Below are 57,671 nucleotides of genomic sequence, written 5' to 3'. Positions count from 1 at the left end.
TGTGTTCGCCGGAATGGTTTCCGGGTGTTTCAATCGGTCTCATACTTCCGCGTTTGCGGACCCGATGTATAAAAATCGAAAAATATCCGTTTCAATTTTTCCCTGTCCAGTCCCTCGGCAAGTTCGAGGTTACCCGCCAGAAGAAGCGATGAAAACCCGTGAAGCATTACCCAGCCCATCATGGCGGCATAGGACGGATTGACGCGTGTTTCGTGCATTTCAGCCATCCTTTGAAGACATTGACGGGCGATATTGTAGGTGTAAAAAATGACCGGCTGATTTTCCTCGGTCAGACTGCCTCCGCCCATATTGCTTAAAAGGAGGCGGTAGAGTTCAGGATTGTTTTCCGCAAAGGCAATATACTCTTTTCCCAAAAGATGGAGGGCTTCATGGGGGTCCGGGTGGTTTTCCAGATGCCGGATGCGGGCATTGAGTTTTTCCGCCGTGATCAACTGCAGCCGGTACAGGAGATCGTCCTTGCTTTTAAAATAGTGGTAGATGATCGTCGCGCTTACCCCCGCCCGTTTTGCAATCGTCCGCATATTGACCGCCTCGTATCCGGATGAAACGACGATCGCTTCCGCTTCTCCGAGTATTTGTTCCGGTAATTCACTGTTCGGCCGCCTGGTCATGATACTCCTTTGTTTAACAAAGTTAATATAACATTGTTACATTAAAATGTCAAACACTTTTTTTCACGGATAAGGAAACAGGCAGGCAAAATTAATTTGATAATATGAATTTGCTTCATCTATAATTGTGATAGCACATGTGCGCTGCAGCTATTAGTGCAGTATTAACGTGGTTGAGGCTTGGAGAAGTGTTGCCGAAGCGGTGCAGGAAGAAGGCGTCGCCTGACGATAATACGCGGGATACAAACACAGGGACGCTTTTATGTCCGGGACATCAGTAAATTCGGGCGAGGGATTTACGACAATTGTCGTATTACGGATATATCCGGGTGTGAGACAAGACGATCCCCGGAGAAGATATTGAAATCAATCGAGGAGGTATTTTAAAATGAGGAGAATCCCGGTTATCGGTTGTTTTACGATGGCGGTCTATATGATCATTTTTATTTCCGGTACCGTTTTTTCAGGTGACTACAAGGAGCTGAGTGATACCTGGCGTGATGTTACCGGTATTACCGCACTCGACGGTAAGCTGTATATCGTCAGTGAAGACATACTTTATGAAGTGAACAAGGTTAATGGAGCGTATAAAAAACTCAGCGATACCTGGCGTGAGGTTACCGGAATGACGTCCCTTGACGGCAAGCTGTATATCGTCAGTGAAGAGATACTCTATGAAGCAAATAAAGCAAATGGGGCGTATAAAAAACTCAGCGACACCTGGCGTGATGTTACCGGAATGACATCACTTGACGGCAAGCTGTATATCGTCAGTGAAGAGATACTCTATGAAGTAAATAAAGTAAATGGAGCGTATAAAAAACTCAGCGACACATGGAGTAATGTCACCGGTATGGCCTCCGCGGCGGGGAAACTGTACGCTGTAAGCGGTGAAATTCTCTATGAGGTTTCGAAAACCGACGGCGCCTACAAACAGCTGAGTGACACATGGGCGGATGTGAGGGGAATGACTTCTATAGGAAACAAGCTGTATATGGTAAGTGCCGAGGTCCTTTACGAAGCGACGACGAGCAGCGGCGATTACGCCAAAATCAGTGACATGTGGAGTGACGTGGCGGGGATAGCGGCAATCGGAGATACGTTGTATATCGTGAGCGCAGAAAAGCTATATGAGTCCGATATTACGACAACCGGACAAAAGGAGGAGGAAATTGATTCCCCCGCTCCGAAAGCGAATAAAAACGACCCCAGACGGAAAAAGAAGTAGCCGCGCGGCCTTAATAAGTCAACCGGCGGGAACTGTTTTAAGCGCGTTATTCTTCTATCTTGTTTTTATCCCAATCATATTTTACCGTTTCGATTCTGTAATAACTGACCGCGGGATCCTTGTTGATTTTCCAGCTGGTTCCGGTTTCATAGGTAATGTGATATTCGACTTCCGCGGGCTCATCAGGCACGGAAGCGACATCGTTATCCACCGAGAAAAAACCTTCCAGTGAAGCTTCGAAATGATAGAGATCATATGGCCTGTATCTATGATAGCACGTATAATTGTGTCCTTCCATAGACGTTATAATGGCGCCGCCCTGTCTGAACTGCGCGAAATCATATATTTTAATTAACGTCTGGATATCATCCGTCACATCGTCCGGTGTATCGTTGTCGTCAGTCCAGTTTATATCCTGAAAAAGGCAGTCTCCGTCTTCACCGTCTTCCGGAGAAGGGACCAGATAGACATCGCCGATATCATTGCCGTCGATATCGGTGACATCATAGATTTTTGTTCCTTTGTTATTGCCCACATAATCAATAGCATCGGCGACAACGTCAAGATACGCTATATTCGACTCGAAATTGGCGGTACAGGAGACTTCATCCTCCATCACGAACTCCTGGACCCTTTCATCCGAACCGGAATCCCAATTGACGAACATGAACCCGGGCATCGGAACGGCGGTCAGGGTAACGGTCTCCCCCTCGTTTATTTCCGTACGGACGGGGTCCGGTATGATATATCCGTAGGTGGCGCTGGGCAAGGTCGATATCCCAAGGGGGTATACGTTCTCCACATAATCATAGTTCGCGGTAACAGTCATGTCGGATGTTATCGTCACGGAAATCGATTTTTCCGGGCCGTTATATCCGCCCGACCATGATGAGAAAAGGTAATGGGGGATCGAGTTTGCCTTTAGTGTGACTTCTTCGCCCTTTCGATAGGAGGCTTTATCCGGAATTTTTTCTATTTTATCCGCCGTCACTTCCGCCGTATTTGTCGATACGCTGAGTGAAAAAAGGTCCGCCGAGCCTTCTTCCACCGGGGGGCAGCCGGCGAGCAATATGATTCCTGTTACAAGGATACACGAAGAAATAATTCTTTTCATAGCTTCTTTCCTTTTTTATAATGTTTTTTTTGCGATTATTCGTCTCTCGATGAAAATATACATTGAAAATTCGCCATAGTCAAGTTTTTTGTTTCCGTACCCCCCCAAGGTACTTTCGTCTTTGTTTTATATGGTATTTTTCCGAAAAATAGTATAGAATTGATGGTGTACCGGGAAAAGGGTAAAACAGACCGCTTGATATATTACCGGATTCAGGTCCGGCGTATATCGAGAGTTTTTATAAAGAGTTTTTTCTCCCGAAGTAACGGAATCCACTCTATTAATAAGGAGGACGGCATGGCAACAATTCTTGTTATCGATGATATTGAGTACGTACGGGAGCGTGTCAGTCATTTTTTGCAGAAAGAAGGTCATACGGTCTATACGGCGGAAAATGGTCTCAAAGGCTGTGAGATCATCCGCGATAAAAAAATAGACCTTCTTATTACCGATGTCGTCATGCCCGGTAAGGGGGGAGTCGACGTGTTACTCGAGATGAAGAGTGAACTGAAAGACAAAAAAATAATCGTTATCACCGGAAAGGTGTCTCCCGATTCGGACGCATTCAAGATACTGATCGAACAGCTGGGGGCGCATCGTGTTCTGTTCAAGCCATTCAAAAAAGGGGATCTCCTTGACGCCGTGAACGGCATCCTTGAGGAGATCGGCTGAAACGATATAATTTAAGGTAGAAAATAAATCCGTTATGTGGTAACATCCGATTGTCGCCCTCATTATCCATGGTTTTGTGCGATACCTGAATAAAATGGGATGAAAACGAAAATTTGATCAAAACTATGGACAAAACGACGCAATACTATCTATAGTAAACGGAAAGATGGGGATAAATGGAAATCAAGAAACGAATTGAAGGCAATTGTGTCATCGTCGATATGGAAGGGGAAATGGATTACCTCAATGCCGTCTCACTCAGACAGGTGATAATGGAGCTTATCGACGCAAAAAAAAAGAATATCATCATCAACCTCGAAAAGGTACCCTATATGGATAGTACCGGATTGGGAACACTCATCACACTCTGGCAGAAATCAAAAGCTCAGGCGATCGGTTTGAAATATGCACATCCCCAGGAAACGGTCAAGAAGCTGTTCGTATTGAGCAGACTCAACAATATTCTGCCCATCACCGCGACACTCCAAGAGGCGATCGAACAGCTTCAGTAACTTCATCGCGTCATCGAAGCGGTCCCGTTTACGATATTCGCTAAAAGCGACAAATCCCGTTTTGAAAGCGGCATCCGGAAAGGTAATCAAATAGCGTCCTGCGTACATCTAATCGACGGTCAGCCCGTAGGAGACCGGCATGATGTATTTTCTGAACTCGTTATTGAAAAAATCATCGGTCATGCCCGCGATAAAATCTAAGACGATACGTTCGTTTTTTGTTTTTTTTACATAATCCGCATTCATATTGTCGAGAAAGAGGGTGAAAAGGGCCGAACGCCTGTTTTGTATCCGCAGATCATTGATGTATTTTTCAAAAAGAAAATTCATCATATATTCGATCTTGTCGTTCTGATTGGTCTTTTTCGGGTTATTGTAGATATGCCTGTAATTCCAGACGAGGAGTTTGTGCAGGGCAGTATACGTAACGGTCGAAAACGAGATCGACTTTTTCTCATAGCTTTCATTGATAATATCAATGATGAGGTTATTGATGATTTCCCTGTTGGTATTACCGAGTATTTTTGTCACCGGTTCCGGAATATCCTCCCGCTTCACAAGCCCTACCTCGATCGCATCTTCGATATCCCTCCCGATATAGGCGATTATATCCGCTATACGGACGACACTGCCTTCCATGGTCATGGGCCGCAAGGTTTTATAATAATCTTCAATCATGAAGCACTTGCGGTATTCCTCAAGGAAGGCGTCCCAGGTCTTGGCCGGACCCGGTGTATAGCTTTTTTCCACTTTCTCGCCATAATGGGAAAGGATACCATCGAGAACCTGAAGGGTCAGGTTGCATCCTCTTCCGTGATTTTCGAGTTCCATGAGGCACCTGACACTCTGTGCGTTGTGGCAAAAACAACCGGCTCCCCTTTTCTGCGCGATAGCGTTCAAAAATCGTTCCCCCTCATGGCCGTAGGGGACATGACCCAGATCATGTCCGAGTGCGATCGCCTCGATAAGGTCCTCGTTAAGCCTGAGAAACCTCCCGATGACCCGTGCTATTTTGGAAACAAACTGAACGTGGAGGCCGCGGTGAGTGATGTGATCGTTTTCAAACAGGGAAAAAACCTGTGTTTTATCGATATATCGAGTATATGCCAGGGAATGAATGATCCTGTCGGCATCATGAAAAAAAACCGGACGAATATTCAGCTTGTCGGGAATTATTTCCCTTTCCCCGTGCAGCCGCACCCCTTTGGTACTTTTTTCTGCATACGGACTCAATGTCCTGTATTCCCTGCGGATATTGCTTTTGAGTATTTCCCTGGTAATATCGGCGGAGAGTGTATTCATTGTTCTTTTCTCCTGTTCGGGATAAACTGGCGGTTGAAAAAGACCGTCATACCTATATAATTCAAAAAGAAGCTGATGTTCATATGCAATGGCAATATATCCCGATTTTATGATAATGACAATGTCGGCCGAATGTGATAGAACACGAAGGGAACAGGAAAAAAGTTGGTTTTTCCTATTATAAGAGGTGTCGATAATCAAGGCGAAAGGACCGATGAATGAGGGCTAACAGAAATCTCGCACAGCTCATGATCAAGGCGTTATATGAATCCATGTCCACACGGGAAATGGTAAAGCTGACCCGCCGGATATTCCCCAGCTATAATATTCACGAACGCACGGGGTACCCTGAAAATATGCCGGTTCCGCCCATGCATGCCGCCCAGCAGATAACCGAAGACGTAATCAAGGAAGAGATATTCATCCAGTTTGTCACGCTGCTGATCGATGTTTATCAGAACGGATTTATGGGGAAAAAAATCCAGATCAAGGCATTGCCGCAAATCCTTTCGGAACTCGTTTCACAGGGACTCTATTATAATCCTGATCTCGGGACCTTTGTCGAGAACAAGGGAGAGAAGGTATCGAAAGGCTGGCGAATTCTTGAAGAAGGGAAAAGCTACGAGTTCTCACTTCTTTCAATCGATATCGTCAACAATACGGAACTCGTCCGCCGGTATTCGATGGATATCATTTCCCGGACATATTCGGATATACGTGAACTGGCAAAAAAGAACATGGAAAAGCGTAACGGCCGTATATGGGGATGGGAAGGCGACGGCGGTCTGGGGGCTTTCTATTTCCAGAACAAGAATGTCATGGCGGTCCTGAGTGGTATCGACATTTTGTTGGACCTTCTTTTTTATAACATATTAAGATGCAGGCTTGATGAATCCCTTTCGATAAGAATGGCGGTCCACACCGGGCCGTGCCAGTTTCATCATGATATGGGGAATATAAAACATGAGACGATACAAAAACTCGAGGAACTTGTTTCCGAGTATACCGAACCCGATTCCCTTACCATTTCGCCGAGCGTGTATCAGGATCTCGGGCGTAAACTGGAAAAATTCTTTAAACCGATCCCGAAAAACAAGGCTTCGAACCTATATCAATTCACGTTGAAGTGGGAGTCGTAAAATGGAACTGCTGATTTTTTCCGACAATACGAGACTGATAAAGCGTCTTGAAGCTTTCACCCGGAGATCAAAGCTGACAGTGACATCGTTCAGCGTCGAGGTAATGAAAAAAAAGATACCGACTCAGAAAAAACCGATTGTGGTATATCTCGATATTTCCGGACTTCCCGAATATGAAAAGGAGATTCGCTACCTCTCCAAAGGCGAAGGGGTGTTTTTTGGAATTATCGATACAAAAGGGAAAGTAAAAGATTACGGACAGTTGATTTCAGACGGCGCGGTCGATTATATCGGGAAAAGCGCTTTAGAAACCGCGTTTACGACAAAGCGTTTTCAGAAAGTGATACAATACATACGGCAATACAGGCGTGATTATGACGAACGGAAAAAACCCGAGCAATCAAAGAAAAAATCAAGATATATCATCTCACCGCAGGGCTGGAAAGGAATCACATCCGGCCGTGAATATGCGTTTTCCATCATGTTTATCGAGTTCGACGGTGAAAATGAAATGGAAAAAAAATACGGGAGAAAAAACCTCAAAAGGGCGATTACCACCTTTGCAAAATTTATCGAAAGAAACGTTACACCCTTTGACGGGAGAATATGGATATGGTCGGGCGTGGGCGGGGTCGTTTTATTTCCATTTAACGGGTCCGACTGCCTTTCAGTCCTCTGCGGTTTCAGGATAATGCTGAATAAATATATTCATGATGTTGAAGAATCACTCTTTCCAAACTTTATTTCATTCAGAATCGCGTTGCATCTCGGTAATCTCCTCTATTTTACCGAGGATACCGGCGAGATAATCTCTGATACGATCAATTCATTGTTTCATTTGGGGAGGAAATTCGCGGAACCCGATAATTTCTATGTTACCGACGATGTCATGACATTTACCCCGGAGAAAATAAAAAGATATTTTGTTCCTGCCGGAACCTATGAAAACAGGGCTATTTTCAGGATGAAAAGGCCGGTTTTTATCGTAAAATAACGCTGAATATGAACGTCGTCGGCGAACGAAATTCTATCAATGCCGTGAAACGGGATGGCAAAGGTTGACCGGAGTTGTTTTCGTATAACTTTGTCCCTTTCCTTATTTTACAAATCGCTTTTTTTTACTATACTTATCTCCATGTACGGGAAGAACCTGATAAAACTTTTCAAGGCGATCAATATACTGACTCAACCGGAAGGCGCGACGATTACCGAACTCCAGGAACAACTCCAAACAAGCCGCAGATCTGTCTACCGGCTTCTGGATACATTGCAGGAACTCAATTTCCCCCTCAAAGAGGGAAAAACAGAGGACGGAATAGCAAAAAAATGGAAACTGGACGAACAGTATCTTTCGAAGCTCCCCAATTTGAGTTTGGCCGATTTGCAGCTTACGAAAGAAGAAATCATCCTTCTTTTCTTTCTTTTCAGCAGGGGAAGCATTTTCAAGACAACGAAACTCGAACAGTATTTGCTTTCCCTCAAAAACAAACTCGATATTTTTCTTCCCGATAATCTGAGAAATCAGCAGTCCATCACAAAGCTGGACGATATTTTTATCCCCTTCAGCCAGGGATTAAAAGATTATTCGGGAAAGGAAGATATTCTGGACGATCTCACCGACTCGATCGTTCAGTATAAACGCTGCATCGTTACCTACCATTCTTTTTCTTCGGATACACCGAAATTGTTTCAGATTGATCCGCTAAAGCTCTTTCAGCACGGCGGTGGATTGTATGTTTTTGTCAGGGTGGTCAAATACGATTCCATCAGCATCCTCTCTGTCGAACGGATCAGAAAACTTGCCGTATTGGAAAGTCATTTTGAATATCCGCAGGGATTTGATCCGGAAGAAGTCCTTGATACCGCATATGTTCTGACATTCGGAGATCCCGTTTCGGCGCGGGTATGGTTTTCCGCCGAAATAGCACATTATATCAGGGAAAGAAAATGGGCAGCGGAGCAGAAAATCGAAGAGCAGCCGGACGGTTCGATCATTCTCTCTCTCCACACCTCGGGAATATTCGATGTAAAAAAATGGGTACTTTCCTATGGAGCTCATGCAAAAATACTCGAACCGTCGTATCTTGCGGAGCAGATCGGTGAAGAGGTGCAGCGCATGCTGAAGCATTATCCGCCGGTCTGAAAGCTCACATGAAGCCGCTTTTGTGTCATTCAGGTGCGGAATAGTCTGAGATATTCCGCTTTTTAATCAATAACCAAATACCCTTACTTTTTTTCTTCCTGCGAATTCCACATGAGGATCGCCATGATAATCAAAACAAAAAACCCAAGAAGCATGAAAACACCGCTCGGAATAGCCATTGCTATAATCATATTTTTTTCCTTCTTCTGAATACGGCTGATTGAGGTTTTCAACACTACCTCAATAATTCAACGTAACGCATCATGAATAACCGAGTACAATCATAATGAGCATCGGTTATAATTATATTTGAAATGTGGAGGAATTGTGGCAAAAATAAGGCATTCGGGAATTTTGGCCCTGCCGTCTCTACTTTACCAGTATTCTCTCACATGCTATAGTGTTTTCATGGAAGATCCGGGAACGCGAAAACGCTTTGTCGCGATTGTCGACGATGAGGAGAATATAAGGGAGACCGTCTCATACGCATTGAAAAAAGAGGGATATATACCCCTCTCGTATAGCGATGGCTTCGTCGCGTGGGAGGCTTTCAAGGATAAGATGCCTGATCTCGTGGTCCTGGATATCATCATGCCGAGAATGGACGGCCTTGAACTCTGCAGAAAGATACGAAACATTTCCGAGACACTTCCTGTTATATTTCTCACATCAAAGGACGAGGAGTTCGACCGGATTCTCGGGCTTCAGATCGGGGGTGACGATTACCTCTGCAAGCCTTTTTCCATGCGTGAACTCATGATGCGGATCAAGGTCCTTTTCCGCCGCCTGCTCTTCCAGACACAAAAGAAAGACGAAAAGGATCTGTTGACGCTGGGTGAACTCGATCTTGACATGCAGTGTTATACCGTGACGTGGAAAGGAATAAAGGTCAATCTTACCGTCACCGAATTCATGCTTCTCCTGTCGCTGGTGAAATATCCGGGTCATGTCAAAAACAGGGAACAACTGATGAGGGAGGCATATCCACACAATACATTCGTCAGTGACAGAACGATCGACAGTCATATAAAACGGCTCAGGCAGAAGTTTTTCCAGGTCGACGACGATTTTTCCTGTATTGAAACGGTGTACGGCCTGGGATACCGCTACAGGATGGAGTAGTATGTCGGGTTTTCTCCGCTTTCTTTCGCGAATTTCGATTCGTCTTCTCGGATTCAATATTCTCGTCGTTTTTCTCCCCGTCGCCGGTTTCCTTTTTCTCGATACTTATGAAAAACAGATGCTGAAAGCCCAGGAAGATTCCATGGTACAGCAGGGCCGGCTTCTGGCCGCCTCACTTTCCGAGCGGGACGGCTTTGGGCCCGAGGTGGCGGAAGAAATTCTCTTCCATCTCAAGAAGCGAACGGACGCGCGGTTGCGGGTTATCTCAAAAGAGGGCATTCTTCTTGCCGATTCAAGCAGGGTAGGCGAAGAAATCACCGTGGCGGAAGCGGACCGTCCCGATGATGAAGCGGCCGGCGATGAGATCGGTGCGGCGGAGACGACGGATGAGGACGACTGGCTGTATTTAATTGCGACCTGGCCTTTTCGCCTTTACCGCCGTTTTTTTCAGCCGCCGCTGCCCGCTGTCGAAGATTCCCAGTTCTATGCCGCAGATAAACCGATTATGGGCCCGGAGGTACAGGCCGCACTCATGGGGCGGTATAAAGCGGTCTGGCGGATATCGGCAGGCGGGCAGCGGTCGGTAACACTTTACAGCGCCCTGCCTGTGTGGAAAAACGGAAAAGTCATCGGCGCCGTTCTGGTATCACAATCGACATATAAAATACTCAGCAATCTTTATGAAGTAAGGCTGGATATTTTCAAGATATCGCTCGGTTCTATTTTTGTCGCCGTTATTTTGAGTTTCATACTTTCGGCCACGATAGCCAGACCGGTTAAAAAACTCAGAAACGAGGCGGAGGCCATTCTCGATCGCAGGGGCAGACTCACCCGCCTGTTTACGCACACGAAAAGAATGGACGAGATAGGGGACCTGACAAGGTCGCTGGAAGAACTGACAAAGCGTCTGGTCAAACATATGAGTTTTATCGAATCGTTCGCATCGGACCTTTCTCACGAGTTCAAGAACCCCCTTGCATCGATACGGTCCGCGATCGACATTGCCCTGGAAGTCGACAATAAAAAAGAGAGGGAACATTTTCTCAGAATGGCATTACGGGATGTCGGAAGGATGGAACGGCTTCTGGTCGGGGCGCGGGAGATAAGCAGGATCGATACCGGTCTCGAGGCGGAAGAATGCAGGGAACTCGATGTGGGGATCCTGCTTTCGCATATTGTTGAGGGATTTCGGCTGAGGACAAACAAAGTCGTCTTCGATCTGTCGATTCCCGAACATCCGGTGACACTCTCCGCTTCACCTGAGCGCCTGCAGCAGGTGTTCGAAAATATTTTAGATAATGCGGTGAGTTTCTCTCCGTCCGGAGGAACGATCAGTCTCGAACTGGAACGGAATGATTCGCAGGCGACCGTCATCATCAGCGATCAGGGGCCGGGGATACCGGAAGAAAATATTCACCGTATTTTTAACCGGTATTTCAGTTTCAGGCCGGGAGTAGGGAAAAAGGCCGATCATACGGGTCTGGGGCTTTCGCTTGCCAAAGCGATTATCGAAGGATACGGGGGGCGTATTGACGTAAAAAACAGCGATGGCAGGGGTGTTTCATTTTATATGATATTGCCTGCCGGACAGTAATGGTTTTTTAGAACAATCAACGTGATTGACGGGATTCCATTCCTGTAACGGTTTCACACACCGTAATACTTCGCTTGTTGTTTGTCTGTTTAGCATTAATAACCAAAATACCCGACAGAAATTTAGTGATTTCGGATCGAAATTTTAGTATTTTTTATATAGAGGAGGAAAAAGTACAAAGAGTATTTTCTTGATTTTTTTTAAGTGAGGGGGGTGAGAATGAAACAAATTTTCACCATAACAGGGATCGTATTGTTATTATTCGTCATATCTGCGTGCATGACGCAAAAGGGTGTATCGGAGCGAATCCTTTCGCCACTGGACGGCTTAAGCAGACAGGAGATAAACGACCGCGCGATCGTCCAGGTCCTCCTTTTAAAGAATGATTACTATATAACCGGCGGAACGGGCTTTTTTGTCAATGAAGAAGGATATCTTGTCACCGCCTTTCATGTGATCGAGTTTACACAATATGAGAAGGATATAGAGATTTTCATCAATGACGGCAACGCACTTATTCCGGCCCGCACCATTGCGACGGACAGGGAGAAGGATCTTGCCGTTCTGTCGATTGAACACAAGGGGCCGGTACCTTTTGTCGTGTTCTCAGACGACACCGTACTCGAACCGCGATCAAGGATAATTTTTCGTGCCGTTCCTCCCGAACTGGTTGCTTCCGATGAAGGGACCTATCTGGCTTCCGCTTTCCTCCTTCGAAGCGACAATCACAGAATCATCTCTTTCAACAATCTCGATGAAATGCTTTCAAATCCGGATACGAAGGATTTTGTTCAGGACGAACTCCTGAAAAACATCCTTTTCGATCCGGTAACGACCAGCCTTATTTCCGATCCGATGTCCAAAAAACATCTTCCATACCCGAGGCACACCGTCGATTTACTTACCTTTTTTCTCCTGGACAAGGAATCGAGGATTTTCTTTTCAGATCCGGATAAAAAGACGCGTGCGGGGTGTTCGGGGGGGGCCGCTTTTTCGGAAGCGGGATTCTGCGTCGGGATGCTTCAGGAAATTCTTGTCGTCTTCAGACCGAATCCAAAAAGCCGCTACATTCATACGAATCAACCTCCGAGTGACAGCCATCTTTTTCCCCTTTTGGATAAGATGATCAGCGCCGGACAGAACGCTTCGAATATATCGGCGTTTTTAGGGAGGAACGGGATCGTTCACTATAAAAGAGACAAGTACGGTATCGCGTTTTTGGATATAAATCATTAATCCTTAAGAAATCCGAAGGATGTTGTTTTTCCCGAAATATAATGCCGGTTATGAGGCCCGAATTCGAAGCCGCTTTTACCTCATATCCGGAGTCACGTGAAAAAAAACTTGCAACTCGCGGCCGCCTCCACTATGATGGTAACGGGAGTGTATATGGAAAACGAAAATAACGCCGTCAGGGAAACACACTATATAAATATCCCGCAAAGCATGCTTTTGGCGGTCTTAAGTGGTATATGTGCAAGTATAGTGGGCGCCTTTATCTGGGCGCTCATTACGGTCGCGACCAGATACCAGATCGGTTTCATGGCCATGGGCGTCGGCGCGCTGGTCGGGTTGAGTATCAGGTTTTTCGGTCAAAGCGACAAACCTGTTTTCGGGATCGTCGGGGCGGCCGTTGCATTGTTCGGCTGTCTTTTGGGAAATGTTTTCAGTCAATACGGTTTTTATGCGGTAGAAGCGAAGATCAATATCCTTGATGTCGTTTCATCCGTTCCATTCACCTTGATCCCTCAATTAATCGCCGAATCGGCTCAACCAATGGATTTTCTATTTTATCTGATCGCGATATACGAGGGGTTCAAATTCTCGATCAACAAACCGGACGATGTCAGGGTGAACGGCGAGTTAACCAATGGACTGCCGCCGCGATATCCGAAACTAAAAAAAATATTCGGGCTTGTCATGGGTGCATTCCTGCTGGCTTTTTGTGTTTTCCTTTTTGGTTTGATCAACAGGGAATATACACATTGTTATCCTTCAGGGGCGAAACAGTTTCAGGGGCGAATGATGTGGAACCGGGCGGAAGGCGAATGGCGATACTGGAACGAAGACGGTACGCTGATAGCGGTCATCAATTTCAGAAATAACCGTAAAGACGGCGCGGCGAACTTTTATTATCCGAACGGGAAACAATCTTCGGAGGAATATTACAGCAAGGGACTCCTGCACGGACCGGTGCGCCTCTTTAGCGAGGAAGGAGCCGTGACACTGGAAGGGACCTATGAATACGGCAGGCAGAAAGGGGTCTGGAAAAACTATTATGATGACGGGACGATATCGAACGAGGGGGAGTACGAACTCGACAAACCCATCGGGGTCTGGAAATACTGGTATGAAAACGGATCAATAAAAGAAATTGTTGAATATACAGGCGATGAGGAGCGATTGATTATCGAAGCCCATTCTGTCGGCGGAGAAACGATGGTAAGTGAGGCAAACGGCATCTATTCGTCTTTTTACGACAGCGGCGAGCTGCTCTCGCGGGGTGAAATAAAAAACGGCCGAAAAACCGGTCTCTGGAAATCATGGTATGAAAGCGGCCGGATGAGGGATGAGTTCGATCATACCGGGGAACATATCAGACTTATACGGTTCTGGTCCGCGGGCGGAAGATTGCTGATCGCTGACGGCAGCGGCGATTATATCGTTTACGATGAGAACGGAAACAAATCCCTCGAGGCACACTATAAAAACGGCAGGCTTGAAGGCGAATTTGTCGCCTATAACGGCGAGGGAAATGTGTTCAGCACGTCAATGTATTCAGAAGGACTCGAGCACGGTGAAAGCGTTATATACCACGGCAATGGAGAAAAATACTGCTGCGGCGACTACAAGGACGGCAGGCGGGACGGCGAGTGGATATGGTGGAATGAAGACGGAAGTCTGTCGTCAAAGGTGAATTTTATCGACGGGAAAAAAGAAGGTATTCAGGAATTCTGGGAAGACGATATAAAAATAAAGGAAGAAGAATACTCGAACGGCGAGTATATCAAAACGACTGTTTTGTGAACGACACGCCGAAGAACCCGGCCGGGCACATTATGTCATCGCAACAAAACCATAAAAGATATTTCCGCAATGCGATGCGTGCTATCCGAACCGTTTTTCTGAGTGCGTTTCGCCCATCCCCTTCCTGCGTTTCTGCGTGCTTTCCCTGATGCGGTATCCTTCTTCCCGGTCGAGCTTTTCTTCTTCCGTTTCGACCAGAAGAGGCGGGACGGCTTTCGGTTTTCCGCCGGTATCGATAGCGACCATCGTGACATAGGCCGTACAGCAGTGTTCGCTTTTCCCGGTGACCGGTTCTTCTCCAAGGACGCGGACCCGGACAAGCATCGACGATGTCCCCGTAAAGATGAGTGTTGCCGTAATCCTGACAAAATAACCTTCTTTGATAGGAATATGAAAATCGACCGCCTCGATCGACGCGGTGACCACTTCTTCGTGACAGTATCGCGCCGAACAGATTGCCGCGGCTTTGTCCACCATTTCCATGAGACGGCCGCCGAAGAGGGTGTTGTATTTATTCGTATCGCCGGGAAGGACGATATCATTGGTTTCGACACTCAGTGCCTTTTTTGGGGGCAATGTTCCGGATACCCGCTCGTTCTTTTGCCGCATCGGTCTTATACCGCGGCTTTCGATTCCCGGAGTACCCGCCCGAGCTTTACAAAGATGTCCTCCGGATTGAATAAGGCTATGTCCTTGACGATTCCTCCCGCCATATCGGCATGCCCCCCTCCGAACCCGATTCCGCGAAGCACCTCCTGAATGATAAGCGCGGCGTTCCAGCAGGGGGCTTCGCTTCTGAGTGAAAAATTGATCTGGACCTCATTGTCGGCGCAGAGAAAAACCAGATCGACTTCACGCAGGGCAAGGAAAAAATCGCCGATAATACCAAGAAGATTCTGATTGCAGCCCTCATCGAAATAACAGAATGCGAATGATTCCTGTATCCGTGAGTTTTTGATCGCCTTTTCGAAGAACTCGAGGTCCTTTGTCTGAATATAATTTCTCAGGTTTGAATTGACAAAACCGATATTGGATGCGGGATAAAGACCGGAATAAGCGGCCAGGTCCTCCTCGGAAACCCCGCGGCTCATCAGCGCCGTATCCATGAGAAGCCCGGCGAGCAGGGCCGTCCCGATCGGCACCGGAGGTACGATACGAAGGCCGGTGAAATATTCGTAAATGATCGTCGAACAGGCGCCATAGTGGGGCCGTATGTCGCTGAAACGGACGTCATCCGGTGAAGTCACTTCATGGTGGTCGATGACCGCGACCTCGTCCCCGACAAGATCCGTTACGTTTTTGTTCCCCTTACAGCCGTCGACGATAATAATCTTGTCCTTTTCCGTAATATGATGGGTACCCGCATGCGCTATAGGGATTTTAAGATGTTCGATGAGCTGGCGTAACGAATCACGCTGGACCGTTCCCTCGTAAATGAGAAACGAGGTGATTCCCCGCTGCTTTAAAAGATATTGCAGCCCGAAGGCCGAAGCGACCGAATCATGATCGGGGAAGTTATGTGTCTGGATAAACACATGCTTCTCGTCTTGTATAAGGGGTATAAGGTTATTGAGGCTGTTCATAGGAAAAAGCATAACGGAGGTATATCGTAAAAGTCAAGGGAAACCAATTCAAAAAATCCGATATACGGATGGCCCGTCTCTTTAATCCGGAAAAATACCCGGCTTATTCATTCACATGCTGTTTGAAATTGAGATATTTTGTCATCAGCATCATTCTCGAATGAACATTCGTTTTTTTGAAGATATTGAGGACATGGTTTTTCGCCGTTCCCGGCGAGATGAAAAGTGTCGTCGCGATTTCTTTTGTCGCTTTTCCGTCGATGAGAAGGAAAAAGATCTCTTTTTCACGTGAAGTAAAATTGAAATAGCTGAAGAAATCTTCCTCGTCCTGGGGACTGTCGGAAAAAAAGGTCGCGGTATGCTCCAGTTCTTCTTCGTCTTTTTTGCATATTCTGAATTTCATGGAACCGAACTGGACAAGGTCCCCGTTATTCAGGGATTCTTCTTCTTTTATCCTTTTCTGATTGATAAAGGTACCGTTTGTGCTTTGAAGATCTTTAATAAGAAGCGCGGTTCCCTTTTTGAATATTTTTGCGTGATTTCGTGAAATATCACGCGCGGGAAGTATGAGATGACAATCGTTTTTTCTGCCGATTATGAAGGGATCTTTGTCAATCGGTATACTGTATACCTCACCTCCGCTATGCTGTGCTTCGAGATACCATTCGGCATTATCGGTCTTCTTATTGTTCAAAAGCATATAATCTGCCTCATGTATTGTTCGATGTTTCTTTACGTCTTTCTTCTTTATATATAATAATAGGTTATTCTTTTTATGTCAATAAAGGGTTCTTGACCCTGTTGACAGTAAGGTACCGTAAAAATTTTTATCATATAAATATGCCAAATGGTACAAAAAAACATGCCATCTGGTATAGTTGAAATATTCTATTTCTCTGTTATATTTATCAATGTAACGGCATTCAGGAAATAATCCTGATTAATAGTAGTATTATGCTACTACATAATAATACAGGGGTTTCAAGAGGATGGCTGGCCTGGAAATATTACCATCAGCCTTTCCTCTTTTTTTTTCTCGTTACCGTAAAAAACGGGAAGGGAACCTCATCGTGTGTCTGGAGGTGAAACCGGAGGTCGGGCCGGTTTTTCGCTTCATTATAGACATTTTCCGTCACGAGTGTTTCCGAGCCTTTCGCGATATCCTCGCCGAGTTTCGATGCCCGGTTCATTTCATCTCCCATGGCCTTATCCGCTCCGATCGCGTATACCTTGCCGTACCCGATCCCGATACAGCACTGGGCTATCTCGCCGGATTCGCTTTCGATTTCATAATAGCACCCGATCCGCCGGTGAATTTCACATGCCGCATCGATCGCCGCAGAGGGTTCATGGAAAACGGCGGTGAAATTATCGGCAAAAGCATGAATGGTATAGGCCCCATATTCCCTGAAAACGGGAAGGCAAATTTTCTGGGCATTCAGGATCCGGAAAAAACTATAGAGGGGAGAAATCCTGAGTGTCGATTTCGTGAATCCCGTCATATCGAGAATGAGAATTGCCGCTTTTTTTCCGTATTTTACATCAAACTCGTCTTCCGTCATAGTGCCGCGTTGACAGGCAAGGAGATCGCGATACACATCGGCATTCCAGAAGGAAAGCCCGGCCAGTTCATCCGGATTCTCTTCAAGCGTAAACGGAAATTTTTTCCCCATGAGTTCACCTCCCCGTGCGCGAATATCGATTGCCGCATGCGCTGCCTCAATGTTTTCACGAAACAAAAGGCCTTAACGATATAATGCATAATATTTTTAAAAAATGCAAGAATCGAAGATTGTGTTACTATTATCGGATAACCCCGTACTATATGAGTCAATGAAATTCCTGTGGAGAATTTTCCTTATTACATCTATACTAGTTGAAAGGGTGATAATCCGGAAGAAAGGGGAAGGCGGAAAGGCCGGATCTTTTCCGCCCCCGCCGAAACATCCGGATTACATCAATGAGAATGAGAGGGTTACCATGAAGCATACAATAATTGAAAGAAGCGGTATGAGGGGAATAACGGGAGGACTTTTACTTGTTGTGTTCCTCCTTTCCGCTTTTAATAGCTATGCAACCGGGCAACAGGAGATAAAAGAGGAATCGCGCCTGGTGATGATTATCAATTACCCGTATCAGATCTGGTCGACGGACCCGACCAAAATCCACGTTACCCTTTTCAAACCCGATTTTTCTCCCGCCGGCAAAGCGGAAGTGAAGGTGAACGGCAAGGTCGTCGGGCGTTCGGACAAAAACGGGGTCTGTATTTTCGATTACGTACCGGGTGATAAGGAAAGCCATCATCTTGAAGCGGTGCTCGTCGAAGGTGGCGTCCGCTACAGGGAAGAAAAACTTTTTTCCTGCGGTTCACGGACGGCAAGCTTCAAAGCGGAACGATTGTATGTTTATACGGACAGGGGGGTATACAACCCGGGCCAGAAAGTGTATGTCCGGATGATCGCGTGGTCGCTTGCAGGCGAATATACCGCCATACCGGACGCGGACATTCAGCTTCTCTTCCGGGATACATCCGGGAATGTCTATAACGGCGAGTACGTGAGGACGGGTGATGACGGGATCGCGTGGACCGAGTTTTCCCTTCCCCCGCACATGAGAGAGGGTGATTACGAGCTTGTCGTTCTCTATGGTAAGGCCCGTGAGAGCGCGCGGATCAGGGTCAAGCGTTTTGTTCCCCCGATTATAAGCATCAAACATGACTTGAAGCGCTATTTGACGGACACCCAGACACGACTCGATGTTCATGTCGAACTCGGTTATTTTTCCGGCGGCCGGTTGTCTTCTTCGAAGCTTTCCATGATAGTGGAAGATGAAAAAAAAACGGTAGTGTTTTCACGAACGTTCGAGTCCGGGAAACCGGACTATGAGGTCACACTCGGAAAGACCGAACTCGATGAAATAAGGAGGGGACTCGAGGTCGAAAGCTACTTCACGATAAAACTCGGCGTCATAGACAGCTACGGCCAGTCCGATGAGGTTGTCTGGGATGTCCTTTATACCGCGCGGCCATATTCGGCGGTGATCGAACTGGACAAAGACGCCTATCCGGCGGGAGAGACGGTTCAACTACTGGCCAAAGTGGTCGATATCGACCGCCAGCCCGCGGCCGGAATCGAGCTTGTTCTGAATGTGGGGGAGATAGGGGTCAACCTGACATCGAAAACAGACGAAAAAGGACTGGCACGATTCGAATTCGTCATGCCCTCCTCGTCCGTTACCGCAGTCCTGTCAAGTCCGATCATGAAACCGGCGTTGGGAGAACGGGCCGTTCCCTTTCAGGAAAAAAAGCCGATGAGTTCCAAGGTCGCCGAATTGCCCAAAAAAGCGGGTATGAAAACAGAAATCACCGTGTATTTCGATCCTTCATATATTCCGATTGAAAAGGTCGTGCATGTCGATCTCACCGATATCTCCGGCGCCCTGGTGCAGGCAACGACGATTCCCGTCAAAAAACGGGGAAACGAGTATTATGCGGAGGGGGAAGTAGCGGCGCCGACATGGGGCTCGATGCTGGCCAACCTCTACTGCTGCGCGGTCGAGAAGGAACAGAGTGGAAAACCATACACCCGCGGGAATGTCGGGTTCATAACGGAAGGCCAGCATATCACGTTTTATCCGGACAGGGAACTCGAGATCGTTATTGAAAACTTCAAACCCCAGTCGGCCCCGGGTGAAAAGGCCGTCTTCCGCATCACGGTCAAGGGCGGTAAGGGTGAGAAATCGTTGGGTGTTTCCGTTGTCGATGATGCTGTCATTTCACTTCTCGATCCATTTATTGTACCGCCGGTCGGCCATTTCTATAATCCCCAGGCCAAGGTGATCGCAACAGGCGGTGCCGGCGTTCTCACCTGGCCTGTGGTCGACCGGAACTGGGGTTCCCCGTGGCGTGATATTGCCTACTCGAACTGGGGCTGGAAAGCACCGGGTTCCGCCGTCGCTTCTCAATTCGGCGCCGATGAACTGGAAAAGGCGGCCCCCCCCTCAAAAGCCGACGCCGGGGGATATATGGAAGAGGGGATGGAATCGAAAAGTATGATGCTTGAAGAATCGATTGATATGGCGGAAAAGGAAGACATGATCGCGGAGTCCATGGAAGCGGGGGATGATGAGACGACGAATGGCGATACATCGAAGAGGAGAGATGCCGACGACTCACCGGGTGAAGCGAAAGCCGGCGGAACGATCATCATCAGGACAAGCTTTCCCGAGACCGCACTCTGGGAACCGTCACTCGCGACAAAAAACGGCAAAGCGACCGTCAGCGTCCGGATTCCCGATGAAATAACCACACAAAATCTGACGATCGTGGCGACGGACCGGCAGGGATATATCGGGATGCTGCGGAAGGAAATAAGCGTAAGGCAGCCCGTTTTCATACGGTCGGCATTTCCTCCGGCCATGACGAGGGGTGACCGGTTGACGGTTCACGCGCAACTCAGAAACCTCACCGATTCGGCACTTGCCTGTAAAGCAAAGCTTTCCCCGGACGGTTTTTCCGTTATCGGGGATGATGAACACACGTGTGTCATCCCCCCGTACTCAAACTGCCTCGCCGAGTGGACCGTCTCGGCCTCGTCCTGCGGGGAAAAAACCTATGTGGTATCGGTCAATACCGGTACATATGGTGATGCCGAAAAAAAGAAGATTATGGTCCTGCCGGACGGAATTCCCGATACCTCCGTGACAAAGGCGGTCATCGGCAGAGCCATGCCTTTCGAACACCGCTTCAGCATCGACCGTGATGCCGTTTATTATACGGCAAGCGTAAATGTTTCGCTTCCAAATGTGTTTCCCGCTTTCCAGGCGTGGTACGCTTTCGACATCCATCCCTGGTATTCGCCGTGGACCGTCGCCGCGACCGCGATCGCAAACGCGGCGATGCTCGATTATGTCCGCGTTATGGACCGGAACGCGGAGAAGGAGGCATTGCTTGTAAACAAGCTCAAAGACGCCCTGCTTGTTCTGGTAAATAATCAGCTTCAGTCGGGGGGCTGGGGGTGGTACGCCGTTTCCGGAAACGGCCGCGGACAGGAAGATAAGGAATCGGCCGGTCTTTACTACACGGTTGCCTGCCTGAGGGCCCTTATGGATATACGAAACGCGGGGCTTAACGTCGAGTCCGCGGTACTGGATAAGGCGGTGCAATATATTCTTGCTCGGCGCGGAAACGACGGGCTCTGGTCGTCGCGCGGAGCATATTTCTGGGAGGTATTCAATGAAAAGACCGACTATGCCCTGAGTGCGGAGATATTCGAGGTGCTTTGTTTCGCCCTTACCGGGATGGCGGATCCCTATCGCGTTGAATCGGATGTAAGGGAACTCAAGGAGACAATGACGAACGTCCTCGAAGAAAGGCCGGACGAACCGATGACGGCCGCCGCCGCTATTCAGGGTCTATTGTATTGGAGGCGATTCGCGCAGGATACATCCGTCGATCATATTATACAGAAAGGCATCAAACACCTCATATCGCTCAAGCGGACGGGATATTGGGAACCTCACTGGTATCACGCGTACGGGGGCATGGTCGAGCTTAATGCGCGCATTCTTTCTCTCCTTGCGGCCTTTGATCCGGCTTCCTATAAAGGTTTCCTCCGGGAAGGGATAACATGGCTTCTTTCTACCAGGGAGGCATGGGGCGCCTGGCACAATGAGATCGGAACGGCGCAGGCAATTCGCGCGCTTCTTGAAACAGGGGCTTTTGCGGAAGAAGAGGAGGGAACCATCGTTTTGACGGTGAACGGCAGGGAAGCGGCGAAAGTCAAAGTCGATCCCGACGATCCTTTTCTCTCGGCAGCGGCACTCGGTTATGTCGATATTTCTCCGTGGATAGTACCGGGTGAAAACAGGGTGACGGCCGGTTACTCGGGTAAGCTCGAGGCGTCAGTCATCGTGGAGGTAAAGGTGTGGGGCGGCAGGGTGAAAACGGATGACGGGAACGTCGGGGTGGTACGCAGCGCGGCGGAAGAAGCGGTAATCGGCCAGCCGGTACGGGTAAAACTTTCGCTGGAGACCAAAACACCCATTCCCGCGGTTCTCATCGAGGAAGCCCTTCCTTCAAACTGTACGGTCATGGAGACCTCGCTCGAAAAACTGCTCGCAGATCACCGGATTACCGGATACAGGGTTTCCGGGGGGAAACTGTATCTCTCTCTGGTGAGTGTCGCGGGTCAATTCGAGTTAACCTATATGCTGACTCCCGTCCGAAAGGGATCGGCCGTTCACGGGGGTACAATCCTGCGTGACTCGGCTTCCGGCAGGCTTTTGGCCGTTTTTTCTCGTGGAAAACTTTCCGTGAAATAACGGCTGAGGTTTTCGCGGGCATGGTCGAAAACGGATATTTCATTAACTCTTATGCCGCTTACAAGGGAAAAAAAGATTGAAAGTAAGAAAAATATCAGTATACTATGCATTGTGAGAGAAAAGCAAAACCATAAGCGGCAACCATTGATGAAGCGGTAACTTTTTCGATGAAGCATACCTCATTTTTATTCCGCATTGCTTTTGATACGAGGTGGAAGGCAATGAATGGTGAATGAGTATGGAATTGATCTGTCGGATTTTCGAAACAAACGCACATGAACCGGATGACAGGCGGAAGCGGAAAATTCTTTCCATACTTCTTGCCGGAACAGCCGGATGCTGCATTCTGTTCCTTGGTTTTTTAGTACTTGTTCATTTTTTTTTCCCGATACTGTTTTCGGCAGAGGAACTCGTTCGTCTCGGAATTATCGTGGCCGTTGCGTTCATCCTCTGTGCGGCCTGTTTTCTGCTCAACCGTTATGTCTCCGGCATCGCCTCCGGTGTCATTTTCACCTTTTGTCTGACCGTTCTTATTGCGCTTTCGGACGCCCCGATCCAGCTCGCAAGCGGCAGGAGTCTCCTCCTTTTCTCCCTTCCCATTATCATAGCGAGTGTGATTATCAGACCGTATGCGGCCTATATTGTCGCCTTTGTATCGGGCTTGATTATCTCGGTATTCGCGGTCGGGCTGGGCCGGTTTCCCAATATTCCCTCGATCGTCTTTTTCTTTCTGATCGCCTTTATCTGCTGGATCTCGATGCGAAGTTTCGACATGATGGTGGGTGAACTCAAAGATTCGACCGAATCCGCGGAAAAGGCGTTGACTCTTCAGCGGCAAACCCTGAAGGAACTCGAAACCAGCGAGGAAAGGTATTCCTTGTTTGTCGAAAATTTCAAGGGGATCACCTACCGCGGAGAAATCGATTTCACTCCGGTCTTTTTTCACGGGGCCGTGGAGGAAATAACGGGGTATACGGAAGATGATTTTATATCGGGGAAGGTGAGGTGGGACGAACTAATCCAGAAAGACGATCTGAGAAGGGTGTATCACACGATAAAGGCTGTCGCCGAAATACCGAACTATTCATGTGACAGGGAGTACCGGATCATCCGAAAGGACGGAAAAACGAGGTGGATTCATGAATATATACAGAATACAAGCGATGCGAACGGAACGCCTCATTCGGTCCTCGGTCTCGTGTACGACATATCGGAACAGAAGAGAATCGACGTCGCGCTCGAAGAAAGCAGAAAACGCTTCGAGGCTGTTTTTAACAGCACGCTGGATGCGATCTTTCTCGTCGACGATCATGCCCGGCATATCGAAGTCAATCCCGCCGCATGCGAATTGACCGGGTATTCGAAACAAGAACTGCTTTCCATGACGGTGTGGGATACATTAATGGGCGGTACAAAAAATGAAGCATCGGAAAACGAGTGGGGGAGGTTTCACCGGATGGGGAGTATTCGCGGGGAGCGAATCCTCATCAGGAAGGACGGGACGACCGCCGAGTTTGAGTTCAACGCGACATCGAACATACTGCCGGGGGTGCATTGCGCCGTTCTCAGGGATATACGAAAACGTAAAAAACTCGAAGAGCAGTTGAACCACTCCGTCAAAATGGAAGCCCTTGGCAGACTGGCGGGCGGTATCGCCCATGATTTCAACAACCTTCTCACCACGATATTCGGGTATTGCGACATTGCCAAAATACAATTTCACCTGCCGAAAAATGTGCTTGAAATATTCGAGGAAATCAGGAACTCGGCGGCAATGGCGGCAACCCTGACAAAGCAGTTGCTCGCTTTCAGCAGAAAACAGATTATGATGATGCAGGTGTTCGATCTGAATGAACTGATCCGTAATATAAATACAATGCTGGGCCGTATCATCGGAGAAGATATCGAGCTTGGAATTATCACCGCTAAAGAAGATTTGTTTCTGAGGGCCGATGTGTCCCAGATCGAACAGATTGTGATGAATCTAGCGGTTAACTCGCGGGATGCCATGCCGCACGGGGGGAAACTGATCATCGAAACAGGCGCCGTTCACCTCGATGAATCGTATACGGAACTGCACGCCGATGTGAAACCCGGGGAATATGTGGTGATCACCGTGACGGATACCGGGTGCGGAATGGATGGTGAAACCATAAAGAATATCTTCGAACCATTTTTTACCACCAAGGACAGGGAAAAGGGGACGGGACTCGGACTCGCGACGGTTTTCGGTATTGTCAGACAAAGCGGTGGCCACATTAATGTCTACAGTGAGGTCGGCCACGGTACCACGTTCAAGATTTTTTTCCCGCGGCAGCATGGAAGTGAGCGAACGGATATACAAAAGGAAACTACAGGACACGATACGGCGGGCGGTTTTGAAACATTGCTTCTTGTCGAAGACGATGAAAGCCTCAGAAAAGTGATGCGGCGGACACTTTCCGGTTTCGGTTATACGGTTATCGATACACACTCCGGACAGGAGGCTCTTTCGATCATCGCCGAAAGACAGCTTCACGTCGTGAATATGCTTATTACCGATGTGATTCTTCCGGAGATGAATGTTACGTCCCTCACCGAAAGAATCTCCGCCATATTCCCTGAAATAAAGATACTCTATATTTCGGGATACACGGAACACACGATCATCGATCACGGTATCAGGTCCGGGGGCGTCGATTTTTTGCAAAAACCCTTTTCACCTGAAATGCTCGCGAAGAAAGTCCGGGAAATACTCGATCGCTCACCCGGGGACAACGCCACGGGTTAAACGTACAATGTGAATTTAATAAAAAAACCGGCCGGTAATATCGCATGTCGGAATATTTTCCCGTTCACGTCCGGCAGCCTCATAAACGGCGCTCCCTTGACAGAGTAATCGGCTTGTGGGACAATGGATCGACATCTTGATATCGGGGGGCTTATGAATCCTGTTACCCGGGAATTCCTGAAAAAAAGTATAACACCCGTCGCTGTCGCAAAACCGCCGTTTGCCATAAAACCGGAACAGGGAATATTCTTTATCGGTTCATGTTTTTCGGAATATCTTTCGGACTATCTCGTAAAACATGCCCTCCGCTGTTGTACGTCACCGTTCGGCAATATCTACAATCCCCTTTCGATCGCCTCCGGACTCGAGATGCTTTGTCGCCGTCATGTTATCGGTGACGATGAGATTTTCGAACACCATGGGCTTTTCCGCCATTTCGCCTTTCACACGAAGGTGTGCATGCCGGATAAACAACTTTTTCTTGAAACGATAAACGGGCGTCTAGAGGAAGCCCGGGCGTTTCTTGAAAACGCGGGTGTTATTGTCCTCACCCTCGGTACCGCGTATACCTATATCAACCGGGAGACAGGCCGCGTGGTGAACAACTGCCATAAACTGTCCCCGGCCTTATTTGAACGGAAACGCTTAGACACCACGGAGATTACCTCTCGCCTCGGTGAAGCATTGAAGACGCTCAAAAAGGCGCATCCGCACCTCATCGTCATTCTTACGTTGAGTCCCGTGCGGCATCTTCGGGACAGGGCGGAAGAAAATTCCTTGAGCAAGGCGGTTCTTCGCTGCTCAATAGGGAAGCTGGCCGAATTCCCCGATTCGTGGTATTTCCCTTCGTATGAAATCCTGCTTGATGAACTGAGGGATTACCGTTATTATGCGGATGATCTTTGTCATCCGTCAAGCAGTGCGGCGGATTATATCATGAGCAGATTCTGCGAATCCTGTTTTTCGGAGGAGGCGCGAGCTTTTATGGAAGAAATGGAAAAAATAAAGAAAGCCTTCAATCACCGGCCCCTTCACGGTGAAACCGATGAATACAGACTATTTATGGAAAAACAGATTTCGAGGCTCGCCGGATTGCAGAAACGCTACCCGATGCTTCCCGTCGCACAAACAGTGGAAAAGCGGAAAGAGAGCGGTGCATGATTAAAAAAGGGATGCTTTACGGATTGCTTTTTGTTTCGCTATCTGTTATCCCGTGCTGTTCGTCTGCGCCTAAAAAGCCCGAGACGATTATAAGGGGGGATTATACCTTTGCCGTGAAATACCTCGACTGGATTGTCGCTGAAACCATGAAAAAGGACAGGATTACGGGCGCGGTTGTGGCCGTCGTCGATGCGAAGGAGATCATTTGCACGCGGGCATACGGGTATGCCGATAAGGAAGAACGTATTCCCATGAAATCGGAGACATTTTTCAGGGTCGGTTCAATCTCGAAAAGCTTTACCGCCCTCGGCATCATGAAACTCGCATGCCGGGGGGAAATCGATCTCGATAAACCGGTAAGCGGTTATATCCCCGGGTTTGACATAAAAAGCCATTTCTCACAGACACCGCAGATGACCACACGCCATCTCCTTTCTCATAAAGGAGGAATGATCAGGGATTATTATTACGGAATCATGGGCGGCCATATTACCGGTAACGAGGAACTTCTTTCCGCCCTCGCTGATGAATATTTCTGTTTTCCTCCGGGTGAGGCATTCAAGTATTCGAATATCGGGTATACGCTTCTGGGTATGATCATCGAAGGGGCGAGCGGTTCGACGTACGAACAGTACATGAAAGAGGAAATTCTCGAACCTTTGGGAATGGCGGAAAGTTCATTTTCTCTTTCCGGATATATCGAGCCCCGTCTGGCAAAGGGGTATGTCCGGGAATCCCTTGTTCTAATCCCGAAGCTGGGAGAAACACCGAAAATGGTGCAAGCCCCGGAGCTTGAGTTACGGGATAAGCCTGCGGGCGGGCTTTATTCGAATCTTCCCGAACTTATCCGTTTCCTTCAATACCTTTTATCGGACAAAGATGCCTCTCCGACCGGTATTGTCTCTGAAAACGTCTTTGCCGGTATGCTCGAATTGAGTTTCCCGGAAGCGGAGGATTATTCGCTGCTTTATATGGATTATGGTCTGGGCTTTATGACCCGGTTTTTTGCCTATCGTGATATTGCCGATATTGCCGGGCATAACGGGTGGATAAACGGATTTTCAACGCTTTTCGTTTTTTCACCGCAATCCGATATGGCCATGATTATTCTCACCAACGCGGATACCGGAAACAAGGCGTGTAGTGAGATAGTCTCTTCTTCGTTCGGCAATTTTATCGAGGCAAAGACCGGGGAAGCGGTATTGCCCCTCGATGAGGGAAAAGAAGCAGGGAGGCGGTGGAAGCCTTCAACCGAAGAACTCTCCGTTTTTGAGGGAAAATATGCCATGATCGGTGTGTCGATCGATGTTTATCGCAGGGGGCGGGATCTTTTTTGCAAAACATCGATCATGGATACGGAGTTCCTTCTCGTCCCTGTTGAACCGGGGTTATTCAAACCGGTATTTTCTTTTCTCTTTCTTCATTTCGATATTGCGGGATTCGCGGGCTATCATACCGTCTATTTCAGGTTTACGGTCAATTCGAAAGGGACGGCTTACCTTTTTATCGAGGCGTCCGTGGCGCAGCAGGTGACCCATCTTTCGCTCGTCGGACTGAAGCATGACAAAATTCCCGGGGTATTCGAACGACGCTGCGGAATATATGAAATCGTCAGTTCGGAAGAGACTCGCGAAGTCCTCGATATGTATCTGCCGACAAAGGAATACGAACTCGTCATCGACAATGGCTGGCTGACCGTTAAAAGCCGCAATCTGAGTCCTGAAATCAGTCTCATTCTCTTGCCTGTTTCGGAAAATGAGGCTATCATTCCCGGATCGGGTGAAACCGTTCATTTCGGGGAATCGCATTTTACCTTTTCCGGGTTTGAAGCGCGAAAGAGGAAATGAGGATGCCGATAAGGGGAGAGAACGTGAGAATGAGAAGAAGAAAAATCGGTATATTGTTTCTTTTACCGTCAGTAGCGGTGATTATCGCAGCCGGCTTCGGAACGGGAAGCTGCATCAGGCAGGGATCGATCGATCCCGATGCGGGCGAAGAGACCGCATGTAACGATCTTTCAGGCGGAGACGCTTCGGGCGGAGAGTCCGCGGGGGGGGCGGCCTTAGAGCCGATCGAAGGATTTCTCGTCTATGATAATCCGGCATATCACTTCCGCGTACAATATCCCGCCGAATGGACAAAAGATGAAGGAACAAACAGGGTGAGCTTTATCATGCCCCCCCGGGAACCGGAACAGGAATTAGCGGAGTGCTTCAATATCCTTTTCGATACCATGACCGGGGAGAGGATGAGTCTCTCCCAATATGCGTCCATCATTATCGGGGGACTGGAAAAACAGACACCCGATTTTTCGTTGATTGAATCGAACGATACCACCCTCGGCGGCCATCCCGCTTTCAGAATAACGTATACCGGTCGAGCCGATGAGATCGAGGTGCAATACGCCGCCTTTTTCCTCATCCGTTGTGGGTTACTCTATGTGGTGAATTGTGCGACATTACCGGGGCGGCTGGAGGAATACGGTGAGACCCTTCACCTGATACTCTCATCCTTTCAGTTTTTATCGTGATCCGGTAACGGCGGCAGGTATGTACGCGATTTTGCTCGGTATTCTTTCATTCTCCCTCAAAAACATCGGATATGTTTTTCAAAAAAAGGGCGTCAACCGGGTTGCCGTAAAACGCCTGTCAAGCGGGATATCCCGGGGTATCGCCGATTATCTTTCGACCGGTATATGGGTGACCGGCATTATCCTGCCGTTTTTCGGGGGTGTGTTGCTCGCGGTTGCTTACGGTCTGGGTCCGGTCAGCATGATTATGCCGTTTACCGCAACGGGATTCGTTGTACTAGTCCTTTTTTTCAGGTTCTATCTCGGCGAAAAGGTCACCCGGATCGAGTGGACCGCGATCGCCCTTATTTTATCCGGAACGGTAATGATTACCCTCTTCGCTGGCCGTGTCAGGGAGATGCACGTTACTCCGGAAGCCCTCATCGGGAAGATGACGGAAACCGGCGCGCTTCTTTTTCTCGCCATTCCGAACATCATCTGTCTTCCGTGTTCGCTTGTTTCGCACCGCCGTTCCCATCGCTATGGCGGAACAATCTATGCGCTTTCGGCGGGGATAGCCGGGGGAACAAGCCTTATATTTCAGAAGCCCTTTGCCGCCGGTATTCTCAAACGATGCGGCGGGTCAGAGATTCCCGTCATTCCCATTGTCGTATGCGGCCTTATGTTCATTCTCCTCTCGATACTCGCCGTGATTATTCTTAACGTCGCCTATAAATACGGGAGGGGAATACACATCGCCCCGATTTATACCGTTTTCCAGATATTGTTGCCGACAGGAGGCGGTATTGTTATATTTGAGGAATGGCATGAACTGTCAATGACGGAAATCCTCATTCAGGCGGGCGGGATTCTCCTTATCCTGGCGGCCGCCGGGATACTGTCGGGATTTAATGAAAAAAGAATAGAAAAAATAGGGGAAGGAGGAAAACAATAATGAATATATCCCGGTCGATTGTCTCACTTATCAGGTGTTCTTCATATGAAAAGGAAAGAGTCGATGCCGCGATTAAAAAGGGGGTGGACCTGCTCGGCGGTCCCGCCTCTTTTTTCAAAACAGGTGAAATGATTCTTGTCAAACCCAATGTCCTTTTCGGTGAGAACCCAAAAAAGTGCGTCTCTACACACCCGGCCGTTTTCGATGCGACATGCAGAATGCTGCTTGATGCGGGGGGCCGGCTTTCCTACGGGGATTCTTCGGGATTCGGGAGTTTTAAGACAAATATGAAAGGGGCGGGCCTTTTTCAGGTCGCGGAGGACCTCGGTATTCCTATGGCTGATTTCACGCACGGGAAGGAGGTCGTCTTCAGTGATTCGCCCTTTACCAGAAAGTTTACGATTGCCGAAGGGGCGCTTGCCTGCGACAGTATCGTAAGCCTTGCGAAACTGAAAACCCATGGGCTACTCCGGATCACCGGGGCGGTTAAAAATCAGTTTGGATGTATTCCCGGATTACTCAAGCCGCAGTTCCATGTCAAACTCAGTAAACCATACGATTTTGCCAGAATGCTTGTGTCATTGAACCTTCTTCTGAAACCGAAACTTTATATTATGGACGGGATCATGGCCATGGAAGGAAACGGACCGCGGGGAGGGGATCCCGTCCCCATGAATGTGCTTCTTTTTTCCGCCGACCCGGTCGCACTCGACGCTGTGGCGTGCAGGCTGATCGATCTCGATCCCGAATATGTCCCGACCAATACGATCGGGCGTGAATACGGTCTCGGCACATGGAAAGCGGATGAGATCGAAATCAAGGGGGATATTCCGGAAAAACTCAAAAACAGGGCTTTCCGTGTCACGAGGAAACCGATAAAAGATGTGAAGACAGTCAATCTTCCACCGTTCTTCCGCAACGCGTTTACCGCTCGACCCGTTATCGATGCGGAGCGGTGTACGAGGTGCGGCACATGTGTTTCGCTCTGTCCCGTGAAACCAAAGGCATTGAAATTTCCCGCCGGGAATAACGGTTCACCCCCCGCCTATGATTATGAACAATGTATCCGGTGTTACTGCTGTCAGGAAATCTGTCCGGAAAAGGCGATTTATATAAAGCGCCCGCTCCTTTCAGGCGTTTTCGGCTGGGGGTAGGGAGGCTTGCCTTGCACCGGTACGCTGTGTGACGCTGTGTTTTCGATGCCCTTTTCCGTTTAACCCGGTGCGCCGCGTCATCGGTTTTATCGGCTCGATGCGGAGTATGCCGCGATGCGGAGTATGCCGCGATGCGGAGTATGCCGCGATGCGGGGTATGCCGCGATATTTATTTAACGGTTATCGGCCGAGGATTTTCTTCTCGAGTGCGATTCGTTTCAATTCTCCCTCGAACAGCATTTTGTCCTTCTTCTCCGAATCGATCTCTTTTTCGGCATTCGCCACATCTTTCGATTCTTTTTTGAGACGCTTGTTCGCCCGTGCGAGAAGCAATTCACTCGGGAAGACCGGCAGTTTTGTCGTACTCCCGTCCTCAGTCGCTTTCTCCGGGTCCTGCACCCGATCGATCGACATACCGGAAATATCGAGTTTTTCATTGTCACTCAGTTTACTCTGTTCTGCTTTGAGTACGAGATTCTGGGCCGCCACCATTTCTTCGTATTCCTTTTTATAGGTTTGTTCGAGGTCTTTCATCTCCTTTTCCGAATACTTCATCTCTGAAGCGATTTTCTTCTCGAGGTCGCCAATCATTGCTGCCAACAATTCCCTGTTTTTCCTGATGACGGGAAGATGCCGTTCGATATCTTTTTTGTATTTGCTTCTTTTTTGTCTGTTTTTCGATTTTTGAAGAAGATCCGAAAGCCGCTTGATCACGCGTATCTCGCGCGTCAATTCCTTTCTAAGCGTATTTTTTCGAATAATGTCCGTTTTTATTTTTCTTTCGACACCCGTATGTGCCGTTATTGTCGATTTCATGTCATAACCTCCTTTGATTATCTGTCGAATATACTGCTATTCATCCTCCTGCCTGTCAAAACGTCAAAGCGGAATGTCCTTTTTTATATGGCGGATTGAGTGGTTTTGTCAAGTGATAACGGGAATTATTCCGGTTGGGGTTTTCCAAACGATACTTCCCTGTCTTGACTGATATCGCCGATTACGGTAGAGTAGTCGATGAGGGAGAAAAGAACGGGAGAATATAAAGTATGCAGGAAATAGTCGATGAAGTACTCAAGGCGGAAGAGGAAGCGGAAGCGGTTGTCAAGGATGCCAGGCAGAAGGCTATGGAAATGAAGACAAACGCGGAAAACCGGGTAAGCGATAAGATGAAAAAGGCCAAAGAAGATGCCCAGATCTCCATTCAGAACGCGGTCAAAACGGCGAAAGATCAGGCCCGGGCCGCCCATGAAAAAGCGATAAAAGAAGCTGAAGAAGCCAATAACGAATTTTATAAAAAGAATGAAAAAAAAATCAGACTCGTTATTGATGAAGTAGCCCGACTCATTCTTATCCCTGAATATGACAGGGATTACCCTGAATATGACAGGGAATAAACGATCTATGGCAGGTCCGTTAAAAAAGTACGGTTTTATTCACGCAAAATTAAGGACGCGCATCAGCAAATTGCTGACCGACGAGTTTATCGGACAGCTCATACGCGCGCATTCACTTGCGGAAGCGGTCCAGCTGTTCAAAAATAATGCATACTCCTTTATCGAGGAAGTGTATACCAGAACAGGTGATCTCAAACTGGTTGAGCTCGAGCTTTTCAAACAGGAGATTAACCTCTACGTTGAAATTGAAAAACATATCGGGGACGAGGTCCTCTTTTTTGTCCGGGCACTAGCCTCGCGGTATGAGGTCGATAACCTCAAAAATATTCTGAGACTCTGGTTCGATAAAGCGGTTCGAAAACGGGATATTACCTCATCGATCATATATGTGTACCGTGAAAAAATACATGTCGACCTCAATTCCGATGCGGTAATCAGAGCGAACGGCTTCAGCGACATTATCGCGATTCTCAAAAATACACCGTACGCAAAGGTCCTCGAGGAGGCTGAAAAAGAGGTCGAACAGAAAAACAGTATTTTCCCGGCGGAAATTTCTTTAGATCACTACTTTTACAGAAACTTGATTGGGGCCGTAGGAGTACTCGAGGGACGCGACGCCGATATTGCCGGACGTCTTATCGGAATAGAGATCGATATGCAGAATATCGACTGGATTGTCAGATTTAAAACCGCCTATAACCTTCCGCTGGAAGACGCCCTGCGTTATGCCGTGCCGCGGGGGTATACGATCGATAAAAAGGCGATGCAATCCATTTATGAGTCGCAAAATATCATGGATGTTCTTTCGACATTCGTCCGTAAACGGTACAGCGGGATCGAGGCGATGATGGGCGCCCAGACTCAGGAATCTTCTTCCCGCCTCATTCTCATCGAACGAATTCTCGAACAGATTACCATGCAGGAGGTTCAAAAGGTTTTACTCGGTTACCCCTTTACAATCGGGATTATTCTCGTGTACTTTATACTGAAACGAAGCGAGATCAGGCGCCTCATGACGATCCTGAATGCCAAGTTTTATTCTATTCCGGAGGACAAAATCAAGAGCCGGTTATGATATTTACCACGCGTATGAAACATGTGATTGCCGTCGTACTCGATCGCGATGCCGACAAAGTGACGCGGGAACTTCTCAAGGCGGGCCTGCTGCATTTTGTGGATGTGAAGGAGATCAGGAGTGACTGGAACAATAAAATCGATACGGTGGTGCCCGATGTTTCCCGGGTACGAATAGGGGAGATCAAAAAACGGATTGAAAATTTTTTGACCACGGTCAATGAAAGTCCCCCTGCACGGGAAAAGCTCGATATTTCGGCCCTCAAACCCGCGAACCTTGATGAATCGGATAAAATTCTCGATAAAATTTCGGACAAACTTCAGGGGATCCGTGACCGCCAGCAGAATATCCAGCAGGAAATTCTCAAATTGGAGGATATCCGGCGGCAGGTCGATCTTTTCGGGGATGTCAGCGCCGGGATTCGGGCGCATACGAAGTACTCGTTTCTCACCATTCAGACGGGGACAATCCCCTCTTCCAGGCTGGACGATCTCTCGGCGGCATTGAAGGAGGTTCCCTCCGTGATTCTCCATTTTAACGAGGAAAACGGCCGGACCAATCTTCTCCTTATTACAATGAAACGGGACGACTCACGTATCGACAACATCCTCGATCAATACGGATGGATCGATACCGAACTGAAAGAAGAGATGCATGGTGTCAAGGACGATGTTATTCATGATCTCGAAACAAAAATAGCTGGTTTCGAGGCGGAACAAAAGGCCCTCAGGGAAGAATCGACAGAAATGATTCGTGAAAATCTTGGTGTTCTCAAGGAGATGTGGTCCAACCTGATGCTGAATGAACTTTATTTCAGGATACAGGCGTATTTCAGCAAAACGGCGCGAACGGTTCTCTTTTCCGGATGGCTTCCCGCTTCAAAACAAAAGGCATTCGAAGAGGAAATCAGGGGCGTGACCGGGGACAGGTGCTACATGCAATGGAGTGATCCCGTCGAGATCGAACGATTGGAGAAAAAGGAACCTTCGATTCCCGTGGAAATGAAAACCCCGTCGTTTCTCGCGCCCTTTAAAATGATCGTCAAAAATTACGCAACCCCGGAATACGGGACGATCGATCCCACTCCTTTTGTCGCCGTCGCTTATATGTGTATGTTCGGTCTCATGTTCGCCGATGTCGGCCAGGGTGTCATCATCGCCCTCTTCGGCATTTTTGGGGCCATTTTTTACCGGGGGCCTCATGACGATGTCAAAAACCTGCTCAAGCTTATCGCCTGGTGCGGGGGTGCGGCCATTGTGACGGGGTTTCTCTTCAACTCGTACTTCGGCATGCAATTGTTCAGGCCGCTATGGTTCGATTACCATGGAATTGTCATGGGGCACGATCCGGCGAAAGGACTCATTCATTCGATCTTCGATATTCTCGCCATCACGATTTATTTCGGCGTCGCCGTCATCACGGTGGGACTGCTGATCAACTGGATCAATCTCGCAGCAAAACGAAAGTGGTTCAGGCTGATTCTCGACAAGACGGGGATTGTCGGCGGCCTGATGTATTTTGCCGGCATCTATGTGACGAAATTCCTGCTCGAGCACAGCTTCAAGGAGGCGCCCTCCCCCTGGATTCTTTTTTTCGGTATGGGACTTCCCGCGGTCCTTTTTCTCTTGAAACCGCCGATCGAGTTTGTCAGGCACCGTAAGCATGACCCGTCGAAGAAGTTCGGCCCCTTTATGATTTTCGATTTTTTCATCGAGTGGTTCGTGGAAATGCTCGAAATATTCAGCAGCTACCTGTCCAATACCCTCTCCTTTCTGCGGGTGGCGGGATTCGGGATCGCCCATGTGAGTCTGATGGGCGCTTTTATTCAGATGGCGGAAGGGGCCGCGGGCGGGCCGGGCAACTATTCGGTATTGTCGATTATCATTCTTGTTATCGGAAATATCATGGTGATCGGGCTGGAGGGCCTCGTGGCCGGGATACAGTCGCTGCGTCTCAATTACTATGAGTTTTTTACCAAATATTTTACCGGTAAAGGAACAATGTATTCACCGGTTTCACTTCGAAGCCGTTAACTACTTTGTGGAGGAAAAAATGGAGAAAAGGATGTTAAAGAAAAAGATAGCGTGGAGTCAAATAATTCTTTTGATCGTTATTGTCATGACCTTCTTCGGGAGCCTCACGGGCGCCTTTGCGCAGGGAACGGAAAGCGCGGCCGGGACGGGAGTAACGTCGAATTCCATGCCGTTCGCCCTCATCGCCGCGGCGGTCGCTTTCGGCTTCGGTGCTATCGGGGCGGGTATCGCTATCGCCAATATCGGTGCGGCCGCCATGGGCGCGATCGGTGAGCGGCCCGAAATTGCCATGCAGGCATTACTCTTTATCGCGCTTGCCGACGGTATCGTCGTATTCGGGTTTATTACCGCGCTTATGATCCTGAACAAGGTATAGGCAAAGGGCGTGCATGAAGTACTTTGTTATCGGTGACGAGGATACGGTCCTGGGCTTCGGGATGGTCGGCGTCAGGGGAGCGGTGGTGACGAATGGGAGGGAGGCGGAAGATGCCTTCAATGAGGCGCTAAAGGAAACGGACGTTGGTATTGTCATCATAACCGAACGCATCGCGGAGTTGATCAGGCCCCTTGTCGACCGCTATCTTTTCACTGAAAAGTTCCCTCTCATCGTTGAAATACAGGACAGAAAAGGGCCGGTCGCGGGAAAGCCCGGAATTCGAGAGATGGTGAACATGGCAATCGGTATCAAGCTGTAAGAGAAGGCGGTTATGGAAAAAATCGAAGAGGACAGAGGAAAAAATAAACTCATTCAGGGGATCCGGGAAGACGCCATAAAAGAAGCCGATAAAATTCTTTCGGATGCACGGGCTTACGTCAAGGAGCGCCTTGCCGCCGCGGAAGCCAAGGCGTCGCAGATAATGGATGAGGCCCAAAAAAAGGGGGACGAACAGGCGGCTTTGGTGAAGAGAAATATGGAAGCCGCGATTGCCGTTGAAAAACGGCGGATCGAACTCCGGGTAAGGGAAGATATCATTTCACGGGCGATCGACGAAGTGAAAAAAGCCCTTTATGCGATGATCGGCGGCCCCGGTTACCGGGATGTCCTTATCGGCTGGATCACGGAAGCGGCGATCGGTCTGAATACATCATCTGCCCGCGTGAATACCTCATCACGGGAGAAGGAAACGCTCGACGAGAAGCTCCTCCGTGATGCCGAGGCCGAAATTAAAAAAATAACCGGCAGGAACGTTGCGCTTTCGATGTCGAAAGAGGAACCGGCCCTTGCACAGGGCGTCGTCCTTGTCGCCGAAGACGGTAAAACCGCGTTCAACAACCAGGTTCCCACCCGTCTTCTCCGCTACGGGCCGGAAATAAGAAGGAAAATACATGAAGCATTTTCAGGGGAAGTATAATACGATGAAAGACGATGTAATCCGCGGCAACCGCGCCGTGGCCGGGAGACCGGCCTGTTTTCGACGGGAATCGAAAGCCGGGTATTCATTCAGGGACGGGGGGCGAGTGTCATGAACGAACGTATTGTCGGCCGGGTTAAAAGGGTCAATGGTCCGGTCATCGTGGCCGGGGGGGTTACGGACGCACAGATGCTCGAACTCGTGCGGGTCGGCGAAGTACGGCTCGTCGGTGAGATCGTGAAGCTCGAAGGGGATAACGCCGTTGTCCAGGTTTACGAAGATACGACCGGAATCGCGCCGGGAGATAATATTTACGGATCGGGGATGCCCCTATCCGTGGAATTGGGTCCGGGACTCATCGGTACCATCTATGACGGCATACAGCGGCCCCTGGAAAAGATCAGGGAACTGACCGAGCGCTTCATCGAACGGGGGGTACGGCTGCCGTCCCTCGATAGAAAAAAGAAGTGGCGTTTTATTCCCCACCGAATAGAAACGGGGACACGGCTTTCAGGTGGGGCTGTCATCGGGACGGTCCAGGAGACCGTCACGATAACACAGAAGATCCTCGTTCCGCCCGATTCCGGGGGAACGCTTGTTTCGCTTGCGCCGGAAGGCGAGTACACGGTGGAAGAACCAATCGGCCTCATCGAAACCACCCATGGGAAGACACAGCTTTTTCTCATGCACCGGTGGCCTATCAGAAAGCAGCGGCCGGTTGAGATGAGACTGGCATCGGAGATTCCACTGATTACCGGACAGCGGATCATCGATACCCTTTTCCCCGTCGTGAAGGGGGGGACGGTGGCGATTCCCGGCGGTTTCGGAACAGGGAAAACCATGACGCAGCACGCGATCGCAAAGTGGTGCAATGCGGAAGTGATCGTCTATATCGGGTGCGGTGAACGAGGGAACGAGATGACGGATGTCCTTACCGAATTTCCCCGGCTGATCGATCCGAAAACCGGTGAAAGCATCATGAGCCGGACCATTTTGATCGCGAACACCTCAAACATGCCGGTTTCGGCGCGGGAGGCGAGTATCTATACCGGCGTCACCCTTGCCGAATATTTTCGCGACCAGGGTTACCATGTAGCGGTCATGGCCGATTCGACGTCCCGCTGGGCGGAGGCGCTGCGGGAGCTTTCGGGGCGGATGGAGGAAATGCCGGCGGAAGAAGGTTTTCCCGCCTATCTGCCGACGCGTATAGCCGAGTTTTACGAACGCGCCGGGTACATGGAAACCCTCAGCGGTGAACAGGGTTCGGTCTCCCTCATCGGCGCGGTATCCCCGCCCGGCGGTGATTTTTCAGAACCCGTGACCCAGCACACGAAACGCTTTGTCCGGTGTTTCTGGGCACTCGACCGCCAGCTGGCAAATGCGCGGCATTACCCCGCGATTTCGTGGCTCGACAGTTACAGCGAATACCTGAAAGAAGCGGCCGTATGGTGGGAGCAGGAAGTCGGGACCAGCTGGTGGGAAGACAGGACGGAAATGATGGAACTCCTCCAGAAAGAGGTCCGGCTGCAGCAGGTGGTCAAGCTTGTCGGTCCGGACGCGCTTCCCGACAGCCAGCGCTTTATTCTCGAAGTCTGTAATCTTTTCAAGATCGCTTTTCTCCAGCAGAACGCGTTCGACGATATCGACCGGTATTCGGTACCGCTCAAACAGATGAAAATGCTTCATATCATCGTTACATTTTACAGGAGGGGTGCCGATGCCATCAGGCGGGGAGTCACACTCGTGAAACTCAAACGGATGAAGGTGCTTCAGGATATCATTAAAATGAAACTTACCATTGCGAATGAAGAGCTTTCCTCATTCGATAAACTCACCTCCCGTCTGGAGCGATCCCTCGATCAACTGGAGTCGATTTATGCGTGAACCCTCAAAACTGCATGAAACAGAAAAAAAACTCCTCGCGGGCAGGGAATACATCGGTGTCGACAGGATAGACGGTCCCCTGCTTTTTGTCAAAAACACCCATCCCGTCGGATACCGGGAACTTGTCGAATGTATCGATTCGGACGGCAACATGCGCTACGGACTGGTCCTTGACACGGCGGACGATGTGGTGGTGGTCCAGGTATTCGAAGGGACCGCCGGTCTTACCATGCCGAGCACGCGGATACGCTTCAGGGGCCGGCCGCTTTCGATCGGTGTGACGAAAAAGATGCTGGGACGTGTGTTCAACGGACTCGGCAGACCGATCGACGGCGGGCCGGAACCGGTCAGCGATACGGAACTCGATGTGAACGGCAAGCCGATCAATCCGACCTCCCGTGAATATCCCCGCGATTACATTCAGACGGGAATTTCCGCCATTGACGGGATGAACACACTTATCCGCGGCCAGAAGCTCCCCATTTTTTCCGGCAACGGGCTTCCCCACAATGAACTCGGCGCCCAGATCGCACGGCAGGCAAAAATAAAAAGCGGCCTGACGGAGTTCGCCGTTATCTTTGCCGCCATGGGAGTAAAACACGATGTCGCCCGGTTTTTTACTCGTTCATTTGAAGAAAGCGGGGTTCTTCCGAATGTCGCGCTTTTCCTTTCACTTGCCGACGATCCTTCAATCGAACGGTTGATAACGCCGCGGACCGCGCTTACTCTTGCCGAACACCTCGCTTTTAACGAAGACATGCATGTACTGGTCATTCTGACCGATATATCGAACTATTGCGAATCGTTGCGGGAAATTTCCACGATCCGGGGAGAAATACCTTCAAGAAAGGGATATCCCGGGTACCTCTATTCCGATCTCGCGGAAATTTATGAACGATCCGGTATGCTGACCGGCTACAAGGGCTCGATTACGCAGCTTCCCATTCTCACCATGCCGAATGACGATATTTCTCATCCCATTCCGGATCTTTCGGGATATATTACCGAGGGCCAGATCGTTTTTGAACGTGAAATGTATGCGCGGAATATCTATCCGCCGGTCGCGGGGCTTCCTTCGCTTTCAAGGCTCATGAAAGACGGAATCGGGGAGGGAATGACACGGTCGGATCATCCCCATCTGGCAAGCCAGCTTTTTGCCGCCTACAGTTATGTCAAGGATGTGCGGAATCTGGCTTCGGTTATCGGAGAAGAAGAACTGACGCCGCTCGACCATCAGTATCTCGAGTTCGGTGACGCTTTCGAACGCCGGTTTATTTCACAAACCATGAATGAAGACAGACCGATCGAACAAACCCTCGATCTTGGGTGGGAAGTGCTTCGCAAGCTGCCGGCGGAGGAACTGCACAGGGTGACGGAAGAAGAACTGGAGAAATATTACGGGTAACGAAAGAGAACGCATATGCAGAATATCGCGCCGACAAAGACAAATCTCATAAAGCTCAAACATGAACTCAAGTTCGCCCAACTCGGTTACGAGTTGCTCGATCAGAAGCGTAATATTTTAGTAATCGAACTTCTCAACCTCGTGGATCAGGCGGTCGATTTTCAGGAAAGGGTCGAGAAAGCCCTTCAGCACGCATACAGAACCCTCGAAGAGGCCGTACTCAATATGGGAAAACTGAAAGTTTTCAATCTTTCGAGCGCGGTGAATGTCGAGACGACTATTATTATTCGGGAACGGCGAATTATGGGGGTACCCCTTCCGGTCGTCGAAACCTCTTTCAAAGAGTACGCCCCTTTTTACAGTCCCGCGGGAACGAGTTTCTGGATAGACAGTTCGCTTTCCGAATTCAAGGAGGCCCTCAAAGTCATGGGGCGTCTTGCGGAACTGAAAATATCGATTATCCGGCTCGCCAATGAGGTACGAAAGACCATTCGCAAGGTGAATGCACTCGAGAAAATCGCCATTCCGGACCTCAGGGAGAGTGTGTCTTATATACAAAATCGGCTTGAAGAAAATGAACGCGATATGTTCGTGCTTATGAAAATGGTAAAAAGGCGGTTGGAAGAAAAAAAGGATCGGGAAAACAGTAACGGATAATTCGAATATTTGGAGAGGTACCGCCGGAACATGCAATCGCCGGTATCAACGGGATGTTCGGCATCGGAATACATCGCTTGAGAGGAGAAGCATATGGACGGACCTGTAAAAAGAATCCTTGTGTATATTGACGGGACAGAACAAACAATTACTGCCGCGCAATATGCCATCTGTCTTTGCAGGGCGACCGGGGCGCAATTGTTTGCACTCTATGTCGTCAATACAAGGGCATTGAGCGATCTGGTAAAATCACGGATATTTTTGAGTGAAGAACAGGACGAATACCGAAGGGATATCGAGGCCGATGCTGAAAAATACCTCACGCATGTCAGAAATCTTGCGCGCCGGAAAGGACTTGTCATCGAGACATTGAATGTCAGCGGGACGGTTCATCAGGAAATCAAGAATAAAATCGCCGAACTCGATATAGATCTTCTCGTATTGGGCGAGCTGTCGCGCATCAGAAGCAGACGGGACGAATTGTACAATGAATCGGAACGGGCCATGCGCAATGTTCCCTGTTCGGTTCTCATCGTCAAGGATGAAGATCGCGTATGGGAAATCTTTGACAAGCTGGTATGACGGATACTTGACATTGAAACGATTGTTTGTAATCTTATAGCGTGTGAGTTTTTATCGTCTCGGGTTTCGGGAAAATAAATCGGTGAGTATACAGCGCTTTCCGCTCCGGGTTTCAATCGAAAGAGGACGGGGTGGTGTTATGCGTTCAAGGAAGGAATAAGGTCATGGCATTAGTCGACTTGATAACCGAAGATGTGGTAAAAGTTCCTCTTGTTTCGGAAAACAAGCATGATATTATCAGGGAACTTATCAAAATTCTGGTTGATGCGGGCAGGATCAACGATGGAGATGCCGCCTATAATGCGATCATCAGGCGGGAGGAACAGGGAAGCACGGGGCTCGAAAAAGGAATCGCCGTACCCCACGCCAAGTGCGGGGAGGTTTCGACCCTTACAATGGCGATCGGGATCAAGCCTTCCGGTGTGGATTTTGAAGCAATCGACGAAAAGCCGTCGTATCTTTTTTTTATGCTGCTCGCCCCCCCGGATCAATCGGGCCCGCACATCGAAGCGCTGGCGGAAATAGCCCGTATGGCCCGCTCCGACGCATTTTGTTCGACCTTGATCGCATCAAGATCGGCAAAGGAAGTCGTTGATTTATTCAAGGAAGAATAATATAGTAGATAACGACCTTCCGCCTGCGTGTTTCATTTATTAAAGAAACGTCCGGATTTGGTTCCGCCTTTACGTTCATATCAATGTATAATTTGACCGCTGTTCTCCGTGTTTTTACGGTTACTTCACGGCCGAATGTATTTATTCTGATAAAAAAGTGAGTAGTTCTTTCCTCCTCCGCATTATGTATGTTGTCGCGCATGCAATATGCGGACTCATAATGTCGATGGAGGAAAGAGAATGGAAAAATCTTCAAAAATGTATGCGTATTTTTTATGGAGTGCGTTACTCCTTGCGGTTTTATTGACGGGATGTCCCGAGATTAAAAACATGAGGCCGGAGGCCGCGGCCGAAGCTTCTCCTCAAACGGGTCAGGCGGGACAATATATTTCACTCTCAGCAGCCGGCAGCCGCGACCCGGACGGTGAAATTACCGGCTACCGGTGGTCGTTTCAGGAAACACCCTCAAACTCGGCGCTCGGCGATAACGATATCGCGGGCAGGAATACAGTGAACGCGGGTTTCACGGCGGATGCCGCCGGTTTGTTTGTCGTTCTGCTCGAAGTAACCGATGAGGGCGGGGCCTCGGATACTCAAGTATTGTCCGTCACGATTACGGGCGGCGATCCCACATTGCCCCCGCTTCAGACAGCCACTCCGGTATCGACATCCGTACCGACGGCGACCCCGTCATCCACCGCCGTTTCGACGGCCACGCCGTTACCGGTATCGACGCCGGTTCCGACGGCTCTCCCGACCGCGACACCCGTATCGGCTCCGGCCTCACCGTCGAACCTCTCCGTCACCGCCAACAGCCCGACCTCGATCCGCCTCAACTGGACCGACAATTCGTCGAATGAAACCGCGTTCGAGATCCAGCGGGAAGATCCCCGGATTTCGGGATCGTGGGTGACGGTAACCCAAACGGCGGCGAATTCGACCTATTTCTCACACAATTCCCTGAGTGAAACATGGCCGGGCTACAGGATTCGCGCGATCAATGACTCGGGTGCTTCCGCATGGACGCAGGTCGCCTGCGCCCCGCCGAAACTCCGCATCGTCAATGACCTTTACAACGCCACGGGGGCTTCGGGAGACTGGGGACGCCTCAATAATATCGTCCGGGTAAGGATCGCTTCGACCGAATCACAGGTGCTGAACGATTCATCGAACGCCTGCGAACGGCTTTGCTCCTATGATTCGGTTTCCGATATATCGTATGCGGACTGGATTCCGCCTTCCTATACTTCAGCATCATCGTATGAAGATTTTTCCGTCAATACGTTCACGGGAATCGGAACGTCTTACTGGGTGTTTATCCAATGCGGATGGTGGGAATACGACGCCGCGCTGACATACAGCTGGATAAAGCGGGTTTCGAATGTTCTCTGCGCGAACGGCTCGTGCTGTTGTTACAAGTGGGTGACCGTAAGCTGCACGCATTACGCGGGGTATCTCGTGATCGATGCGAGTTCGTTCCTTCCGCATGGAAGCTGGAACGGAAGCCTGTAGCGGGAGGAAATACGACAATAGTCGAACGACTATTGTCGTTCGACATTGTCGTCCGACATTGTCGTCCTTCTCCTTGAGTCGTGATAAAAGCCCCGGGAAAGCCGGGGCTTTTGTTTTTTCGTACCGTCACAATCATGCCATTTTTTTGGCCGGGTTTTTCACACTCCGGACATTTCCCTTCCTTTTTTCCGCAGTATTGTAGTCATAAAGGATAGATCGTATCCTGCAAGATTTCGTTAAGGAGTCCGGTAATGAAAAGATTTTTCACTTTTCTCTCTCGAATATTTTTCGGATATCACATGGCGGTCGCTTTACTCATAATGGCCGTTGTCATCATCGTGCTGACAATACAGATAGGCAACCGTGCGACCTTTGCGAATACCGAATTATACAACGATGTGATCGACCGCTGGGGCGCACCGATACATCAGAGTGCCCCCACGGTGAGATATATTCCGACCGGAACGGTCTTTACCGAATTGTATTCGCTTCCCTTTTCCGGTCAACGGATTTCGATCAAGGCAACGATGAATTACCGGAAGCGTGGACTTTATTATTTTTCGGGTTTTGATTTCAGCTTCGAAGGCCGTTACACGATCGTCAATACGGAGACCGATACAATCGATGTCGTCTTTGTTTTTCCTATAAATCTGGAAAGAAATAAAATACTGCTGTCGGATCTTGTTTTTTCCGTGGATAATCTTCCTGCCGACATCAACCTCTCGGACAGCGGCGACAGACTTTTTTGGACGGGACGGCTCGTACGCGAGAAGGAAACCGAGTTTTTGATTACCTACAGGGGGAGAGGGCTTGACGAGTTTACCTATTTTCTTGACCCTGATATTCCGGTCAAAGATTTCAGGCTGTCTGCGGAAATCAAGGGAGGTGATAATTACGATTACGCGTCAGGTGTGGTACCTGCGACATCGTTGGAAACCTCATCCCGCGACAATGTCGAGCTGACGTGGGAATACCGTTCACTCGAGTCCGGGGTACCTGTCGGTTTGCTTCTTCCTTCGGAAAAGTCCTTTGACACCATCATCACGACCATGACGGCACGAAGCTGGGTGACGTTTCTATTATTTTTCACCGGCATCATCGGTATATTTCTTTTTTCGAACAAGAGACTTCCCGTTTACACCGCATGCCTGATTGCTTCGGGATACGGGTTCTTTTTCATTCTTCTGGCCTATTTGACCGCCTATATGCCGTTTTCTCTCGCATACCTGATAACGATTATCACCATATCGCTTCTTTTATTTCTCTATATGACGTTCACACTCGATCTGAAAAACGGGTTTTTGACATTGGGGCTTTTTTTCATTTACCAGATTATTCCGACTATGGCCGTCATTCTGGAAGGGTATACGGGCCTTATCTATACCCTCGAGATTCTCCTCGGCCTTTGTATACTCATGTTCGCCTCGAGCCGTAAAAAAACCCAGGATATACTGGCCGGATTTTACCGTCGTGTGACGGCATGACGAGGTGCCGTCCCGTATGCGATTCCGTTGTTCGAGTAGACATAACGAATGTGGAGCCGGGTGTCGTTCCCGTTCCACAGACGATGATTAAATTAAAAGGAGTATCATGATGAACAGGAAAATCATATGTATAAGTTTTACCATATTGCTTTCAATATGGCCTTCATGCGCGGATGATGAGGAGCTTTCAACCGCGACACTCCCGCTGAACGAGATCCTGCGGTTGTATCGGGAGACGGAAAAGACCGGAACGCCGGAGAAAAAAGGTCCTCCGGTCAATGCGGTCGTAAGCAGGATGGAATTGAGCGGTCAATTACTCGATAATGCCGCGGATATTGAAGTCAATGTCCGTGTGGTTGTGCTCGAAGACAATGAATGGAGTGAAGTCAAGCTGCTTCATCTGGATGACCATACCGTCGTATCAGGATTGCCGGATCCGGGTGACATCCTCATCATGAACAGAAGGAATATACTGACATGTTTGACCGATAAAAAGGGAGTTTATGATTTCTCTTTTTCACTTCTCGTCACGGCCATCACAGAAGACGGGGACAGGGCCGCAACAGTCCGGCTCGAAGAAAACTCACAATCCCTGTTTCGTATTCGCCTGGATGAGACACATTTCGCGCTGGGTGGCGATCGACGTCTCGAACGCACTCCGGACGGATTTATTCTCTATCCGGACAATAATGTATACAGACTCCGGTGGAAGCTGAAAAAGGCGGCCTCTTTCGCCAGGGCGACCGCCTCGGTTACAGGGACGATGCCGGAGAAACGGCCGGAAATCGAACCCATGGTGTCAAGAGGTCACGGATCTGCGGTGTCCACACTCGAAGGCCGCCTCATCCTGCGGTTATTGTACGAACTCCATTTTACGGGAGAAAAATCGATATCGTTTACCCTGCCGGAAGAATATGAACTCGAGAAGGTTTATATCAATGGGATACAGAGGATCTTTACGATTAAAAGCGGGACCGTGCTGCTCGAGGTTTTGCCGGGCAGGTCCGGCGGACAGGCGGGAAGCGTCGAACTCGTTTTAACCCGCAAACAGGGCAATTATCTGCTTTCGGGGTCGATACATCATCGTCTGCCGGCCCCGGACTGGCCGGTTCATGAGATGTTTCTCACGCTTCATCTCCCCGAGGTGTTCGATTATACTTTTCGCGGAGGAAGCCTGAAATCGGTCCGGGAGGTACCGGAGGCCAACTATACCTACCGGATTCCCACGCCCGGGAAGGCGATGATGTTTCATCAGTACCTCATACAATCATCTTTGCCGTCGGTAAGCATCGATTACGCGATCGCGATTGACGGCGATTATTTTATCGCCCCCGAATATTGACCGCGGGATGTTGCAGGGAGATCGATTTTTCCACGATCGCGATTGTGTCGTCCATAGAAAACTCCTGTGTTTACATATCAAAGCCGCTTTGAAAAACTTCTTTGATATGTTTTTTATACGGCGGCGTAATAATCCCCCTGTCGCATATAATCGCCGTGATGAGACGGGAAGGGGTGATGTCGAACGCGGGATTGCAGACGGGAACGCCGGCGGGTGCGATCCGCACTTTGCCGCACACCGTCCTCACTTCATCGCCGTCTCTCTGTTCGATGGGAATGCCGTCCCCGGATTCGAGCGAGGGATCGAATGTGCTCGAGGGGGCGGCGACATAGAACGGCACGCGATGGTAGGAAGCGGCCACCGCGAGGCCGTATGTCCCGATCTTGTTCGCCGTATCACCGTTCGCCGCAATCCGGTCGGCGCCGACAAACACCTTGTCGATTTGCCCGTCCCGCATGAGGGAAGCGGCCATGTTGTCAGTGATAAGAAAACACCGGATTCCCCGTTTCATGAGTTCCCATGCCGTGAGCCGGGATCCCTGAAGCAGGGGGCGTGTTTCACCGGCATAGACGGTGATATCCGCGTAAAGACGGTGGGCCATGCCGATTACGGCCAGCGCCGTTCCGTCCCCCCCGGTGGCGAGGAATCCCGTATTGCAGTGGGTGAGAATACGGTCGCCTTTACCGACAAGACGGACCCCGTGTTCGGCAATACGGCCGCACAGCACGGCATCTTCTGCGTGAATGGCCCGTGCTTCACTCCGAATCGCCTTTTTTATCCGATTCAGGGAAAGGCTCCCGTTTGCCGCGGCAGTCTTTTCGATCCGTCGCAGCGCCCATACGAGATTGACCGCGGTGGGTCGTGCGCTCTCAAGATACGCGATCGCATCGGCGAGAGCGGTATAAAAGCGTTGTTTGTCGCTTGGAAGCGAATCGAGGGATACGCAAAGACTGTAAGCCGCGAATACCCCGATCAGGGGGGCGCCGCGAACACGGAGTTCCTTGATCGCCCGGTAGCCGCATTTGATCGTTCTGCACTCGCGCCATATCTCCCTGTGGGGAAGGAAACGCTGATCGAGATAGTGAAGGGTGTTTTTTATGTAGCGGATCGCTTTCATTGTCTGCTTCCTTCCGTTATGAGGTGAAACGGTGCATTATCGATTTTTTCGGGGACACCGTATCGCATCCGGTCCCGGTCCTCCATTGTCCGGTTTTGATTTATAATTACACCGCCGTTCGTAAAACGTCATTTGCAGGGTGCTTTTTACGTTTCATCGTGCGGTTGTCAAAAACCGGCAATCATCCTATACTGTGACTCTCGTGTATGATGAGGGTACAGTAATCCCTTTTGGAAGTCAATACGAGAGAGCCGTCATGGCGCGGTAAACAAGGAAAAGGAGCGTACAGGGAAATATGGCCGTCAAATCACGCTGCATCGGTATCCTGACATCGGGGGGAGATTGCCCCGGATTGAATGCGGCAATTCGTGCCGTCGGAAAAACGCTTGTTTCCAGGAATATCGGCATCATCGGCATACTCGACGGTTTTACGGGACTTGTTCAGAACAAGGTCATTCCCCTCGGCCCGAATGAGCTTTCAGGACTGCTTACCATCGGGGGGACGATCCTGGGAACGAGCAGGAACAAACCGCACAAAATGCCGCTTCCCGACGGGAAATATCATGATATGACCGGGGCGGCGATCGAAAATTATCACCGCCTGGGGCTCGATTGTCTCGTCTGTATCGGCGGCGGGGGAACACAGAAAAACTCCTACCGGCTCATGAAAGCGGGAAACCTCAATATCGTCACACTCCCGAAAACAATCGACAACGACATCTGGGGTACCGATGTCTCGTTTGGCTTCGATACCGCGGTCACGATCGCTTCGGAAGCCGTCGACCGGCTTCATACAACCGCATCGAGCCATCACCGGACGATGATCTGCGACGTCATGGGGCATAATACCGGCTGGCTTGCCCTGAGTGCGGGTATTGCCGGGGGCGCCGATGTTATCCTGATTCCGGAAATCGCCTATCATCCGGAAAAAGTGATGGAGGCACTCGTTGCCCGGCGGAAAAGCGGAAAGCGTTTCAGTATCATCGTGAACGCGGAGGGCGCAAACCCCATACATCCGCCGTCACCGGACGGTCATGGACAAGCCGAAGACGAACCGGTGAATTTTTTCCCCCACCGTCTGCCCTCGAGTGAGGCGCTCGCGACCGGAATCGAAAAAACGATCAATATCGAAACGCGGGTAACGACACTCGGTTATCTTCAGCGGGGGGGGATACCGACTCCGGCGGACAGGATTTTAGCCACACGCCTCGGTACCGGGGCGGCCGCTTCGATTCTCGACGGCATCTACGGCGTCATGATGGCGGTCAGGGGAAGCGAGATCATTCCGATACCGCTTGAAGAAATCGCCGGTAAAAAGAAAACCGTCCCCCCCGATCATCACCTGATACAAACCGCGCGGCGGCTGGGTGTGTCATTCGGTGACTGACGGAAAGCGTTTTTTTATTCCGGCCTTATGCCTTTCATACAATAAATTTGCAGCCCGTACGTCATTTAGTATATGGAGGCCGTACTCATGAGGCGCATCTCGGATGCGTTCGGAGAAGAAAGAAAAAAACTCTTTGCTTTTATACACTCGAAGGTTTCCGACAGGGAAGACGCGGAGGATATACTCCAGGATGTGTTTACTTCCGCCGTTATCCATTTGAGTGTGACCGAACCGGTCGAAAATCTCGCGGCCTGGCTTTATACCGTCGCGAAAAACAGAATCATCGACTGGTACAGGAAAAAGAGGCCGGCTAACGTATCGCTCGACGGCGAGGGTGAGGGTGTATCGCTCGGGGATCTGATTGCATCGGGCGGATTGAGCGTCGAGGAAGATTTCGTCCGTTCGGTGGTAACGGAGGCACTCGAAGACGCCCTCGGGGAACTTCCCGATAATCAGCGTGAGGTGTTCGTATTGCAGGCGATCGAGGGAAAGACATTTCGCGAAATAAGCGAAGAAACGGGTACCCCGCTCAATACCCTCATTGCGCGAAAACGCTATGCGGTACGGTTTCTCAAAAAGCGGCTGGCCGAACTGAAAGAGATGCTCGACGAATACAGCTGATCCATTGTCAGCAAGAGGAGGTTTTGATATGAAAGGATTATTCAGGAATTTCAGACCATTCGTCCATATCCCGATGATTTTGGGGGGGCTGGTTATCGTTTTTTTTCTCTCGTTTCTCTTTGGTTTGCTGGTGATGGTACTCTGGAACTGGCTCATGCCCGTCATTTTCGGACTTCCCGTCATCACCTACTGGCAGGCATGGGGACTGGTATTACTCTCCCATATCCTCATCAAGGGCGGGCCCGGCGGACACAATCATGATCACCATGAACGGGGCGATGAATGGAAAAACAAGTTTCGCATGCGGATGAAAGCCCACTTTGGGGGGAATGAGGAAGAACCGCGGTCAGAAAAAAAGGAGAATGAGGAATCGGGAAATACCGATCCGGAACAAAGCGGGGAAGGGGAAGCGTAATGGGTACGATGGGCCGCCGGATGAGGTAATCCGGCGGCTGCTATCCCAGTGATTCAAGAAAACGCTTGTGGAGTTCGAGTTCTTTTGCCGCGATTTCGGTTTCCGTTTCATAGATCGCCGTTTGGATATCCCTCAGGATCTGGATCGAACGCTCGAGATATTCAAGTCTGTGGCAGTATGTTCTCAGTTTGTGTTTTTCCTTGATGAACTCCTCGATGGGCCTGTCGAATTGTTTTATCATTTCTTCGAGATGGACGTGTTCCTGGTCGAAATAAATATTGTAACGCCTCATCAGATTTGGTTTGGATTCACACCTGCTCCGGTAGAGATGATAAATCTCATCCGAAGTAAAAATCGGAAAAATAAAATAACCGTAGTAACGCTGCTCGAAGGTATCTTCGGGATGGGGATGGAAAAAGCCGGGCTTGGAAATAAATTCCTTTTCATATTCCAGGAATAAATTCTTTTCTTTTTTTTCTTCGTCCCGGTTGTCAAAAAAAAGGGTGAAAAGGTCATACCCCGGTACTTTTGTAACAACAAGATGAACCAGACTCATAATCAACCTCCTGCGGTATCATAGAAGGAGACGTTATTTTTGTCAAGTTTTTACGTACCCCGGATGTTTCTTTTTTCTTTGTCTCCCTTGAAGAGGACGGCTAAAAATCTTATGATAAAAGGGGATGGCGAACGAATATATTGTCTATAAGAACAGCAAGGGAGTCATTCAATGAAAAGAACGTCGAATAAAGCCGCCCGGGGCGGACCTCATAATCGATCCGAAAAAAGCAGGCAATCCCGAAGCGGCACGAAAAGAAAACAGCGCAGCGGGATCGGTCTGTGCCTGTCCGGCGGCGGATTCCGAGCCGCGCTCTTTCATCTGGGCGCACTGCGCCGGCTGCATGAATTGGGAGTTCTGGAAGAACTCTCGACGATCAGTTCCGTTTCGGGCGGAAGTATCATAAGCGGATTCATCGCGCACACGATGGCTGCAAAGAAGAAATCGATCGCTGAATTGAAGTTCGAAGAAGATATCGCCCGTCCTTTCAGGCGCCTTACGACACACGATTTCCGCACCTTCCCCTTTCTGACTCATTTTTTATGGAACTGGTTGTTTCCCTCTTTCCGGGTGAGGCACCTGATACGGCTTTTAAAAAGACGGCTATCCAGTCTCCCGCTGTGCGGGATACCCCTGAAACCGGAATTCACTTTTTGTGCCACGGACATGAAGTACGGGGTGAACTGGAAATTTACGCAGCATACCACAGGCGATTACCGGACCGGTTATATGAAAACGCCGGCTTCGATGCTGCTGGTCGATGCTGTCGCCGCATCCGCATGCTTTCCCCCCGTCTTTGGTCCTTTGACCCTTACGATGAATCCGGGCCCATCAAGGAAAAAAGGTTCCGGCCCAAAAACCGGGCGTTCCGGTATTAATGCCGGGTGCGGAAACAGCGGGCGTATATGCCTGACAGACGGTGGTATTTATGACAACCTCGGTCTCGAGCCCGTCCTGGATACACATTCCCATATCCTTGTCTCCGACTGTGGTTCGCCGATTCCTTTTGAAGTGAAGCGGAATATCCTGAGCAGAACATTCAGGTACGTGTCGCTGATCATGAAGCAGGTGGAGAAGCTTCGAAGGGAAATCCTCATGAGCGCGATCAATGAAGACTATGTCACCTGCCGCTGTGACGCTAAAGGAAAAGCTTTGTATCCCGTCGACAAGGCGAGGGGGGCGTACTGGGCGATTACAAGCGACGCGGAAGGCTATAATAAGCGGAAGACAGCGACCTCGAAAACGGCCGTCTTTTATTCCCGCGATTTTGTCAAACAGATCATCTCCTGCATACGCACCGATCTCGACAGGTTCACGAAAACGGAAACCGCAGTGTGTGAAAACCACGGTTATTCGCTGGCCGATGTCGCCTTACGGACCTTTGTCCCCGAACTGATAAAAACGGATGTACCGTTCAGGTGGCCGCATAAGGACTATGGACCGGATACCGAAAAAGAACTCAGGAAAAAACTAAAAGATTCGCACAGGCGGTTGTGTTTCTTCAGACCCGAATGATACGTGACGGGCCCGCTTTCGGTACGGCAGCATTTTTTTCCGTGCGGCACCGCCGTATTGATGCATCGCGCGGCGCGGTTACGGGATGATCGAGTACAAATCGGTCTGCGAAAAGGGAAAAATAGTACTTCCACGCTATGCAAACAGTTTTAACACTTTCCCTGCAATATTGATTTTCATTGACATGATGTGTGAGAATAATTATCATGAAAACAATACAACCATAATGTCCTTGGACAATCATCGTTTTGACTGAGACCGAAGTCGTGTTAATGAAAAAAACGGAAAGGATGAATAATGGCGAGAATACAGCTCATCGATGTATGCAAAACGTTGAGAACAAAAAGCTTTCATCTGTTATCCTCCCGGGAAAACCGGTCGTCGAATGAAATAACGTTCTCATTGGAGAATATCAGTCTGGACATTCCGAGCGGCCATATTACCGTGATCCTCGGCCCCAGCGGCTGCGGTAAAACGACACTGCTCAAGATTATCGCGGGCCTGATCAAAGCCGATTCGGGCAGGATATTGTTCAACGGGATGAATATGGAGGAAGTGGCTCCCGGGGAGAGAAAGATCGGGATGGTGTTTCAGGATTACGCTTTATATCCGCATCTGGATTCAAAAACAAACATTCTTTCCTATTTCCTTTTTAAACGGAAAACAGCCGAGTTATATGAAACGGCCAAGGAAAAGTTCGATCGTACAAGCGAATTGATGGGGGTTGAGATCAAATACCTGCTTCACAGGATGCCGAACACGCTTTCAGGCGGAGAAAAGCAGCGCGTTGCGATAGGCCGGTGTATTACGCGGGATCCGGCGGTGTTTTTACTGGATGAACCTTTTCTCAATCTCGATCAGATGCTGAAAGACAAGTACCGCGTCAATATGAAACATTTGCTTAAACAATTCAGCGTGACAACGGTGTATGTGACGCATGACCAGCAGGAGGCTTTGATTTTTGCCGATCATATAGCGGTCATGAACAAAGGGGCGATCGAACAGGTCGGATCCTACGAAGAAATCTATAACAATCCGAACAGTGTGTTTGTGGCTTCTTTCCTCAACACCAGTATTCACACGACGCCGATAAATTTCATCGACGGAAACCTCGTCTCCGAAAAATACGCCAATTTCACTGTCGGCGTCAGGCCGGAGGATATTTCAATCAGCGAGGTAATGAAACCGGGCTTATTGAAATCGGTCGTCAGGGAAATCAATTATATGCCGTTGATCAGAAGCACGATTATGGAAACCGCCATCAATGGGACAACGATACAGCTTCAAAAGCCGGAGAAAACGGAAATATCGGCCGGGAGTGTCGTCTGGCTCGGTTTCGATAAAATCCACACATTCGATAAAGCCACCGGTAAAAGAATCAAGACCGATACGAATCCCGATTGAGTCGTTGCGTGCATGGTACGGATACCCGTCGAATGGCTTATCGCAGGACTCATCCTTTTTCTCCTCCTGGGGGCATTGTTATTCCGGGTTGTTTCCCGGTTTGTTTCCGCCATTATTCTTCGATTCCGGTTCAGGAAGGGAAGAAAGGGTGAAATCCTGGCGAGAAAGTTCCTGAAAAAACAGGGCTTTATCATCGTTTCGGAACAGTATTCGGTCTCATCGCTCATGTATATCGATCATGTGCCGTACCGTTACGGGATACGGGCGGATTTTCTCGTCCGGCGGGGCGACAAACGAGCGATTGTCGAGGTAAAGACGGGTAATCGTGCGACCGATCCCCTCATGCCCGAAACAAGACGGCAGCTTTTCGAATACTATCATGTGTTCGACGTGGACGACCTCTATTTTTTCGATGCACGTTCTGTGACCTTGCAGCACATATCGTTTGACGGCTTGTGATTCGTCCGGGAGTCGGGGAACGGACGCCGTTTGTTACAACCGAAACGGCTTCTATGGGGGCGGATTTTTATTTATGGGCACTTTTGAAAACCTGCAAAGCAGGTTTTTAGAACCGCAAAATATTTCCTTAAGCCCACAAGTGCGCCAAAACCCGGCTTGAATATGTAAGTCACTCTATAATAAACAGATAATATACATTTCAATATGAGCTCCTGTAATTGTGAGAAGTCCGGGTTAGAGGTGCCCTTATTTTCCGGGAAACGAAAAAACAGGCTGCCCGCCGGATCGGGGGCAGCCCGGTAGTAGTATCAGCACAATGTATTGATCAGCCCGACGTAATACTGGGCGATGCGGAGCGCATCGACAATATCGATCGTTCCGTTGCAGTTCGCGTCCGCCGCGGTCTGATTAAATCCCGCTGGGTCAAGACCGACATAGTACTGGGCCACAAGAAGCGCATCGACGATGTCGATGGTGCCGCTCGAATTGACGTCGCCGATGGTGACGGCAGGCGGATTGGTCACAGCCGGGGGATTCGTCACCGTGGGCGGGTCGGTCGCCGGTGGGTTCGTGACTGTCGGCGGCTGTGTGACGGCCGGCGGTTGCGTGACGACGGGGCCGCTGCTTCCGGCGAGGTATGGTTTTACCAGGTTATACTTTGGCGTGTTGACGGTGACCCAGTCCGCTTCCAGCATCCCCCCGGTATCCCCCGAGTTCGGGTTCCAGCTCCACATCGTCCAGGAACAATCCCGCCCCATATATTCCATCAATTTCGTAAACCATTTGTAGTCCGTCGAAGAGGAATTCGCCGCCGCGGCATCCGTGATCCCGAATTCGCCGAAAAGCAGCGGGGCGATATTCTGGTTTTTAATGAAACCGAAATGTTCGTCCCAGATCGCCGGCATATTGTTGGGAAAATTCGATGCAGAAAACCATGATTGGTTAAAAACGGAAGAGCCGTATTCATGGGGAGAATAGACAAGGTTATTGATACCGGAAATCGGATAATCGGCGACGCCTTTCAGATTGCCGCCCCACCAGTATCCGTGGCCTTCGGGATATTCTTCGACGCCCTCGACGATTATGAGAATATTGGAGTTGGCGCTGTTGATCGCCTGGCCGCACTTGATCGCCGCGGCCCGCCAGTCGGTGGTGCCGTATCCTGAGGCATTATATCCCCATGAGGCGGGGGGTTTCATTCCCGAACCGGTCGACCCGTGCGGTTCGTTGTTCAAATCCGCGCCGATGACATTCGAATTATTCTTGTACCTGTTGATCATCGCGACCCAGTCGCTAATCCATTTCGATTCGGAACAACTATCCGTATACCACAAAGTCTCATTCATATAGCCGTCCGCGGCACGCGAATGGTTGTCCAGGATAATATATATTCCGAGATTACCCGCTTCCTCTATAATTCTATCCATTACTTCCTGTGACGATAATCCGTCAAGATCGAGGTTGAGACCGGTCTCTCCCGTGTAATCGTCGGTGCCGTATTCGTTTATCTGGATACTGTCCGGCGATTTACCCAGCATTTCATTGCACCACGGCAGCCTGATGCAATTGAATCCGAGGTCGGCTATCTGCTTGAGCATTGATTTGTAATCACGTTCCCAGATGCCGTGAACGACGTAATTGCCGGTTTCGAAACCAAACCAGTTGACACCGGTGAGTCTTCCGTATCGTGTATTTGCTTCAGCTTCTATTGTAATAAATGCAAGCAAAACCAATAGCGACAGGATAAAGCCCGCCGTTCTGCATGTTGATTTGAATTTCATTGTTTTCTCCTTTTTTTTACGCTTTGATTTTGTTATATCATGCCGATACCCCCATGTATATAAGGGTAAATGAGAAATATATATAGGAGATTCAACCTTATTACTTATAAATGTATCATATTATTTGTTGTTACACACTTTCAAGGTAGTCTTCTTCAGGATTGGACCGCTTTTTCGGGATCAGGTGAAACGGTATCAGGCTTTATTGGGAAGTTTGACTATCTCGAGCCAGAAGGTATTGAGTGATTGAATCACTTTGAGGAATTTATTGAAATCGACGGGTTTGGTAATGTAGCAATTGGCCCGGTTGTAATAGGTTGCAAGGATGTCGTCTTCGTTTGTCGAACAGGTGAGGATGACGACGGGAATCGTTTTCAGATCGGCATCATTTTTAATTTCATTCAATACCTCGACCCCCGTCTTTTTTGGAAGATTGAGATCGAGGAGAATGATATCGGGCCGGGGGGCGTTCGCGTAATTGTTTTCTCGTTTCAAAAAGGCAAGCGCTTCAACCCCGTCTTTTACCACGGAAAGGTGATTGTGGAGTTTACTCTCTCTGAACGCTTCCTTTGTCAGAAGAATATCACCGTCATTATCCTCGACAAGCAGTATTTCGATAGGGATGTCTTCATTGGTCGGATAATTCAATCACATTCTCCGGTTAAAGCGTTAATGTGAAGTATAACAGAAAAGCGACTGTAATGCAAATAAATTCGGGTTTTCCGCCGGAAAGACGCACATTCAACCGGACGTTCTGTAGGCGTATATCGTGTGGTATCCCTTGATGCCCTTGAGTCTGAACGAACCCATACGCCTGAATTTTTTCTTTTTTGGCTGGTCCAGTTCATGGTAGAATTCCCTAGTGATAAAGACCCTGTCTTCAAGCGGGAAATGTCCCGGCGCTATGGTATTGGCCGTTTTTTTTATGTCCCTGTAACGAAGGCCTTCTGTTCGAAAGGTGACGATTACCGCCTGGCCATGACGGTCCCCGTTCGGCTCGATCAGACTCTTGCCATAGTGCATTCCGATACGGACATGGATTTCGGTTGCATTGGATTTGTTGAGATTCCATTTTCTGATACTTTTTAGAATTTCTTCAGACGCCCTTACACAATGGTGGACATCGGCGAAGGTGGCAAGAAAGCCGTCCCCGGTTCCCTTGATAAATTGCGCGGTATGTCTTTTAAAAATGGGAAGGACGATATTATTCATCGCCTCGGTGAGTTCCATACAGGCTTCATCGCCGTAAACGTCGATGATTTGAGATGAATTGCATTGGTCTAAAACCAATATTGCTTCCGTCTGTCGCGGTTCGTAATAGAATGTACTTTCAGTATGCTCTATTTCCGCATGTTTTTCCGGTTCTTTTTTAGCAATAATGAGTTTGAGTGATGTTTTGCCGAGAATAATGATACTTCCGTCTGAAAGGGCCGTTTTTCTGGTTATTTTTACATTATTGACGATGCTTCCGTTTGTGCTTTTAAGATCCTGTATGGATACGGATTTGCCGTTTCTGGAAATTTTCGCGTGATATCGTGATATATTACTGTCTTTTGTCAGGGAGAAATTTGCTCCTTTGTCGCGGCCGATAATAAAGGGGAAAGAGGATGTCTCGTACAGTTCTCCCGCATCTTTTCCCTTTATCACGAGCAATCGGATTGTCAGGGATGGTGATTTTCTCCCCCTCGATTTTCCCATACCTCTAATGGTATAAGTGATGGATCGCTTAATCAAGTCAAATAACAAGGATTTCCCTTAAAATCGGGCCTTTTATCATCATAGCGGTACTCATTTCCGGACACAATGCCGGAAGCCGCTATACAGGATAAACCATGCATACGATCATCCGGTAATCCCGATGTATGGACTTCGTTTTCAAATAACTGCGCGTGTTTTTAGCGGCCATGAGAAAAACATTGACTTTTACCGGATATGTTTTTAAATTTATAGAGGGTACCGCATGGGGTGAGTAAAGTTCTACGTAACGTCGTGATTATTCTCTCTATATTCGCGGGCATAACGGCCTGTAACGATCCCGGTTTATGGGGTGTTCTCGAAGGGCAAATGAATACGGAGATGACACAGGGGCCAACTCCGGGATCGACTCCCGAGGTTCCGACGGCCGAGCCCACGGCAGAACCCAC

General features: G+C 49.1%; 50 protein-coding genes. 37 read left to right on the top strand and 13 right to left on the bottom strand.

Going from position 1 to position 57,671, the window contains the following annotated elements:
- Window positions 1–29: 29 nt before the first annotated feature.
- Window positions 30–632 (bottom strand): TetR/AcrR family transcriptional regulator, encoded by a 603-nt coding sequence (locus tag JW881_02730; GenBank protein MBN1696407.1) that lies wholly within the window; start codon window positions 630–632, stop codon window positions 30–32.
- A 388-nt stretch (window positions 633–1,020) separates the two neighbouring features.
- Here JW881_02730 and JW881_02725 point away from each other — a divergent pair, with 388 nt between their 5' ends.
- Entirely contained in the window at window positions 1,021–1,860 is an 840-nt protein-coding gene (locus tag JW881_02725; protein ID MBN1696406.1) for a hypothetical protein, read from the top strand.
- 46 nt (window positions 1,861–1,906) lie between these two features.
- Here the strand turns inward: JW881_02725 and JW881_02720 are convergent, their stop codons facing one another.
- Window positions 1,907–2,974: a hypothetical protein gene (locus JW881_02720; protein MBN1696405.1), complete on the bottom strand. Its 1,068-nt coding sequence runs from the start codon at window positions 2,972–2,974 to the stop codon at window positions 1,907–1,909.
- Window positions 2,975–3,271: 297 nt separating this feature from the next.
- Between JW881_02720 and JW881_02715 the strand changes: the two genes are divergently transcribed.
- Both JW881_02715 and JW881_02710 read left to right on the top strand, forming a co-directional pair.
- Complete coding sequence (locus tag JW881_02715; protein ID MBN1696404.1) at window positions 3,272–3,646, top strand: response regulator; 375 nt, start codon at window positions 3,272–3,274, stop codon at window positions 3,644–3,646.
- 176 nt (window positions 3,647–3,822) lie between these two features.
- Window positions 3,823–4,158, top strand: coding sequence for an STAS domain-containing protein (locus JW881_02710; protein ID MBN1696403.1), 336 nt, complete (start codon window positions 3,823–3,825; stop codon window positions 4,156–4,158).
- 108 nt (window positions 4,159–4,266) lie between these two features.
- Here the strand turns inward: JW881_02710 and JW881_02705 are convergent, their stop codons facing one another.
- Entirely contained in the window at window positions 4,267–5,460 is a 1,194-nt protein-coding gene (locus tag JW881_02705; protein ID MBN1696402.1) for an HD domain-containing protein, read from the bottom strand.
- 218 nt (window positions 5,461–5,678) lie between these two features.
- On the opposite strand from JW881_02705, the gene JW881_02700 reads away from it, so the two are divergent.
- The 7 genes from JW881_02700 to JW881_02670 all read left to right on the top strand — a co-directional run bounded on the left by JW881_02700 (window position 5,679) and on the right by JW881_02670 (window position 14,485).
- Window positions 5,679–6,599 (top strand): hypothetical protein, encoded by a 921-nt coding sequence (locus JW881_02700; GenBank protein MBN1696401.1) that lies wholly within the window; start codon window positions 5,679–5,681, stop codon window positions 6,597–6,599.
- A gap of 1 nt (window position 6,600) precedes the next feature.
- Window positions 6,601–7,593 (top strand): hypothetical protein, encoded by a 993-nt coding sequence (locus JW881_02695; protein MBN1696400.1) that lies wholly within the window; start codon window positions 6,601–6,603, stop codon window positions 7,591–7,593.
- Between the two features lie 54 nt (window positions 7,594–7,647).
- Complete coding sequence (locus JW881_02690) at window positions 7,648–8,742, top strand: WYL domain-containing protein (GenBank protein MBN1696399.1); 1,095 nt, start codon at window positions 7,648–7,650, stop codon at window positions 8,740–8,742.
- 408 nt (window positions 8,743–9,150) lie between these two features.
- Window positions 9,151–9,864: a response regulator gene (locus tag JW881_02685; protein MBN1696398.1), complete on the top strand. Its 714-nt coding sequence runs from the start codon at window positions 9,151–9,153 to the stop codon at window positions 9,862–9,864.
- Window position 9,865: 1 nt separating this feature from the next.
- Window positions 9,866–11,458, top strand: a complete 1,593-nt coding sequence (locus JW881_02680; protein MBN1696397.1) for a hypothetical protein — start codon at window positions 9,866–9,868, stop codon at window positions 11,456–11,458.
- Between the two features lie 219 nt (window positions 11,459–11,677).
- Window positions 11,678–12,694: a trypsin-like peptidase domain-containing protein gene (locus JW881_02675; protein MBN1696396.1), complete on the top strand. Its 1,017-nt coding sequence runs from the start codon at window positions 11,678–11,680 to the stop codon at window positions 12,692–12,694.
- A gap of 96 nt (window positions 12,695–12,790) precedes the next feature.
- Window positions 12,791–14,485: a hypothetical protein gene (locus tag JW881_02670; GenBank protein MBN1696395.1), complete on the top strand. Its 1,695-nt coding sequence runs from the start codon at window positions 12,791–12,793 to the stop codon at window positions 14,483–14,485.
- Window positions 14,486–14,566: 81 nt separating this feature from the next.
- Here JW881_02670 and JW881_02665 read toward each other — a convergent pair whose 3' ends face one another.
- The 4 genes from JW881_02665 to JW881_02650 all read right to left on the bottom strand — a co-directional run bounded on the left by JW881_02665 (window position 14,567) and on the right by JW881_02650 (window position 17,741).
- Complete coding sequence (locus JW881_02665) at window positions 14,567–15,094, bottom strand: acyl-CoA thioesterase (protein MBN1696394.1); 528 nt, start codon at window positions 15,092–15,094, stop codon at window positions 14,567–14,569.
- 5 nt (window positions 15,095–15,099) lie between these two features.
- A complete protein-coding gene (locus tag JW881_02660) occupies window positions 15,100–16,020 on the bottom strand; it encodes a DHH family phosphoesterase (GenBank protein MBN1696393.1) in 921 nt (306 codons plus the stop codon).
- Between the two features lie 151 nt (window positions 16,021–16,171).
- Window positions 16,172–16,768 (bottom strand): FHA domain-containing protein, encoded by a 597-nt coding sequence (locus JW881_02655; protein ID MBN1696392.1) that lies wholly within the window; start codon window positions 16,766–16,768, stop codon window positions 16,172–16,174.
- Window positions 16,769–17,081: 313 nt separating this feature from the next.
- Window positions 17,082–17,741, bottom strand: coding sequence for an adenylate/guanylate cyclase domain-containing protein (locus JW881_02650; protein MBN1696391.1), 660 nt, complete (start codon window positions 17,739–17,741; stop codon window positions 17,082–17,084).
- A 307-nt stretch (window positions 17,742–18,048) separates the two neighbouring features.
- Here JW881_02650 and JW881_02645 point away from each other — a divergent pair, with 307 nt between their 5' ends.
- The 7 genes from JW881_02645 (at window position 18,049) to JW881_02615 (ending at window position 30,938) form a co-directional block, all read left to right on the top strand.
- Window positions 18,049–22,389 carry a hypothetical protein gene (locus JW881_02645; protein ID MBN1696390.1) on the top strand — a complete coding sequence of 1,447 codons (4,341 nt, stop codon included), beginning with the start codon at window positions 18,049–18,051 and terminating at the stop codon, window positions 22,387–22,389.
- A 238-nt stretch (window positions 22,390–22,627) separates the two neighbouring features.
- Window positions 22,628–25,159, top strand: a complete 2,532-nt coding sequence (locus JW881_02640) for a PAS domain S-box protein (GenBank protein ID MBN1696389.1) — start codon at window positions 22,628–22,630, stop codon at window positions 25,157–25,159.
- A 123-nt stretch (window positions 25,160–25,282) separates the two neighbouring features.
- The gene (locus JW881_02635; GenBank protein ID MBN1696388.1) at window positions 25,283–26,320 is read left to right on the top strand and encodes a GSCFA domain-containing protein; all 1,038 of its coding nucleotides are present in this window, start codon (window positions 25,283–25,285) and stop codon (window positions 26,318–26,320) included.
- Window positions 26,317–28,167: a beta-lactamase family protein gene (locus tag JW881_02630; protein ID MBN1696387.1), complete on the top strand. Its 1,851-nt coding sequence runs from the start codon at window positions 26,317–26,319 to the stop codon at window positions 28,165–28,167. Before JW881_02635 ends, JW881_02630 begins: the two co-directional genes overlap by 4 nt.
- 29 nt (window positions 28,168–28,196) lie before the next feature.
- Entirely contained in the window at window positions 28,197–28,850 is a 654-nt protein-coding gene (locus JW881_02625) for a hypothetical protein (GenBank protein MBN1696386.1), read from the top strand.
- A 19-nt stretch (window positions 28,851–28,869) separates the two neighbouring features.
- Window positions 28,870–29,784, top strand: a complete 915-nt coding sequence (locus JW881_02620; GenBank protein ID MBN1696385.1) for a hypothetical protein — start codon at window positions 28,870–28,872, stop codon at window positions 29,782–29,784.
- Window positions 29,784–30,938 (top strand): DUF362 domain-containing protein, encoded by a 1,155-nt coding sequence (locus JW881_02615; GenBank protein ID MBN1696384.1) that lies wholly within the window; start codon window positions 29,784–29,786, stop codon window positions 30,936–30,938. Before JW881_02620 ends, JW881_02615 begins: the two co-directional genes overlap by 1 nt.
- A 180-nt stretch (window positions 30,939–31,118) precedes the next feature.
- On the opposite strand, the gene JW881_02610 is transcribed toward JW881_02615, so the two are convergent.
- Window positions 31,119–31,754 (bottom strand): hypothetical protein, encoded by a 636-nt coding sequence (locus tag JW881_02610; protein ID MBN1696383.1) that lies wholly within the window; start codon window positions 31,752–31,754, stop codon window positions 31,119–31,121.
- A 230-nt stretch (window positions 31,755–31,984) separates the two neighbouring features.
- Here JW881_02610 and JW881_02605 point away from each other — a divergent pair, with 230 nt between their 5' ends.
- The 14 genes from JW881_02605 (at window position 31,985) to JW881_02540 (ending at window position 46,272) form a co-directional block, all read left to right on the top strand.
- Entirely contained in the window at window positions 31,985–32,332 is a 348-nt protein-coding gene (locus tag JW881_02605; GenBank protein MBN1696382.1) for a hypothetical protein, read from the top strand.
- A 7-nt stretch (window positions 32,333–32,339) separates the two neighbouring features.
- Window positions 32,340–33,407 carry a V-type ATPase subunit gene (locus JW881_02600; GenBank protein MBN1696381.1) on the top strand — a complete coding sequence of 356 codons (1,068 nt, stop codon included), beginning with the start codon at window positions 32,340–32,342 and terminating at the stop codon, window positions 33,405–33,407.
- The gene (locus JW881_02595) at window positions 33,404–35,440 is read left to right on the top strand and encodes an ATPase V (protein ID MBN1696380.1); all 2,037 of its coding nucleotides are present in this window, start codon (window positions 33,404–33,406) and stop codon (window positions 35,438–35,440) included. The genes JW881_02600 and JW881_02595 overlap by 4 nt, the downstream gene beginning before the upstream one ends.
- A 31-nt stretch (window positions 35,441–35,471) precedes the next feature.
- Complete coding sequence (locus tag JW881_02590) at window positions 35,472–35,816, top strand: ATPase (GenBank protein MBN1696379.1); 345 nt, start codon at window positions 35,472–35,474, stop codon at window positions 35,814–35,816.
- A 13-nt stretch (window positions 35,817–35,829) separates the two neighbouring features.
- On the top strand, window positions 35,830–36,135 hold the full coding sequence (locus JW881_02585; protein MBN1696378.1) for a V-type ATP synthase subunit F: 306 nt from the start codon (window positions 35,830–35,832) through the stop codon (window positions 36,133–36,135).
- A gap of 12 nt (window positions 36,136–36,147) precedes the next feature.
- Window positions 36,148–36,792, top strand: a complete 645-nt coding sequence (locus JW881_02580; GenBank protein MBN1696377.1) for a hypothetical protein — start codon at window positions 36,148–36,150, stop codon at window positions 36,790–36,792.
- A 111-nt stretch (window positions 36,793–36,903) separates the two neighbouring features.
- On the top strand, window positions 36,904–38,676 hold the full coding sequence (locus tag JW881_02575) for a V-type ATP synthase subunit A (protein ID MBN1696376.1): 1,773 nt from the start codon (window positions 36,904–36,906) through the stop codon (window positions 38,674–38,676).
- Window positions 38,669–40,081 carry a V-type ATP synthase subunit B gene (locus tag JW881_02570; protein ID MBN1696375.1) on the top strand — a complete coding sequence of 471 codons (1,413 nt, stop codon included), beginning with the start codon at window positions 38,669–38,671 and terminating at the stop codon, window positions 40,079–40,081. The genes JW881_02575 and JW881_02570 overlap by 8 nt, the downstream gene beginning before the upstream one ends.
- Before the next feature lie 15 nt (window positions 40,082–40,096).
- The gene (locus JW881_02565; protein MBN1696374.1) at window positions 40,097–40,738 is read left to right on the top strand and encodes a V-type ATP synthase subunit D; all 642 of its coding nucleotides are present in this window, start codon (window positions 40,097–40,099) and stop codon (window positions 40,736–40,738) included.
- 93 nt (window positions 40,739–40,831) lie between these two features.
- Entirely contained in the window at window positions 40,832–41,320 is a 489-nt protein-coding gene (locus JW881_02560) for a universal stress protein (protein ID MBN1696373.1), read from the top strand.
- Between the two features lie 164 nt (window positions 41,321–41,484).
- Window positions 41,485–41,934, top strand: a complete 450-nt coding sequence (locus JW881_02555; GenBank protein ID MBN1696372.1) for a PTS sugar transporter subunit IIA — start codon at window positions 41,485–41,487, stop codon at window positions 41,932–41,934.
- Between the two features lie 240 nt (window positions 41,935–42,174).
- Window positions 42,175–43,446, top strand: a complete 1,272-nt coding sequence (locus JW881_02550) for a hypothetical protein (GenBank protein ID MBN1696371.1) — start codon at window positions 42,175–42,177, stop codon at window positions 43,444–43,446.
- Window positions 43,447–43,697: 251 nt separating this feature from the next.
- Entirely contained in the window at window positions 43,698–44,930 is a 1,233-nt protein-coding gene (locus tag JW881_02545) for a hypothetical protein (GenBank protein ID MBN1696370.1), read from the top strand.
- 106 nt (window positions 44,931–45,036) lie between these two features.
- Window positions 45,037–46,272, top strand: coding sequence for a hypothetical protein (locus JW881_02540; protein ID MBN1696369.1), 1,236 nt, complete (start codon window positions 45,037–45,039; stop codon window positions 46,270–46,272).
- Between the two features lie 70 nt (window positions 46,273–46,342).
- Here JW881_02540 and mtnA read toward each other — a convergent pair whose 3' ends face one another.
- Entirely contained in the window at window positions 46,343–47,389 is a 1,047-nt protein-coding gene (gene mtnA / locus JW881_02535) for an S-methyl-5-thioribose-1-phosphate isomerase (GenBank protein MBN1696368.1), read from the bottom strand.
- A 295-nt stretch (window positions 47,390–47,684) separates the two neighbouring features.
- Here mtnA and JW881_02530 point away from each other — a divergent pair, with 295 nt between their 5' ends.
- The 3 genes from JW881_02530 to JW881_02520 all read left to right on the top strand — a co-directional run bounded on the left by JW881_02530 (window position 47,685) and on the right by JW881_02520 (window position 49,812).
- Window positions 47,685–48,776 (top strand): 6-phosphofructokinase, encoded by a 1,092-nt coding sequence (locus tag JW881_02530; GenBank protein ID MBN1696367.1) that lies wholly within the window; start codon window positions 47,685–47,687, stop codon window positions 48,774–48,776.
- 87 nt (window positions 48,777–48,863) lie between these two features.
- Complete coding sequence (locus tag JW881_02525; GenBank protein ID MBN1696366.1) at window positions 48,864–49,397, top strand: sigma-70 family RNA polymerase sigma factor; 534 nt, start codon at window positions 48,864–48,866, stop codon at window positions 49,395–49,397.
- 28 nt (window positions 49,398–49,425) lie between these two features.
- Window positions 49,426–49,812, top strand: coding sequence for a hypothetical protein (locus JW881_02520; GenBank protein ID MBN1696365.1), 387 nt, complete (start codon window positions 49,426–49,428; stop codon window positions 49,810–49,812).
- 40 nt (window positions 49,813–49,852) lie between these two features.
- Here the strand turns inward: JW881_02520 and JW881_02515 are convergent, their stop codons facing one another.
- On the bottom strand, window positions 49,853–50,368 hold the full coding sequence (locus JW881_02515) for a hypothetical protein (GenBank protein MBN1696364.1): 516 nt from the start codon (window positions 50,366–50,368) through the stop codon (window positions 49,853–49,855).
- Window positions 50,369–50,539: 171 nt separating this feature from the next.
- On the opposite strand from JW881_02515, the gene JW881_02510 reads away from it, so the two are divergent.
- From JW881_02510 to JW881_02500, 3 genes are all read left to right on the top strand, one after another.
- Entirely contained in the window at window positions 50,540–51,883 is a 1,344-nt protein-coding gene (locus JW881_02510; protein ID MBN1696363.1) for a patatin-like phospholipase family protein, read from the top strand.
- A gap of 297 nt (window positions 51,884–52,180) precedes the next feature.
- Window positions 52,181–53,287 (top strand): ABC transporter ATP-binding protein, encoded by a 1,107-nt coding sequence (locus tag JW881_02505; protein ID MBN1696362.1) that lies wholly within the window; start codon window positions 52,181–52,183, stop codon window positions 53,285–53,287.
- A gap of 12 nt (window positions 53,288–53,299) precedes the next feature.
- The gene (locus JW881_02500; protein ID MBN1696361.1) at window positions 53,300–53,746 is read left to right on the top strand and encodes a hypothetical protein; all 447 of its coding nucleotides are present in this window, start codon (window positions 53,300–53,302) and stop codon (window positions 53,744–53,746) included.
- 308 nt (window positions 53,747–54,054) lie between these two features.
- On the opposite strand, the gene JW881_02495 is transcribed toward JW881_02500, so the two are convergent.
- The 3 genes from JW881_02495 to JW881_02485 form a co-directional block, all read right to left on the bottom strand.
- On the bottom strand, window positions 54,055–55,527 hold the full coding sequence (locus JW881_02495; GenBank protein ID MBN1696360.1) for a cellulase family glycosylhydrolase: 1,473 nt from the start codon (window positions 55,525–55,527) through the stop codon (window positions 54,055–54,057).
- A 195-nt stretch (window positions 55,528–55,722) separates the two neighbouring features.
- Window positions 55,723–56,175, bottom strand: a complete 453-nt coding sequence (locus JW881_02490; GenBank protein MBN1696359.1) for a response regulator — start codon at window positions 56,173–56,175, stop codon at window positions 55,723–55,725.
- Window positions 56,176–56,268: 93 nt separating this feature from the next.
- Window positions 56,269–57,225, bottom strand: coding sequence for an FHA domain-containing protein (locus JW881_02485; GenBank protein MBN1696358.1), 957 nt, complete (start codon window positions 57,223–57,225; stop codon window positions 56,269–56,271).
- Window positions 57,226–57,671: the final 446 nt, after the last annotated feature.

The sequence above is a fragment of the Spirochaetales bacterium genome (assembly GCA_016930085.1).
GTDB lineage: Bacteria > Spirochaetota > Spirochaetia > SZUA-6 > JAFGRV01 > JAFGHO01.
Note: the sequence above shows the minus strand (reverse complement) of the source record. Positions and strands in the feature narration are given on the sequence as shown.

Coding starts and splice junctions, on each gene's coding strand:
- JW881_02655 (MBN1696392.1), bottom strand. CDS start 16,768: ATGCTTTTGAACAATAAGAAGACCGATAATGCCGAATGGTATCTCGAA.
- JW881_02690 (MBN1696399.1), top strand. CDS start 7,648: ATGGCAAAGGTTGACCGGAGTTGTTTTCGTATAACTTTGTCCCTTTCC.
- JW881_02700 (MBN1696401.1), top strand. CDS start 5,679: ATGAGGGCTAACAGAAATCTCGCACAGCTCATGATCAAGGCGTTATAT.
- JW881_02725 (MBN1696406.1), top strand. CDS start 1,021: ATGAGGAGAATCCCGGTTATCGGTTGTTTTACGATGGCGGTCTATATG.
- JW881_02580 (MBN1696377.1), top strand. CDS start 36,148: ATGGAAAAAATCGAAGAGGACAGAGGAAAAAATAAACTCATTCAGGGG.
- JW881_02575 (MBN1696376.1), top strand. CDS start 36,904: ATGAACGAACGTATTGTCGGCCGGGTTAAAAGGGTCAATGGTCCGGTC.
- JW881_02530 (MBN1696367.1), top strand. CDS start 47,685: ATGGCCGTCAAATCACGCTGCATCGGTATCCTGACATCGGGGGGAGAT.
- JW881_02525 (MBN1696366.1), top strand. CDS start 48,864: ATGAGGCGCATCTCGGATGCGTTCGGAGAAGAAAGAAAAAAACTCTTT.
- JW881_02510 (MBN1696363.1), top strand. CDS start 50,540: ATGAAAAGAACGTCGAATAAAGCCGCCCGGGGCGGACCTCATAATCGA.
- JW881_02595 (MBN1696380.1), top strand. CDS start 33,404: ATGATATTTACCACGCGTATGAAACATGTGATTGCCGTCGTACTCGAT.
- JW881_02625 (MBN1696386.1), top strand. CDS start 28,197: ATGAGAAGAAGAAAAATCGGTATATTGTTTCTTTTACCGTCAGTAGCG.
- JW881_02520 (MBN1696365.1), top strand. CDS start 49,426: ATGAAAGGATTATTCAGGAATTTCAGACCATTCGTCCATATCCCGATG.
- JW881_02645 (MBN1696390.1), top strand. CDS start 18,049: ATGAAGCATACAATAATTGAAAGAAGCGGTATGAGGGGAATAACGGGA.
- JW881_02650 (MBN1696391.1), bottom strand. CDS start 17,741: ATGGGGAAAAAATTTCCGTTTACGCTTGAAGAGAATCCGGATGAACTG.
- JW881_02560 (MBN1696373.1), top strand. CDS start 40,832: ATGGACGGACCTGTAAAAAGAATCCTTGTGTATATTGACGGGACAGAA.
- JW881_02675 (MBN1696396.1), top strand. CDS start 11,678: ATGAAACAAATTTTCACCATAACAGGGATCGTATTGTTATTATTCGTC.
- JW881_02555 (MBN1696372.1), top strand. CDS start 41,485: ATGGCATTAGTCGACTTGATAACCGAAGATGTGGTAAAAGTTCCTCTT.
- JW881_02550 (MBN1696371.1), top strand. CDS start 42,175: ATGGAAAAATCTTCAAAAATGTATGCGTATTTTTTATGGAGTGCGTTA.
- JW881_02630 (MBN1696387.1), top strand. CDS start 26,317: ATGATTAAAAAAGGGATGCTTTACGGATTGCTTTTTGTTTCGCTATCT.
- JW881_02635 (MBN1696388.1), top strand. CDS start 25,283: ATGGATCGACATCTTGATATCGGGGGGCTTATGAATCCTGTTACCCGG.
- JW881_02590 (MBN1696379.1), top strand. CDS start 35,472: ATGTTAAAGAAAAAGATAGCGTGGAGTCAAATAATTCTTTTGATCGTT.
- JW881_02600 (MBN1696381.1), top strand. CDS start 32,340: ATGGCAGGTCCGTTAAAAAAGTACGGTTTTATTCACGCAAAATTAAGG.
- JW881_02615 (MBN1696384.1), top strand. CDS start 29,784: ATGAATATATCCCGGTCGATTGTCTCACTTATCAGGTGTTCTTCATAT.
- JW881_02495 (MBN1696360.1), bottom strand. CDS start 55,527: ATGAAATTCAAATCAACATGCAGAACGGCGGGCTTTATCCTGTCGCTA.
- JW881_02540 (MBN1696369.1), top strand. CDS start 45,037: ATGATGAACAGGAAAATCATATGTATAAGTTTTACCATATTGCTTTCA.
- JW881_02515 (MBN1696364.1), bottom strand. CDS start 50,368: ATGAGTCTGGTTCATCTTGTTGTTACAAAAGTACCGGGGTATGACCTT.
- JW881_02545 (MBN1696370.1), top strand. CDS start 43,698: ATGAAAAGATTTTTCACTTTTCTCTCTCGAATATTTTTCGGATATCAC.
- JW881_02620 (MBN1696385.1), top strand. CDS start 28,870: ATGTACGCGATTTTGCTCGGTATTCTTTCATTCTCCCTCAAAAACATC.
- JW881_02665 (MBN1696394.1), bottom strand. CDS start 15,094: ATGCGGCAAAAGAACGAGCGGGTATCCGGAACATTGCCCCCAAAAAAG.
- JW881_02610 (MBN1696383.1), bottom strand. CDS start 31,754: ATGAAATCGACAATAACGGCACATACGGGTGTCGAAAGAAAAATAAAA.
- JW881_02680 (MBN1696397.1), top strand. CDS start 9,866: ATGTCGGGTTTTCTCCGCTTTCTTTCGCGAATTTCGATTCGTCTTCTC.
- mtnA (MBN1696368.1), bottom strand. CDS start 47,389: ATGAAAGCGATCCGCTACATAAAAAACACCCTTCACTATCTCGATCAG.
- JW881_02715 (MBN1696404.1), top strand. CDS start 3,272: ATGGCAACAATTCTTGTTATCGATGATATTGAGTACGTACGGGAGCGT.
- JW881_02565 (MBN1696374.1), top strand. CDS start 40,097: ATGCAGAATATCGCGCCGACAAAGACAAATCTCATAAAGCTCAAACAT.
- JW881_02730 (MBN1696407.1), bottom strand. CDS start 632: ATGACCAGGCGGCCGAACAGTGAATTACCGGAACAAATACTCGGAGAA.
- JW881_02685 (MBN1696398.1), top strand. CDS start 9,151: ATGGAAGATCCGGGAACGCGAAAACGCTTTGTCGCGATTGTCGACGAT.
- JW881_02500 (MBN1696361.1), top strand. CDS start 53,300: ATGGTACGGATACCCGTCGAATGGCTTATCGCAGGACTCATCCTTTTT.
- JW881_02585 (MBN1696378.1), top strand. CDS start 35,830: ATGAAGTACTTTGTTATCGGTGACGAGGATACGGTCCTGGGCTTCGGG.
- JW881_02710 (MBN1696403.1), top strand. CDS start 3,823: ATGGAAATCAAGAAACGAATTGAAGGCAATTGTGTCATCGTCGATATG.
- JW881_02485 (MBN1696358.1), bottom strand. CDS start 57,225: ATGGGAAAATCGAGGGGGAGAAAATCACCATCCCTGACAATCCGATTG.
- JW881_02695 (MBN1696400.1), top strand. CDS start 6,601: ATGGAACTGCTGATTTTTTCCGACAATACGAGACTGATAAAGCGTCTT.
- JW881_02720 (MBN1696405.1), bottom strand. CDS start 2,974: ATGAAAAGAATTATTTCTTCGTGTATCCTTGTAACAGGAATCATATTG.
- JW881_02640 (MBN1696389.1), top strand. CDS start 22,628: ATGGAATTGATCTGTCGGATTTTCGAAACAAACGCACATGAACCGGAT.
- JW881_02605 (MBN1696382.1), top strand. CDS start 31,985: ATGCAGGAAATAGTCGATGAAGTACTCAAGGCGGAAGAGGAAGCGGAA.
- JW881_02505 (MBN1696362.1), top strand. CDS start 52,181: ATGGCGAGAATACAGCTCATCGATGTATGCAAAACGTTGAGAACAAAA.
- JW881_02570 (MBN1696375.1), top strand. CDS start 38,669: ATGCGTGAACCCTCAAAACTGCATGAAACAGAAAAAAAACTCCTCGCG.
- JW881_02705 (MBN1696402.1), bottom strand. CDS start 5,460: ATGAATACACTCTCCGCCGATATTACCAGGGAAATACTCAAAAGCAAT.